This is a genomic window from Burkholderia sp. RF7-non_BP4, from assembly GCF_001521935.1.
Taxonomy (GTDB): domain Bacteria; phylum Pseudomonadota; class Gammaproteobacteria; order Burkholderiales; family Burkholderiaceae; genus Burkholderia; species Burkholderia diffusa.
The window spans coordinates 113,630-168,926 of record NZ_LOTA01000010.1 but is presented as its reverse complement, the minus strand read 5'-3'; the positions used below and the strand labels follow the sequence as shown (position 1 = coordinate 168,926).

General features: G+C 67.8%; 58 protein-coding genes and 1 tRNA gene (2 of these 59 cut by a window edge). 27 read left to right on the top strand and 32 right to left on the bottom strand.

The features are described from left to right. Together WS49_RS04605 and mmsB are read left to right on the top strand one after the other, a co-directional pair. Window positions 1-64, top strand: the end of a protein-coding gene (locus WS49_RS04605; protein WP_059524883.1) for a CoA-acylating methylmalonate-semialdehyde dehydrogenase. It extends 1,463 nt beyond the left edge of the window; only the last 64 of its 1,527 coding nucleotides appear in the window; its start codon lies off the left edge, out of view; its stop codon occupies window positions 62-64. Between the two features lie 64 nt (window positions 65-128). After that, window positions 129-1,019 (top strand): 3-hydroxyisobutyrate dehydrogenase, encoded by an 891-nt coding sequence (gene mmsB, locus WS49_RS04600; RefSeq protein WP_059524881.1) that lies wholly within the window; start codon window positions 129-131, stop codon window positions 1,017-1,019. Between the two features lie 118 nt (window positions 1,020-1,137). Here the strand turns inward: mmsB and WS49_RS04595 are convergent, their stop codons facing one another. Then, window positions 1,138-1,470, bottom strand: coding sequence for a hypothetical protein (locus tag WS49_RS04595; protein WP_059524879.1), 333 nt, complete (start codon window positions 1,468-1,470; stop codon window positions 1,138-1,140). 350 nt (window positions 1,471-1,820) lie between these two features. Between WS49_RS04595 and WS49_RS04590 the strand changes: the two genes are divergently transcribed. Further along, window positions 1,821-2,585 (top strand): DUF4397 domain-containing protein, encoded by a 765-nt coding sequence (locus tag WS49_RS04590; RefSeq protein WP_059524878.1) that lies wholly within the window; start codon window positions 1,821-1,823, stop codon window positions 2,583-2,585. A 51-nt stretch (window positions 2,586-2,636) separates the two neighbouring features. Here WS49_RS04590 and WS49_RS04585 read toward each other — a convergent pair whose 3' ends face one another. Together WS49_RS04585 and WS49_RS04580 are read right to left on the bottom strand one after the other, a co-directional pair. Next, the gene (locus WS49_RS04585; protein WP_059524877.1) at window positions 2,637-3,185 is read right to left on the bottom strand and encodes a DUF3005 domain-containing protein; all 549 of its coding nucleotides are present in this window, start codon (window positions 3,183-3,185) and stop codon (window positions 2,637-2,639) included. A 194-nt stretch (window positions 3,186-3,379) separates the two neighbouring features. Further along, window positions 3,380-3,634 (bottom strand): hypothetical protein, encoded by a 255-nt coding sequence (locus WS49_RS04580; RefSeq protein ID WP_059524876.1) that lies wholly within the window; start codon window positions 3,632-3,634, stop codon window positions 3,380-3,382. A 236-nt stretch (window positions 3,635-3,870) separates the two neighbouring features. On the opposite strand from WS49_RS04580, the gene WS49_RS04575 reads away from it, so the two are divergent. The 3 genes from WS49_RS04575 to WS49_RS04565 are packed head-to-tail and all read left to right on the top strand — an operon-like array spanning window position 3,871 to window position 7,357. Continuing rightward, window positions 3,871-5,403, top strand: a complete 1,533-nt coding sequence (locus WS49_RS04575; RefSeq protein WP_082721904.1) for an NCS1 family nucleobase:cation symporter-1 — start codon at window positions 3,871-3,873, stop codon at window positions 5,401-5,403. 22 nt (window positions 5,404-5,425) lie between these two features. Continuing rightward, window positions 5,426-6,154 (top strand): aspartate/glutamate racemase family protein, encoded by a 729-nt coding sequence (locus WS49_RS04570; protein WP_059524874.1) that lies wholly within the window; start codon window positions 5,426-5,428, stop codon window positions 6,152-6,154. A gap of 24 nt (window positions 6,155-6,178) precedes the next feature. Further along, on the top strand, window positions 6,179-7,357 hold the full coding sequence (locus tag WS49_RS04565) for a LysR family transcriptional regulator (RefSeq protein WP_059524872.1): 1,179 nt from the start codon (window positions 6,179-6,181) through the stop codon (window positions 7,355-7,357). 63 nt (window positions 7,358-7,420) lie between these two features. On the opposite strand, the gene WS49_RS04560 is transcribed toward WS49_RS04565, so the two are convergent. Continuing rightward, window positions 7,421-8,989, bottom strand: a complete 1,569-nt coding sequence (locus WS49_RS04560) for an MFS transporter (protein ID WP_059524866.1) — start codon at window positions 8,987-8,989, stop codon at window positions 7,421-7,423. A gap of 101 nt (window positions 8,990-9,090) precedes the next feature. On the opposite strand from WS49_RS04560, the gene WS49_RS04555 reads away from it, so the two are divergent. After that, window positions 9,091-9,969 (top strand): LysR family transcriptional regulator, encoded by an 879-nt coding sequence (locus tag WS49_RS04555; protein ID WP_059524865.1) that lies wholly within the window; start codon window positions 9,091-9,093, stop codon window positions 9,967-9,969. Window positions 9,970-10,201: 232 nt separating this feature from the next. After that, the gene (locus tag WS49_RS04550) at window positions 10,202-11,191 is read left to right on the top strand and encodes an ABC transporter substrate-binding protein (RefSeq protein WP_059525659.1); all 990 of its coding nucleotides are present in this window, start codon (window positions 10,202-10,204) and stop codon (window positions 11,189-11,191) included. Between the two features lie 16 nt (window positions 11,192-11,207). On the opposite strand, the gene WS49_RS34815 is transcribed toward WS49_RS04550, so the two are convergent. Then, window positions 11,208-11,348, bottom strand: a complete 141-nt coding sequence (locus tag WS49_RS34815) for a hypothetical protein (RefSeq protein WP_156441343.1) — start codon at window positions 11,346-11,348, stop codon at window positions 11,208-11,210. A gap of 265 nt (window positions 11,349-11,613) precedes the next feature. Here WS49_RS34815 and WS49_RS04545 point away from each other — a divergent pair, with 265 nt between their 5' ends. Together WS49_RS04545 and WS49_RS04540 are read left to right on the top strand one after the other, a co-directional pair. Continuing rightward, window positions 11,614-12,690 (top strand): glycosyltransferase family 2 protein, encoded by a 1,077-nt coding sequence (locus tag WS49_RS04545; RefSeq protein WP_059524863.1) that lies wholly within the window; start codon window positions 11,614-11,616, stop codon window positions 12,688-12,690. Window positions 12,691-12,706: 16 nt separating this feature from the next. Further along, the gene (locus WS49_RS04540; protein ID WP_059524861.1) at window positions 12,707-13,969 is read left to right on the top strand and encodes a glycosyltransferase family 87 protein; all 1,263 of its coding nucleotides are present in this window, start codon (window positions 12,707-12,709) and stop codon (window positions 13,967-13,969) included. On the opposite strand, the gene WS49_RS04535 is transcribed toward WS49_RS04540, so the two are convergent. The 13 genes from WS49_RS04535 to WS49_RS34810 form a co-directional block, all read right to left on the bottom strand. After that, on the bottom strand, window positions 13,933-14,973 hold the full coding sequence (locus WS49_RS04535; RefSeq protein WP_059524859.1) for a TadG family pilus assembly protein: 1,041 nt from the start codon (window positions 14,971-14,973) through the stop codon (window positions 13,933-13,935). The two genes, WS49_RS04540 and WS49_RS04535, sit on opposite strands and share 37 nt — an antisense overlap. Beyond that, window positions 14,966-15,394: a TadE/TadG family type IV pilus assembly protein gene (locus WS49_RS04530; RefSeq protein WP_059524857.1), complete on the bottom strand. Its 429-nt coding sequence runs from the start codon at window positions 15,392-15,394 to the stop codon at window positions 14,966-14,968. The genes WS49_RS04535 and WS49_RS04530 overlap by 8 nt, the downstream gene beginning before the upstream one ends. Continuing rightward, complete coding sequence (locus tag WS49_RS04525; protein ID WP_059524856.1) at window positions 15,391-16,248, bottom strand: tetratricopeptide repeat protein; 858 nt, start codon at window positions 16,246-16,248, stop codon at window positions 15,391-15,393. Before WS49_RS04525 ends, WS49_RS04530 begins: the two co-directional genes overlap by 4 nt. Then, window positions 16,245-17,189, bottom strand: coding sequence for a type II secretion system F family protein (locus tag WS49_RS04520; protein ID WP_059524854.1), 945 nt, complete (start codon window positions 17,187-17,189; stop codon window positions 16,245-16,247). The genes WS49_RS04525 and WS49_RS04520 overlap by 4 nt, the downstream gene beginning before the upstream one ends. Continuing rightward, window positions 17,186-18,163, bottom strand: a complete 978-nt coding sequence (locus WS49_RS04515; RefSeq protein ID WP_059524852.1) for a type II secretion system F family protein — start codon at window positions 18,161-18,163, stop codon at window positions 17,186-17,188. The genes WS49_RS04520 and WS49_RS04515 overlap by 4 nt, the downstream gene beginning before the upstream one ends. Next, entirely contained in the window at window positions 18,160-19,599 is a 1,440-nt protein-coding gene (locus WS49_RS04510; protein ID WP_373557184.1) for a CpaF family protein, read from the bottom strand. Before WS49_RS04510 ends, WS49_RS04515 begins: the two co-directional genes overlap by 4 nt. Then, window positions 19,581-20,804, bottom strand: a complete 1,224-nt coding sequence (locus WS49_RS04505) for an AAA family ATPase (RefSeq protein WP_059525657.1) — start codon at window positions 20,802-20,804, stop codon at window positions 19,581-19,583. The genes WS49_RS04510 and WS49_RS04505 overlap by 19 nt, the downstream gene beginning before the upstream one ends. Before the next feature lie 22 nt (window positions 20,805-20,826). Continuing rightward, the gene (locus tag WS49_RS04500) at window positions 20,827-21,210 is read right to left on the bottom strand and encodes a CpaD family pilus assembly lipoprotein (RefSeq protein ID WP_059524851.1); all 384 of its coding nucleotides are present in this window, start codon (window positions 21,208-21,210) and stop codon (window positions 20,827-20,829) included. Window positions 21,211-21,224: 14 nt separating this feature from the next. Further along, window positions 21,225-22,607, bottom strand: coding sequence for a type II and III secretion system protein family protein (locus tag WS49_RS04495; RefSeq protein ID WP_059524849.1), 1,383 nt, complete (start codon window positions 22,605-22,607; stop codon window positions 21,225-21,227). Window positions 22,608-22,661: 54 nt separating this feature from the next. After that, complete coding sequence (cpaB, locus tag WS49_RS04490) at window positions 22,662-23,711, bottom strand: Flp pilus assembly protein CpaB (RefSeq protein ID WP_059524847.1); 1,050 nt, start codon at window positions 23,709-23,711, stop codon at window positions 22,662-22,664. Window positions 23,712-23,730: 19 nt separating this feature from the next. After that, window positions 23,731-24,210 (bottom strand): A24 family peptidase, encoded by a 480-nt coding sequence (locus tag WS49_RS04485; RefSeq protein ID WP_059524845.1) that lies wholly within the window; start codon window positions 24,208-24,210, stop codon window positions 23,731-23,733. 88 nt (window positions 24,211-24,298) lie between these two features. Further along, complete coding sequence (locus tag WS49_RS04480; protein WP_044843866.1) at window positions 24,299-24,481, bottom strand: Flp family type IVb pilin; 183 nt, start codon at window positions 24,479-24,481, stop codon at window positions 24,299-24,301. A 426-nt stretch (window positions 24,482-24,907) separates the two neighbouring features. After that, window positions 24,908-25,141 (bottom strand): hypothetical protein, encoded by a 234-nt coding sequence (locus tag WS49_RS34810; RefSeq protein WP_156441342.1) that lies wholly within the window; start codon window positions 25,139-25,141, stop codon window positions 24,908-24,910. Between the two features lie 94 nt (window positions 25,142-25,235). Between WS49_RS34810 and WS49_RS04475 the strand changes: the two genes are divergently transcribed. The 6 genes from WS49_RS04475 to WS49_RS04450 all read left to right on the top strand — a co-directional run bounded on the left by WS49_RS04475 (window position 25,236) and on the right by WS49_RS04450 (window position 31,158). After that, on the top strand, window positions 25,236-26,318 hold the full coding sequence (locus tag WS49_RS04475; protein ID WP_059524843.1) for an ABC transporter substrate-binding protein: 1,083 nt from the start codon (window positions 25,236-25,238) through the stop codon (window positions 26,316-26,318). A gap of 15 nt (window positions 26,319-26,333) precedes the next feature. Continuing rightward, on the top strand, window positions 26,334-27,173 hold the full coding sequence (locus tag WS49_RS04470; RefSeq protein ID WP_059524842.1) for an ABC transporter permease: 840 nt from the start codon (window positions 26,334-26,336) through the stop codon (window positions 27,171-27,173). Between the two features lie 22 nt (window positions 27,174-27,195). After that, complete coding sequence (locus WS49_RS04465; RefSeq protein WP_059525653.1) at window positions 27,196-28,020, top strand: ABC transporter permease; 825 nt, start codon at window positions 27,196-27,198, stop codon at window positions 28,018-28,020. Window positions 28,021-28,055: 35 nt separating this feature from the next. Beyond that, the gene (locus tag WS49_RS04460) at window positions 28,056-28,919 is read left to right on the top strand and encodes an ABC transporter ATP-binding protein (RefSeq protein WP_059524840.1); all 864 of its coding nucleotides are present in this window, start codon (window positions 28,056-28,058) and stop codon (window positions 28,917-28,919) included. 163 nt (window positions 28,920-29,082) lie between these two features. Further along, a complete protein-coding gene (locus WS49_RS04455; protein WP_059524839.1) occupies window positions 29,083-30,039 on the top strand; it encodes a TauD/TfdA dioxygenase family protein in 957 nt (318 codons plus the stop codon). A 171-nt stretch (window positions 30,040-30,210) separates the two neighbouring features. Further along, window positions 30,211-31,158, top strand: a complete 948-nt coding sequence (locus tag WS49_RS04450) for a TauD/TfdA dioxygenase family protein (RefSeq protein ID WP_059524837.1) — start codon at window positions 30,211-30,213, stop codon at window positions 31,156-31,158. A 43-nt stretch (window positions 31,159-31,201) separates the two neighbouring features. On the opposite strand, the gene WS49_RS04445 is transcribed toward WS49_RS04450, so the two are convergent. Continuing rightward, a complete protein-coding gene (locus WS49_RS04445) occupies window positions 31,202-32,863 on the bottom strand; it encodes an ABC transporter substrate-binding protein (RefSeq protein WP_059524834.1) in 1,662 nt (553 codons plus the stop codon). A gap of 359 nt (window positions 32,864-33,222) precedes the next feature. On the opposite strand from WS49_RS04445, the gene WS49_RS04440 reads away from it, so the two are divergent. Both WS49_RS04440 and WS49_RS04435 read left to right on the top strand, forming a co-directional pair. Then, on the top strand, window positions 33,223-33,630 hold the full coding sequence (locus tag WS49_RS04440; RefSeq protein ID WP_059524833.1) for a DUF427 domain-containing protein: 408 nt from the start codon (window positions 33,223-33,225) through the stop codon (window positions 33,628-33,630). Between the two features lie 209 nt (window positions 33,631-33,839). Further along, a complete protein-coding gene (locus WS49_RS04435) occupies window positions 33,840-34,832 on the top strand; it encodes a sulfonate ABC transporter substrate-binding protein (protein ID WP_059524830.1) in 993 nt (330 codons plus the stop codon). 20 nt (window positions 34,833-34,852) lie between these two features. Here the strand turns inward: WS49_RS04435 and WS49_RS04430 are convergent, their stop codons facing one another. The 4 genes from WS49_RS04430 to WS49_RS04415 all read right to left on the bottom strand — a co-directional run bounded on the left by WS49_RS04430 (window position 34,853) and on the right by WS49_RS04415 (window position 37,977). After that, window positions 34,853-35,437, bottom strand: coding sequence for a putative glycolipid-binding domain-containing protein (locus tag WS49_RS04430; protein ID WP_059524828.1), 585 nt, complete (start codon window positions 35,435-35,437; stop codon window positions 34,853-34,855). Window positions 35,438-35,594: 157 nt separating this feature from the next. Beyond that, window positions 35,595-36,752, bottom strand: a complete 1,158-nt coding sequence (locus WS49_RS04425; protein WP_059524826.1) for an iron-containing alcohol dehydrogenase — start codon at window positions 36,750-36,752, stop codon at window positions 35,595-35,597. After that, window positions 36,749-37,084, bottom strand: coding sequence for a putative quinol monooxygenase (locus WS49_RS04420; protein ID WP_059525651.1), 336 nt, complete (start codon window positions 37,082-37,084; stop codon window positions 36,749-36,751). The genes WS49_RS04425 and WS49_RS04420 overlap by 4 nt, the downstream gene beginning before the upstream one ends. Before the next feature lie 176 nt (window positions 37,085-37,260). Further along, the gene (locus tag WS49_RS04415; protein WP_059524825.1) at window positions 37,261-37,977 is read right to left on the bottom strand and encodes an SDR family oxidoreductase; all 717 of its coding nucleotides are present in this window, start codon (window positions 37,975-37,977) and stop codon (window positions 37,261-37,263) included. Window positions 37,978-38,110: 133 nt separating this feature from the next. Here WS49_RS04415 and WS49_RS04410 point away from each other — a divergent pair, with 133 nt between their 5' ends. The 4 genes from WS49_RS04410 to WS49_RS04395 all read left to right on the top strand — a co-directional run bounded on the left by WS49_RS04410 (window position 38,111) and on the right by WS49_RS04395 (window position 41,441). Beyond that, on the top strand, window positions 38,111-39,106 hold the full coding sequence (locus WS49_RS04410) for a LysR family transcriptional regulator (RefSeq protein WP_059524823.1): 996 nt from the start codon (window positions 38,111-38,113) through the stop codon (window positions 39,104-39,106). Window positions 39,107-39,142: 36 nt separating this feature from the next. After that, a complete protein-coding gene (locus tag WS49_RS04405) occupies window positions 39,143-40,531 on the top strand; it encodes a nucleobase:cation symporter-2 family protein (RefSeq protein ID WP_059524821.1) in 1,389 nt (462 codons plus the stop codon). A gap of 98 nt (window positions 40,532-40,629) precedes the next feature. Continuing rightward, window positions 40,630-41,052, top strand: a complete 423-nt coding sequence (locus WS49_RS04400) for an NUDIX hydrolase (protein WP_059524819.1) — start codon at window positions 40,630-40,632, stop codon at window positions 41,050-41,052. Between the two features lie 86 nt (window positions 41,053-41,138). Further along, complete coding sequence (locus WS49_RS04395; protein WP_059524817.1) at window positions 41,139-41,441, top strand: hypothetical protein; 303 nt, start codon at window positions 41,139-41,141, stop codon at window positions 41,439-41,441. 50 nt (window positions 41,442-41,491) lie between these two features. Here WS49_RS04395 and WS49_RS04390 read toward each other — a convergent pair whose 3' ends face one another. After that, a complete protein-coding gene (locus tag WS49_RS04390; protein ID WP_059524815.1) occupies window positions 41,492-41,704 on the bottom strand; it encodes a hypothetical protein in 213 nt (70 codons plus the stop codon). A 366-nt stretch (window positions 41,705-42,070) separates the two neighbouring features. Here WS49_RS04390 and WS49_RS04385 point away from each other — a divergent pair, with 366 nt between their 5' ends. From WS49_RS04385 to WS49_RS34800, 5 genes are all read left to right on the top strand, one after another. Next, on the top strand, window positions 42,071-43,228 hold the full coding sequence (locus WS49_RS04385) for a DUF4382 domain-containing protein (RefSeq protein WP_059524813.1): 1,158 nt from the start codon (window positions 42,071-42,073) through the stop codon (window positions 43,226-43,228). 812 nt (window positions 43,229-44,040) lie between these two features. Further along, window positions 44,041-46,374, top strand: a complete 2,334-nt coding sequence (locus WS49_RS04380; RefSeq protein WP_156441341.1) for a GH92 family glycosyl hydrolase — start codon at window positions 44,041-44,043, stop codon at window positions 46,372-46,374. A gap of 254 nt (window positions 46,375-46,628) precedes the next feature. Then, window positions 46,629-47,141 carry a hypothetical protein gene (locus WS49_RS04375; protein ID WP_059524809.1) on the top strand — a complete coding sequence of 171 codons (513 nt, stop codon included), beginning with the start codon at window positions 46,629-46,631 and terminating at the stop codon, window positions 47,139-47,141. Window position 47,142: 1 nt separating this feature from the next. After that, window positions 47,143-47,376: a hypothetical protein gene (locus WS49_RS04370; protein ID WP_059524807.1), complete on the top strand. Its 234-nt coding sequence runs from the start codon at window positions 47,143-47,145 to the stop codon at window positions 47,374-47,376. A gap of 11 nt (window positions 47,377-47,387) precedes the next feature. Beyond that, the gene (locus WS49_RS34800) at window positions 47,388-47,720 is read left to right on the top strand and encodes a hypothetical protein (RefSeq protein WP_156441340.1); all 333 of its coding nucleotides are present in this window, start codon (window positions 47,388-47,390) and stop codon (window positions 47,718-47,720) included. 1 nt (window position 47,721) lies between these two features. On the opposite strand, the gene WS49_RS04365 is transcribed toward WS49_RS34800, so the two are convergent. The 8 genes from WS49_RS04365 to fdnG form a co-directional block, all read right to left on the bottom strand. After that, window positions 47,722-48,300, bottom strand: coding sequence for a DUF4337 domain-containing protein (locus WS49_RS04365; protein ID WP_059524805.1), 579 nt, complete (start codon window positions 48,298-48,300; stop codon window positions 47,722-47,724). A 380-nt stretch (window positions 48,301-48,680) separates the two neighbouring features. Next, window positions 48,681-48,776 (bottom strand) — tRNA-Sec (locus WS49_RS04360). 30 nt (window positions 48,777-48,806) lie between these two features. Next, window positions 48,807-50,732, bottom strand: a complete 1,926-nt coding sequence (selB, locus tag WS49_RS04355) for a selenocysteine-specific translation elongation factor (RefSeq protein WP_059524803.1) — start codon at window positions 50,730-50,732, stop codon at window positions 48,807-48,809. Next, a complete protein-coding gene (selA, locus tag WS49_RS04350; protein WP_059524801.1) occupies window positions 50,729-52,168 on the bottom strand; it encodes an L-seryl-tRNA(Sec) selenium transferase in 1,440 nt (479 codons plus the stop codon). The genes selB and selA overlap by 4 nt, the downstream gene beginning before the upstream one ends. A gap of 77 nt (window positions 52,169-52,245) precedes the next feature. After that, window positions 52,246-53,181, bottom strand: a complete 936-nt coding sequence (gene fdhE / locus WS49_RS04345; protein WP_179949242.1) for a formate dehydrogenase accessory protein FdhE — start codon at window positions 53,179-53,181, stop codon at window positions 52,246-52,248. A gap of 109 nt (window positions 53,182-53,290) precedes the next feature. Further along, window positions 53,291-53,917 (bottom strand): formate dehydrogenase subunit gamma, encoded by a 627-nt coding sequence (locus WS49_RS04340; protein ID WP_059524797.1) that lies wholly within the window; start codon window positions 53,915-53,917, stop codon window positions 53,291-53,293. After that, window positions 53,914-54,828: a formate dehydrogenase subunit beta gene (gene fdxH, locus WS49_RS04335; RefSeq protein ID WP_059524795.1), complete on the bottom strand. Its 915-nt coding sequence runs from the start codon at window positions 54,826-54,828 to the stop codon at window positions 53,914-53,916. The genes WS49_RS04340 and fdxH overlap by 4 nt, the downstream gene beginning before the upstream one ends. 10 nt (window positions 54,829-54,838) lie before the next feature. Further along, window positions 54,839-55,297: the end of a formate dehydrogenase-N subunit alpha gene (fdnG, locus tag WS49_RS04330; protein ID WP_156437126.1), read on the bottom strand. Its footprint extends 2,613 nt past the window's final position; only the last 459 of its 3,072 coding nucleotides appear in the window; its start codon lies off the right edge, out of view; the stop codon is at window positions 54,839-54,841.

The window sequence follows — 55,297 nt, the reverse complement described above, 5'->3', positions numbered from 1 at the left end:
CGCGCGCTGGTTCGACGACGATGCGACGGCCGGCGGCGTGAACACGACGATCGCGTTGCGCTGAGCGCGAAGCATGGGACCGGACTAAGCGCTGAAGCGCTAAGTCCGGTCGACACAGGAGCCTGTACATGGAAATTGCATTCATCGGACTCGGCAACATGGGCGGCCCCATGGCCGCCAACCTGCTCAAGGCCGGCCACACGCTGACGGTATTCGACCTCGATGCGAACGCGGTCGACGCCGCCGTGCATGCGGGCGCGACGGCGGCCGCGTCGCCGCGTGACGCGGCCGCCCGCGCGTCGCTGGTAATCACGATGCTGCCGGCCGCGCAGCACGTGCGCGCGGTTTATCTCGGCGACGACGGCGTGCTGGCCGGCGCGCGCGCCGGCGCGACGTTCGTCGACTGCAGCACGATCGATCCGGACACCGTGCGCGCGCTGGCCAACGCCGCCGCGCAGCGCAACTTCCCGCTCGCCGATGCGCCGGTGTCGGGCGGCACCGGCGGCGCGCAGGCCGGCACGCTGACCTTCATGGTCGGCGCGGAAGGCGCGCTGTTCGAGCGCATCCGCCCGGTGCTGCTCGACATGGGGAAGAACGTCGTGCATTGCGGCGGCACGGGCACCGGGCAGATCGCGAAGATCTGCAACAACCTGCTGCTCGGGATCTCGATGATGGGCGTGTCGGAAGCAATGGCGCTCGGCGCCGCGCTCGGCATCGATCCGGCCGTGCTGGCCGGCATCATCAACACGTCGACCGGCCGCTGCTGGAGCTCGGACGCGTATAACCCGTACCCGGGCGTGAACGACGCGGCGCCCGCCGCGCGCGGCTACTCGGGCGGTTTCGCCGCGAACCTGATGCTGAAGGATCTCGGGCTCGCGACCGAGGCCGCGCGCAGCGCACGGCAGCCGGTGTGGATGGGCGCGCTCGCGCAGCAGCTTTATCAGTCGATGAGCCAGCAGGGGCTCGGCACGCTCGACTTCTCCGCGTGCGTGAAGCTGTACGAGGCGCAGCCCGCGTAACGCGGCCGACGGACGTGCGTCGACCCGCGATGCCCGTCAACGGCATCGCGGGTCGATTCACTTCCGGAGCAGCACGGGCGTGGCAGCCACGGCCACGGCCGCGCGGGCGACGCGGCGCTTATCCGCGCGGGTTCGACGCCGTCTCGAAGGTCGGATGGCACTCGAACGCGAGTTCCGAGCGCGCGTCGACGCGGCGGCCGCCGGTCACCGACTCCTGCTTCAGGCTCGCGCGCATGCCGCGCTGCGTGCAGTAGTTGGTCGCTTCGTTGACGGCTTTTTCATGGGCGTCGGCCCACGTCGTCGACACGCCGAGCGTGCGCGTCGTCACGGTGAAGACGTTCGGGTTCGACGTCGTGGTCACGTCGGAGGCGGTCGAACACGCGGCGAGCAAGCATGCAGCGGCCGCGATGGTCAACCCTCGCAGGGATCGAAAAGGTACTGGGATGGACATGGGGGGCAAGCGCACGTCGATTCGACGGCATTGAGCAACATAGGCGACAGTATGCCTGCCCGATTGCCGGAGATCATGCCCTTTTCGGTGAACACATTGTTTCGAATGGTTAAACGATGGGTGTCCGCGGCAAGATTTACGGGGCCGCGGCGCGCCCGGCGTTGCCGCCGCACCTCCGCCACACGGGCGCCCTCGCCCATTCCGTCGCGCGGGCACATCGCTTGCGACATCCATGCGCCCGCCGCCCCGGCGGACGGCAATTCCTTCCTTCAATCCGGCGCTGCGTACCGCGCGATGTCTCGCGCGGCGACACCGCATCGCAATCAGGTTCCCTGAATGAGAGGACGACAATGAAATCCATTCGAACAATAGCAGCCCTGTGCTCGGTCGTTTCCATGCTCGCGGCATGCGGCGGAGACGGCAACGACGTCGGCACCGAACTCGGCATCTCGAAACCGCAGGCGCGCTTCATCAACGCGGTGCCGGCCGGCCCGAATCTCGATTACTACCTGAATGCGAAGGTCGACGCATCGGGTGTCGCGTACAAGGGCGTCACCCGCTATCACGACATCGACTCGGGCACGCAGACCGTCAGCTACGACGTATCGGGAACGACCACGACCGTCGCGTCGCAGTCGTTCGGCGCGGCGAACGGCCATCACTACACCACGATCGCGTTGCCGAGCACGTCGTCGGCGATTTCGGTGATCGACGACCCGTTCGACAAGAAGCTGCTGTCCGACAAGGCGCGCGTGCGCAGCTTCAACGCGTCGCCGAACGCGCAGAACGTCGACGTGTACGTCGTGCCTCCAGGCACCGACATCAACGCGCAAAGCCCGACGCTGGCGGGCGCCGCGTATCAGAACGCCGTGCCGGCATCCGGGCAGGATTCGGTCTACCTGAACGGCGGCAGCTACCAGGTGATCGTCACGACGGCGGGCAGCAAGTCGCCGATCCTGAAGACCGCACCCGTGAGCATCAACAACAACGCCGACTGGCTGCTGGTGACGATTCCGTCGGGCGGCATCGGCGACGTGACGCCGAACGACGTCCACGTGCTCGTCGCGCAAGGCAACGATGCGGACACGTCCGCGCAGGAACTCGGCCCGCAGTAACGGCCATCGGCGGACCGCCGGCCGGCGGTCCGCCCCGCGTCCATCGATGCGTCAGTCGGTCCGCTCGAGGCGGATCACGTGCTCGGCCCGCGTGCCGTCGCCGTGCTCGACATCGACGTCGCCGACATAGCAGACGCGCCAGCCCGGCCGCGTCGCGATTTGCGGCATGTTGCCGCCCGGGCGGCTCTCGATCCCGCCGAGCCCTTCGTCGGGCGTGTCGACCGCGTCGTCGAGCGACGCGTTCGAATAAATCACGTTGTCGTGCCATTCGGTCGCGCCTGCACGGGCCTCCAGGCCCTTGCCGTCGACGTCGACCGTGTTGTCCGTCATCGCCATGTTGGCGTTGTCGAGCGTGACGATCCGGCCGGCCGCGCGACGCACGGGGTCGCCGCTGTCGACCGCATGCGCGTCGACGTCGATCGGCGGCAGGCCGGTCGGCGTTTTCGCCGCGACCGCCTCCGGCGTCAGCGGATGCTTCGCGACTTCGGCAGCCTGGGTCGCCGCATCCGGCATGTCGCCGGCCGCCGGCGTCTTCACCGGGCTCTTCCGGATCTGTTCCCGCTGCTGTTCCGGGGTTGGGTTCGATTCCGCGTTCTGCATCGCACCTCCTGTTCCCGACGGCGCGCGCCGGCATGACGCCGCCGGCGCCGCCCCGGGAATCGCTACAACGGTCCTTGCAAATCTTTCACGCGCAGCGCGCCGCCCGCGCACGTCCTGCGACGCACGTGCCGAGCGGAATGGCGTGACGGCGGCGCACGGGCGATCCGCCCGCGCACGCCGCCCGCTCCCGCCGATCAACCGCCGCTTGCGCCCGTCGGCGCGGATGCCGCGCCCGGCATGCTCGCCGCGCCGCCGGCCGTGCCGCTGCCCGGCATGCCCGACGGTGCGGTGGACGGCGCCGGCGCCATGCCGCCGGTGGCGCTCGTGTCCGAACTCGCGCCGGTGCCGGTGTCGCTCTTTTTCTGACAACCCGCACCCGCCGCCAGACCGGCGATCAGGATGCCGGCGAAGACGGCCCGCGATACGTGACGAATGGAATATCGCTGCATGACACCTCCGCTGATGTCGATGTGGATGGAGCCCTTCAATACGCAATTCGCGTGCCGCGCGGTCGATCCATCCCCATTCATTTTTCAAATGACGCCCAGCCGAATATTTAATTTCCCATCGCCGCGCCCGCCGCCCATACTCGCGAACAAATCCGAGACATAACGTCCACGGCGGCCGGCCCGCGCTGCGTGCACACGCTGCCGGTTCGCGCCCCGCACATGGAAGGAGACAAGGCGTGCAACTGGAAGCCATCCACCGCGCGGGCATCGTGCCCGGCGCGCACGACGCACTGCATCGAACCGATACGGCCGCGCGCGATCCCGCGTTGAGCCCGCGGCTGCACAACGCCGACCTCGCGCCGACCAAGGCCGAGGGCCGCACCTGGGGCCGCTACAGCATCTTTGCGCTCTGGACCAACGACGTGCACAACATCGCGAACTACTCGTTCGCGATCGGCCTGTTCGCGCTCGGCCTGTCGGGCTGGCAGATGCTCGCGTCGCTCGCGATCGGCGCCGTGCTCGTGTATTGCTTCATGAACCTCACCGGCTACATGGGCCAGAAGACCGGCGTGCCGTTCCCGGTGATCAGCCGGATGAGCTTCGGCATCTACGGCGCGCTCTTGCCCGCGATGATCCGCGCGGTGATCGCGATCGCATGGTTCGGAATCCAGACCTATCTCGCATCGGTCGTGCTGCGCGTGCTGCTCACCGCGATCTGGCCGGGCCTCGCCGCCTTCGACCACGATGCGATCCTCGGGCTGTCGACGCTCGGCTGGATCACGTTCGTCGCGATCTGGCTGGTTCAGATCGGCATCCTGACTTACGGCATGGAGATGGTCCGCAAGTACGAGGGGCTCGCCGGCCCGGTCATTCTCGTCACGACGCTGTCGCTCGCCGCGTGGATGTTCAGCCGCACCGGCGGCCATCTCGCGATGTCGATCGGCAAGCCGATGACCGGCCTGAAGATGTGGACCGAGGTGTTCGCGGGCGGCTCGCTGTGGCTCGCGATCTACGGCACGCTGGTGCTCAACTTCTGCGATTTCGCGCGCTCGTCGCCGAGTGCGAAGACGGTGCGGGTCGGCAACTTCTGGGGCCTGCCGGTGAACATCGTGGTGTTCGCGGCGATCAGCTTCGTGCTCGCGGGCGCGCAGTTCAAGCTGAACGGCCAGATCATCCACAGCCCGACGGAAATCATCGCGACGGTGCCGAACAAGCTGTTCCTCGTGCTCGGCTGCCTCGCGTTCCTGATCGTGACGGTCGCGGTGAACATCATGGCGAACTTCGTCGCACCGGCCTTCGTGCTGACGAGCCTCGCGCCGCACCGCCTGACGTTCCGCCGCGCGGGCCTGATCAGCGCGACGGTCGCGGTGCTGATCCTGCCGTGGAACCTGTACAACAGCCCGATCGTGATCGTCTACTTCCTGTCCGGCCTCGGCGCGCTGCTCGGCCCGCTGTACGGGATCATCACGGTCGACTACTGGCTCGTGCGCAAGCAGCGCGTGAACGTGCCGGATCTCTATACCGAAGCGCCGACCGGCGCCTATTTCCATACGCGCGGCGTGAACCGCAAGGCGCTGGCGGCCCTGGTGCCGTCCGCGCTGATCTCGATCGCGCTCGCCGTCGTGCCGGCCTTCGGCGCGATGACGCCGTTCTCCTGGCTGCTTGGCGCGGCCGTCGCGGGCGGCGTGTACTGGCTGACGGCCGATCGCAAACGGCAATACGAGGAGCGCTCGGGCGAACACATCGCGGTCGCCTGCGCCCGACACTGAACGCAGCATACGGAGTGCACCGATGAGAATCCTGGTAGTCAACGTCAACACGACCGAATCGATTACCGACGCCATCGCCGCGCAGGCGCGCGCCGCCGCGTCGCCCGGCACGGAGATCGTCGGGCTGACGCCGCGCTTCGGCGCGGAGTCGGTCGAGGGCAACTTCGAGAGCTACCTCGCGGCGATCGCCGTGATGGACCGTGTGTTGAGCTACGACGAGCCGTACGACGCGGTGATCCAGGCCGGCTACGGCGAACACGGCCGCGAAGGGCTGCAGGAACTGCTGACGGTGCCCGTCGTCGACATCACCGAAGCGGCCGCGAGCGTCGCGATGCTGCTCGGCCATCGCTATTCGGTCGTCACGACGCTCGACCGTACGGTGCCGCTGATCGAGGATCGCCTGAAGCTCGCCGGGCTCGATGCGCGCTGCGCATCGGTGCGCGCAAGCGGCCTCGCGGTGCTCGAACTCGAGGAGAACCCGGCCCGCGCGATCGAGTCGATCGTCGACCAGGCCGCGCGCGCGGTGAAGGACGATCACGCGGAAGTGATCTGCCTCGGCTGCGGCGGGATGGCCGGCCTCGACCGGCAGATCGAGGAATGCACGGGCGTGCCGGTCGTCGACGGCGTGTCGGCCGCGGTCGCGCTTGCCGAATCGCTGGTGCGCCTGAAGCTGAAGACGTCGAAGGTCCGCACGTATGCGCCGCCGCGTCCGAAGCGGATCGTCGGCTGGCCGGGCACCTTCGCCAAATGACGGGCCGCGCGAACGCGTAGCGACATGCGGGACGCACCGGAGCCGAACGGCGTTGCCCTCGACGCGTCCGACGCAACGGGCGCGCTCGACGTGCTGGACGCGCGGCTGATGCGCATCCTGCTCGTGCTGCTGACCGAGCGCACCGTGTCGCGCGCGGCCGTGCGGCTGAACATGTCGCAGCCGGCGACGAGCGCCGCGCTCAAGCGCCTGCGCACGCTGCTCGGCGATCCGCTGCTGGTGCGCAGCCGCTACGGGATGGTGCCGACCGAATTCGGCGCGCGGCTGATCGAGCCGCTGCGCAACGCGCTGCGCGTGATCGACTTCATCCGCATCCAGCAGCCGACCTTCGACGCGCGCACGTCGGTGCGCACTTACCGGATCGGCTGCCCCGACTACCTGAACGTGCTGTTCGTGCCGAAGCTCGTCGCGCTGTTCCGCGAACGCGCACCGAACGCGCAGCTCGTGTTTCATCCGCTCGGCGACGGCTTCGACGACGAACGGGCACTCGCCGACGGCGAGCTCGACGTCGTGATCGACAACCGCCCTGCCCGCTCGTCGCGGTTCCGGCAGGACGACCTGTTCGACGATCGCGTCGTATGCCTGATGCGCGCGACGCATCCGCTCGCGCGGCGCGGCGCGATGACGGCCGCCGACTTCGCGCAGGCGCCGCAACTGTGCCCGACGCCGTCGTGGCTCGAAGCGTCCGGCGCGATCGACCGGCAGCTCGAACGCGTCGGCCTGCAACGGCGGATCGTCGTCACGCTGCCTCACTTCGAACTCGCCGCGCATGCGCTGGTGCGCTCCGACCTGATCCTGACCACCACGTACCGGCTCGCGCGCCACTACGCGAAGCTGCTGCCGCTCGGCACGGTCGCGCTGCCGGCCGAGCCGCCCGACATCGTGTACCGGATGACGTGGAACGAATCGGGATCGTGCGTGGACGGCGTGCGCTGGCTGCGCGGGCTGATCGCCGAGGCGACGCGCGGCTGGCTCGATGCGGAGGCCGCACGGCCGGCCGTTGCGGCGGTCGCCGCGAACGCGAACGCGGATGCGGACGCGCGAACGAACGCGCCGATCATCGATGCCCCGCCCGAGCCGACGCGGCGCACACGCCGCCGGCAGGCGACGCACTGCGGTGCATCGCAGCGACCGCACGTCGCGCGCGCTGCGCGCATCCATCGCCTCGCGATGAAATCGCGCTGAACCGCAGGCTCGACGACGCCGCGTCGTCGCATGCAACGGGCGGCACACGCATCGCGACAGACGTCACGCATCGCGCATCGGTTGCGCAAGCAACGTGTATGCAATGGCGGCGACAGCCAGCGCGAGCACGCCGCTCACCGTCAGCGCGGCGGCGAATCCGCTCGCGAAGGCCGCGGGCGCCGCGTCGGCGAGCGTGCGCGCGGCCGACGGCGGCACGTGCGCCAGCGCCTGCCCGAGATCGCCGGCCAGCAGGCTCGACATGAACGGCGCATCGACGAACGCGCGCACGTCCGCCACGGCGGACACCATCCGGTCGAGTCGCGCGTGCGTGCTGGCGGCCAGCACCGCGCCGAGCACGCCGACGGCCGTCACGATCGCCGAGAAGCGGGTGGTCGTGCTGATGCCCGACGCCATTCCGGTCCGGTTCGGCGGCACGCACGCCATGATGGCCTTCTGCGTGTCGCCGTTCATGATGCCGGCACCGCAGCCCGTCACGAACATCCCGAGCGCGACGAGCCGGTAGTCGCCGAAAGCGGTCAGCGCCGCGGTCGCGAGATTGCCCGCGCCGATCAGTGCGAGCCCGCCCGCCAGCACGCCGCCGGACGACACGCGCGACGCGAGCATGCCGCCGAGCGACGGCCCCGCGATCATCGCGAACGCGAACGGCAACATCCCGAGCCCCGCGTCGATCGCCGACATTCCGAACGCGTTCTGCAGGTACAGCGGCAGGAACGTCATCATCACCTGCGCGCACGCCGCGTAGCCGAACATCGCGAGCACGGCGCCGACGAAGCGCGGCTGGCGGAACAGCGCGAGATCGATCATCGGCCGCGCCTGCCAGCGCTCCGCGCCGATGAACGCGGCCAGCAGCGCGCCGGCGAGCGCGAACCGGCCGAGCGTCGCGGCCGACAGCCAGCCGTGCGACGGCGCGCCGATCAGCGCCGCGATCGCGCACGCGAGCGCCGTGCCGAACAGCAGGCTGCCCGCGGCGTCGACCCGTTTCGCATGCGGGTCGCGCGACTCGTCGATCGCGACGCGCGCGCCGAGCGCGAGCAGCGCGCACACCGGCAGGTTCAGCAGGAACACCCAGCGCCAGCCGATCCACTGCGTGATCGCGCCGCCGACCAGCGGCGCGACGGCCGTCGCGATCCCCATGCACATTCCCCAGATCGCCCACGCGCGGGCGCGTTCGCGCCCGTCCGGAAAGCGGTTCGCGATCACCGCGAGCGCGGCCGTCAGCAAGAGCGCGGCCCCGCCGCCCTTCACCGCGCGCGCGGCGATCAGCCAGCCGGCCGACGGCGCGATCCCGCACCCGAGCGACGCGAGCGCAAAGAGCGCGAGCCCCGCGCCGAGCATGCGTTTGCGCCCGAAGCGATCCGCGAGCCCGCCGGCCGGCAGCAGGCATGCGGCGAACGCGGTCATGTAGGCGCTCACGACCCACTCGATGTCGGCGAAACTCGCATGAAAGCTGCGCGCGACACTCGGCAGCGACACGGCGACGACGTTCGTGTCGAGCACGATCAGCGAGCACGTCGCCGAGGCGACCGCGAGCGTCGCGGCGGCCGGCAGGCGGGCATGCGCATGCGCGGCGGCGGGCGCGCCGGCACGCGGGGCGGGAGAAGACTGGGACATCGACGGGCTCCGGAGCAAGAGCGACGAGCCGTATGCTAGGCTGGCCCCGTATTGCCTGTCATTGACATACCCATGCAGTTTCATTGACGAAAATCGCAATCATGAATCCGCTCGAATTCCGTCACGTGCGCGCGTTCCTGGCCGTTGCGCAGCACCTGCATTTCGCCCGCGCGGCCGATGCGCTCGACATGGCGCCGCCCGCGCTCACGCGGCAGATCCAGGAAGCCGAGCGGGTGCTCGGCGTGCGGCTGTTCCAGCGCTCGCGCCGCGCGGTCACGCTGACGGCGGCCGGCGAGGCGTTTCTCGCCGAGGCGAGCGCCGCGTTCGAGCATCTGCAGCGCGGGCGCGAACTCGCGACGCTCGCCGAGCGCGGCGAGCTCGGTCGCCTCGAGATCGGCTATGTGTCGTCGGCCGTCTATTCGGGCACGCTGCAGCGCACGGTCGGCGCGTTCCGCGCCGCGCATCCGCGTATCGAGCTGAACCTGCGCGAGGTGCCGATGGACGACGTCGCGAAGCAGCTCGACACGGGCCGGCTCGACCTCGCATACGTGCGCCCGCCGTTGCCGCTGCCGGGCGGCCTGCGGATCGTCACGCTGCAACGCGACGTGTTCGTCGCGGCGGTGCCGGCCGATTCGCGTTACGCGGCGATGACCGCCGTGCGCGCCGCCGATCTCGCCGACGCACGCTTCGCGGTGCCGGAACAGGAACGCGGCACGCTCGAAGTCGCACGCCGCGGCCGCTTCGCGCCGGTGATCGCCGCGCGGCCGGGCGGGTTGCTCGCGGTGCTCGCGTGCGTGTCGGTGAACGGCTGGGTCGCCGTGATCCCGGACGCGCTCGCCGGCTGCGTGTCGTTGCCGGGCGTCGTGTACCGGCCGATCGCCGGCAAGCCGATCATGTCCGAACTCGCGCTCGCGCATCGGCGCTTCGAAAAGGCGCCCGCGGTGCGCGCCTTCCTGCGCACCGTTCCGGCCGCTGGCTAGGGCCTGGGCCTGTTCGCGCCAGCAACGGACTGGCGCGAACCCCGGGCATTCCGCCCCGCCGCCGTCGAGCATGCGTCGAGGACCGCCGCGGCCTCGGCTTCTCCACACCGCCACTCCCCAGCCTCGCGTGAATAAGCATTTCGCGATTCGATGTTTGCCGGCGCGAAACCGATTCCGTAATCTGCCCGGCAGCCGCGCGGCTTGCGCGCGGATCACCGAGGACCTGCCGCCGATGACTTCGCCCCCCGCCCCGGCCCGCCGCCGCGCCCTGCTGCGCGTCGCCGCCCTGGCCGCCGCACCGCTGGCCGGCGCCGCCGCATCGCCCGTGCGCGCGGCCGGCCCCGACCTGTCGAACGTCACGCTGGTGCTCGGCGACCAGGCCGGCGGCCTGCGCGCGCTGGCCGAAGCCGCGCGCGTGCTCGACGGCGTGCCGTACCGGTTTCGCTGGGCGAATTTCCAGGGCGCGGCACCGTTGTTCGAAGCGCAGCGCGCGGGCGCGATCGATCTCGCGCCGGCCGGCGATCTGCCTGTGTTGACGGCCGCGCTCGGCGATCCGGCGCTGCGGATCGTCGCGACGCGCGTCGGCTCGCCGGCGTCGCTCGGCATCGTCGTGCAGCCCGATTCGCCGGTGCGCACCGTCGCCGATCTGAAGGGGCGCACCGTCGTCGTGTCGTCGGCGCGCGGCAGCATCTCGCAATACCAGCTGTACGGCGCGCTGCGCGAACACGGCCTCGCACCGGGCGACGTCGAGGTGCGCTTCGTGCTGCCGGTCGATGCGTTCGCCGCATTCGAGGCGAAGCAGATCGGCATCTGGGCGACCTTCGATCCGTATTACGGACACGTGGTGCGGCGCGGTGCGCGCATCGTGCGCGACGGCAGCGGGATCAATTCGGGGCTCGCGTTCCTCACGTCGCCGGTCGACACGCTCGACGATCGATTCAAGCGCGCGGCGCTGTCGGACGTGCTCGCGCGCCTGACCCGCGCCGGCCAGTGGGCCTTGTCACACCCTGTCGATTACGCGGCCGTCTATGCGTCGCTCACGCGCCTGCCGCGCGATGCGGCCGCCGACATCGTCCGCCGCGCGGCGCTCGCGCAGCGAGGCGTCACCGGCGCGGACATCGACGTGCTGCAACGGGTCGCCGACCGTGCCGCCGCGGATGCGATCCTGCCGAAGCGCGTCGACGTCGCGTCGATCGCGATACGCAACCTGTCGGCCGCCTAATCGGTTTCGCACGCGCTCAGCGCGGTCTCGACACCGGCGTGCCGCCCGGTTCGCGAATGACCGTGCACCGTGCTGCGTCGACGCGCGGCGCGCCGAGGTCTTCCGCCATCGCCACCCAGAAATCGGGCGGCGCACCGGCCAGATCCTGAACCTGCATCGCGCCCTCCAGCGGTCTTGAAAACGCCATCCTGGCGCCGCCGTCCGATGTTTTCCCCGGCAAACCGGCCAGGCATGCAAATCCACCGATACGTGTTACGAATCGGCGATTCCTGCCTACAATGAACGCAATGCCTGTCGTCCGGTACGCGGTGGACGAACAGGCCGGAACCGACTTCACGCCGAACCGGGCCGGGCCCGTTCGGCGAACGACAACCGGAACCATACGGTGCAGCGCAGGCCGGATCTCTCGGGGGAACCGCAGCATGTCCACGCACGCCAGGAAGCCGCTGATATCGCTCGTCGTGCCGTTTCACGACGAAGAGGAAACGATCGACGCGTTCTTTGCAGAAACGCTGCCCGTTCTCGAGTCGGTCGCCGGGGTGCGCTTCGAGATCGTCTGCATCAACGACGGCAGCCGCGACCGCACGCTCGACCGGCTGGTCGCGGTCGCCGCCCGCGACCCGCGCGTGCACGTCGTGGATCTCACGCGCCGCTTCGGCAAGGAAGCGGCGCTCACCGCGGGCCTCGACGAGGCCGCCGGCGCCGCGGTGATCCTGATCGACGCCGACCTGCAGGACCCGCCCGCGCTGATTCCCGCGATGATCGAACACTGGCGCGGCGGCGCCGAAGTCGTCGCCGCGAAACGCACCGACCGGATGTGCGATCCGTACCTGCAGCGCGCGGCGGCGGCACTTTACTATCGCGTGCACAATGCGCTGTCCGAAGTCGAAATGCCGGAAAACGTCGGCGATTTCCGCCTGATGGATCGCGAGGTCGTCGATGCGCTGCGCGCGCTGCCGGAGCGGCGGCGGTTCATGAAGGGGCTGTTCGCGTGGGTCGGCTTTCGCACCGCGATCGTCGAATACACGCGCGCGCCGCGCAGCGGCGGCCGCTCGAAGTTCTCCGGATGGCGCCGCTGGAACTTCGCGCTCGAGGGCATCACGAGCTTCAGCACCGTGCCGCTGCGCGTGTGGACCTACGTCGGCCTCACGTTCGCGATGCTGTCGCTCGTGTACGGCGCCTTCATCGTGGTGCGAACGCTGCTGTTCGGCAATCCGGTTCATGGCTACCCGTCGCTGATTTCCGTCGTGCTGTTCGTCGGCGGCATCCAGTTGATCGGCATCGGCGTGATCGGCGAATACCTCGGCCGGATCTATCACGAGTCCAAGCAGCGCCCCGTCTATCTCGTAAGGCGACGCTATCGTGCCGAGCGCGATGCCGCCGGGCAGCCGGCATCGAAGCTGCTGCAGTTCCCGCTGAAGCGCGCGAACGCCGCGCGCCGCCGGACGGCGCTGCCGGCGGCAACCGGCGTCGCCGCTCGCAAGGCGTCGTTCAAGTAGAACCGGGCGGCCGCAATTGGACATTCCCCGGCAATCGCTGCGCTCGGCGGAGCGCCCGGTCGTCGCGTGGCTCACACCGCGACGCGTCATCCTGTACAGCACGCTGATGCTGGCGTTGTCCGCGCTGTTCGTCGCGATCTGGATATCCGTCGTGCGTCATGCGCACGGCAGCGTCCTGTCGCGCGCCGGCGCCGACTTCTCGGTGTTCTGGTCCGCGTCGTACGTCATGCTGCACGGCTCGCCCTCGCAGGCATACGATTTCTCGGTATTCTCGCGGCTGACGGCCGAACTGTTCCCGAATCTTCGTCGCGACGCCTTCGCCCCGTGGCTGTACCCGCCCACGTATCTGCTGCTCGTAACGCCGCTGGCGCTGCTCCCCTTCGCGCTCGGTTATCCGCTGTTCGTCGCGTCCGGTGTCGCCGCGCTGGGCCTCGCCGCCTGGCGCGTGGCGCGTCTCGGCGTGATTCCCGGTGCATGGCGCGCCGGCATCGTTGCGCTGCCCGTCGCGCCGTGCGTGTTCGTCACCGGGGCGCTCGGGCAAAACGCGTTCCTGACCGCATCGTGCGCGGCGCTGGCCGTCCACTGGGCCGAGCGACGGCCGATGTGGGCGGGCCTTTGCATCGGACTGCTGTCCGTCAAGCCGCAGATGGCGCTGCTGTTCCCGTTCGTGCTGGTGGCGACACGCGCATGGCGCACGATCGCGTGGGCTGCGCTCGCCACCGGCACGTTCGTCGCGCTGAGCGTCCTGGTCTGCGGCATCGAGTCGTTGCGCCTGTTCGCGGCCGGCACGGACCTCGTACGCTCGATCGTCCTCGAACACGGTGTCGTGTTCTGGCTCGCGTCGCCGACGCCGTTCGCGGCGTTCCGGCTCTCGGGCGTGCCGCTCGGCGCCGCGTATGCGGCACATGCGGGTATTGCCGCGATCGCGATCGCGGCCGCCTGCATCGCCTGGACGCAGTCGCGCGATACCCGCGTGCGCGCCGCCGTGCTGACGGTCGCGACGCTCGTGGCCACCCCGTACCTGTGGCACTACGAACTCACATGGCTCGCCATCGCGATCGCCTGCATGCTGTCGATCGGCTGGCGCGACGGCTGGCTGCGCGGCGAACAGACCGCGATCGCGCTGATGTGGGCACTGCCGATCGTCGAATACCTGAACCCGTGGCTCCAGTGGCCGCAGATCGGCCCGGCCGTGACGCTCTTCGCGCTGCTCGTGCTGCTGCGCCGCGCGCGCCACGACGCTCACAGCGCGAGCCGCGGCGGCACGTATACGCCGTAGTACGGCCCGACGCCCGTCGCGACGCCGGTCATCTTCACGCCGGCGACGAAGTGCCCCTGGATGTACTTGTACGTCCCGCCGAGCGACACATCGATGTGGAACGCCGCGAACGCGACGATCGGCACGTAGGTGCTGCTCGCCGTCTGCGTGACGACCGGCAGCACGACCGTCGTGCCGACCGGCACCGACGTGTAGAGCGTGGCCTTCACGCCGGTCGCGAGATAGATGCTGTCGCCGATGTTGAGCGTCGTCGGGTTGCCGGTCACCATCAGGCCGCCCATCGTCGTCGTGTCGGTCGCGGTCGACTGGAACGACGTCCACTGGCCACCCATGCACAGCGCGCCGTAGGTCTGGCCGTTCGTGATCGAGAATTCGTACGGCAGGCCGGTCAATGGATTGATCAGCGGCTGGTTGGTCGCCGCGTTCCAGTACTGGTTGTACACGCACTGGTCGATCGCGATCGGAAAGAGCCCGCCTGCCGCGACTCCGCCAGGCGCGGCGAGCACCGCGATCGCGGTCGCGCTGCCGGATGCGCCGGGGATGCCGAGCAGCCCGCCGAGCAGCAGCGGAATCGCCCCCCCGTTCACGCCCGGCGCGCGCGACACGGTCACCTGCACCGCGGGCACATCGTACGAGCCGGGCGTGATGGTGGTCGGCTGCATCGACGCGGGGCTGCGCGTCACGTTCCAGTAGCCGGTCGTCACCGTGCCGGTCGCCAGCGGTTCGCCTGCCGCCGCGTTCTGCGCGATCACGCCGTTCGCCGCGGGCGCGGCCTGCGACCAGTTCAGCGCGCCGCCGGTCGGCGACATCATCGCGTCGGCCCCCGCGAGCGCAGCCGCGTCGGCGGCGTTCTGCAGCTGGTTGCGCACCGTGGCCACCCACGCGATGTCGATCGCCAGCGCGCCGAACGACAGCAGCGGAATCAGGAACATCAGGAAGAACAGCGCGACGGAACCGCGCTCGCGCACGGCGCCGATCCCTGGCGCGTCGGCGGCATCATTCATAGAGCATCACCGAGCTGGCCGAGATCGTCACCGGGCCGGTCAGCGCGCTGAATGCCGAACCCAGCACCAGCCCCGAATACGTGTAGGTCACCGTGACCGTCAGCGCGGTGCCCGACGTCGTGCCGTTCGCCTGCGTCACGGTCACGGTCGGCGTCGTCGCGGCGCCGCCGGTGATCAGGCTGTTCTGCGTGTAGCTCGATGCGACGCTGGCGATCTGCGTCGTGGTCAGCATCGGCACGCGCAACACGACGCCGGCGCGCGCGGCCTCGCGGCTCGCGTTCGTGATGACGGCCTTGTCGCATAGCAGCAGGCTGGTGTCGATGATGCCGATCAGCACCATCAACAGGAACGGCAGCATCAGCACGAATTCGAGCGACACGACGCCGCGCGCGCGGCGCGCGCCCATCGCCCCGCGTGTCATTTTTCGGCCTCCGCGGCGGGCGGCACGGCGCGCGGCTCGAGCGCGGCGCCCGTCGACGGCCGCGCCGCGGCGGACGCCGGGCGCGACGCGAGCTGCGCGCGCACCGCCTGGTAGACGCGCAGATTGTCAGCCACCGCCGACGCGGGCAGATCCGCGGACAGCAACTTCTTCGCCGAATCGGTGTTGCCGAGCACGCCATACGCGAACGCGAGATTCTGGCGCGCCTGCCACGGCGCGTCGGGCAGCCCGGCCACGTCGAGCAATACGTTCACGCCCTCGCGTGGCCGGTTGCCCAGCACGAGCGACAGCCCGAGGTCGACACGCAGCCCCTGCGCATCCGGATGCGCGCGCAGCGCATCCCGGTACACGGCCTGCGCGTCCTCGTGACGGCCCTGCAGATCGAGCACCGTGCCGAGCCCTTCGGCCGCGAGCGGAAGATTCGGCTGCGCGGCGAGCAGGTCGCGGTAGCGCCGTGCGGCCTCGTCGAGCCGACGCTGCCGCAACGCGACACGCGCAAGCCCGATCTGCGGCCCGAGTTCGGCGGGCGCCTGCTGCCGTGCCTGCTCGTAGAGAATTCGCGCGCGCTCGAGATCGCCCGCGCGGTAGTTGACGTCGCCGAGCCCCAGACGCGCCGGGAGCGAATCGGGATGCCGGGCAAGCACCTTCTCGTACAGCGTCGACGCGAGATCGACGTTGCCGCCGGCCAGCGCGCTGTCGGCAATGCGCAATTCGGCCTGCGGATCGTCGCTCTTGTGCGACAGCGCCGGCCGCGTCTGGATGCCCGGCGCGCAGCCGCCGGCCAGCACCGGCAACACGGCCGCGAACGCGAGCGCACGGAGGACGGATCGTGTCATTTGAATACCTCGAGCAGGCGGATCGCCGCCGGGCCCGCCGCGATCAGGCCGACCGTCGGCAGGATGAACAGCATCATCGGCAGCGTGATCTTCGGCGCGAGCTTCGCGGCCTGTTCCTCGAGCGCGACGATCTGCTCGGTCCGCTCGCTGCGCGACAGCGTCCGCAGCGCCTGCGTGATCGGCGTGCCGAATCGCTGCGATTGCGTAAGCGTCGTGGCAAGCGAACGCGCCGACGCGAAGTCGACGCGTATCGAAAAGTGCGTGAGCGCTTCGGCCACGTTGCCGCTCAGCGTCAGCTCGTCCGCGCACACCTTCAGCTCGTCGGCGAGCGGCGGGCAAATGCGCTCGAGTTCGCGCGCGACACGCCGCACGCCCGATGCGAGGCTGTTGCCGGCCATCGTGCAGATCACGAGCAGGTCGAGCGCATCCGGAAAGCACGCGGAGATGATGCGCCGGCGCCGGCGGATCATCGCGCCGAGCACGTATTCGGGCACGATCACGCCGATCACGAACGCGGCGACCATCGCCAGCGCCCGGATCACGAAGTATTCGCCGAAGCGCGGAATGTACGGGCTGAACACGATCGCGACGCCCGCGAACAGCACGCCGCAACTCAGCTTGATGCCGATCATCGACGACACCGCACGCCGCTCGCGAAAACCCGCGCGCGTGAGCTGCAGCCCGAGCTTCGCGCGCTGCATCGGGTCGAGCACGGGCAGCCGCTCGCCGAGCTGCGCAAGCCGCCGCGTCAGGTCCTGACGCACCTCGCCCGGCTGCAGCCGCCCCGACGCCAGCGACAGCGGGCGCTGCCCGGCCGCCTGCTGCACTCGCTCCGCGATCCGCCGGCGCGTGCCGCCGCCGGGCGGCGCGAGCGCCGCCGCGACGCATGCGAGCAGCAACAACAGTTCGAGGCCGCGGGCGGCCAGCATCGACATCGTCATCGCGCGGTATCCAGTTTCGAGATCTTGCGGATCATAAGCAGTCCGATTGTCAGCAGCGCCGCGGCGATCGTCAGCATCACGCGTCCGGGATGCGTGTCGAACAGCAGCATCACGTACGCGCGGTTCACGAGGAACAGCGCACCGATCATCACGAACGGCACCGCCGAAATGATCTTCGTCGTGATCCGCCCTTCGGCGGTCAACGCGCGCGTCTTCAGGCGGATGTCGCGGCGCGTGCGAATGATGCTCGACAGCTCGTCGAGCGTCTCGCCGAGGCTGCCGCCCGTCTCGCGCTGCAGCAGCAGGTAGACGGTGAAGAACGAGAAGTCCGCGATCATCAGCCGGTCCGCCGCGAGCGTCAGCACGTCCTTCAGATCCGCGCCGACGCGCAGGCTGTCGCCCATCGTGCGAAACGTCGAGCGCACCGGCTCCGCCGCGCTGTCGCCCACCGTGCTGATCGCCTGCGTGACCGGAATGCCCGCGCGCACCGCCCGCACGATCAGGTCGATCGCGTCCGGGAACGCTTCAAGAAAGCGCAGCCGGAAACGCTCGACCAGCGCGCGGTAACTGGCGCGCATCGCCACGAGCGGCAACCCGACGTAGATCAGCGGATGAAGTACGCTCGGCAGCGCGACGAGCTCCACCACGGCGATCGCGGCGATCGCGCCGGCGAGCGTGCCGGCGACGACGATCCGCATCCCGCGTTCGCCGCCGACCGCCCGCACGCGCGTCACGTAACGCTGCAGCCACGCGCGCGCGCGGCTTTGCCGGCGCGGCAGGTTGAACAGCGCGATGCCGGGCGCCGCGGCCGCACCGGCCTCCCGGCCCGCCAGCGACGGCGCAAGGTGCCGCATCCGCGCGCGAATCCGCTGCTCCGGCGTGTGGCGCGCACGATCGAGCAGCGCGGACAGCGCGAGGCCCACCGCGAGGATCACGACGAATGCGCCGAGCGCGAACAGGTCCGCGGCGCTCATTGCCGGAATACCTCGGACAGCGCGTCCTCGACGCCGTAATACGCGGCGCGCGGTGCGAACGCCGGCCGCAGCGACGACGCCTCGAACACGCCCTTCACCACGTCCCGCGTCGTGTCGCCTTCCTGGCGGAACGCGAAGAGATCCTGCGTGATCACCACCTCGCCCTCCATCCCGACGATTTCGGTGATGCGGGTCACGCGGCGCACGCCGTCGCGCATCCGCTCGACCTGCACGAACAGGTGCACGGCGCTCGCGATCTGGCGCCGGATCGACAGCAGCTGCAGGTTCGCGTTCGCCATCATGACCATGCTTTCGAGCCGGCTGATCGCGTCGCGCGGCGAGTTCGCATGGATCGTCGTCATCGAGCCGTCGTGCCCCGTATTCATCGCCTGCAGCACGTCGAACGCCTCCGCGCCGCGGATTTCGCCGAGGATGATGCGGTCGGGCCGCATCCGCAGCGCATTGCGCACGAGGTCGCGCTGCGAAATCCCGCCGAGCCCTTCCGTATTCTCCGGCCGCGTCTCGAGACTGACGACGTGCGGCTGCAGCAGTTGCAGCTCGGCGGCGTCCTCGATCGTCACGATTCGTTCGTGCTCCTCGATATGTTGCGACAGCGCGTTGAGCAGCGTCGTCTTGCCCGAACCCGTACCGCCCGAGATCACGATGTTCAGCCGGCATGCGCACGCGATCTTCAGCACCTGAAGCATCCCGTGCGAGATATTGCCCTGGTGCGCCATGCGCGCGAGCGTGATGTCGCGCTTCGCGAACTTGCGGATGGAGATCGACGCGCCGCGCATCGCGATCGGCGGCAGGACCACGTTCACGCGGCTGCCGTCGGCGAGACGCGCGTCGACCATCGGGCTACTTTCGTCGACGCGACGCCCCACCGCCGCCGCGATCCGCTGCGCGACGCTCGTCACGTGCGCGTTGTCGCGAAACTTCAGCGGCGTGAGTTCGAGCCGGCCCGCGCGCTCGACGTACACCTGATCGGGGCCGTTCACGAGAATGTCGGAGACGGTGTCGTCGGCGAGCAGCGGCTCGATCGGCCCGACGCCGAACATGTCGTTCAGGATCGCATCGACGATCAGCACCTGCTCGCCCGTCGTGATCTTCAGACGTTCGCGCTCGACGGTGTGCGCGGCCACCTGCTCGATGCCCGCACGCACTTCGTCGCGCGTCTTCATCAGCGCCGCCGACATGTTCATCGACGAAAACACCGCGGTGCGAATCGCATCGAACTTGCCGGAGCGAATGAGCGCCTCCTGGGTATCGGCCGACGCCAGCGCGCGCGCGGACGCGGGCGCCGGGCTCGCGGCCGGACCCGCGCCCGGGCCCGGCCCGGGCGCGCCGTCGCGCGGCGCGGCGGGCGCCCCTGCGGGCGCGGGGTCCGGCGTCGACTGCTTGCGGGTACCGAACGTCACGATCCCTTCCTCCATTTGACGAAGCGCGCGTACCACGGCTCGGCGACGGCCATCGATTCGCCGGTGATGCCGTTCGCGAGCAGCCGGATCTCGTCCAGGAAGCCGTGACGTTTCGCGCGCTCGATCGGCTCGCCGAGGTTCTCGGCGACCGCGAGCGGCTGCGGCTCGTGCGGCAGCACGCGCAGCCTCACGCCGCCGAATGCGTCCTCGAAGTCGGTCTGCGCGACGCGCCCCTTGACCGGTTCGAGCGGGTTGTTCAGCATCATCGACAGCAGCCGCTCGCCGGGCAGCTCCTTCACGAAGCGCGCAAGCCGCGCGGCTTCGTACGCGGCGTGCACCGAACGGTCGGCGACGATATAGACGAGATCGGACACCGCCAGCGCGTCCTCGAACAGCTTGCCGACGCGGGTGCCCACGTCGAACAGCACGTAGTGGAAGCGGTCCTTGAGCATGTCGACGAGCAACGCGACCGCATCGTCGCGCAACGACGCTTCCTCGCCGTACGCCAGTTCGGCCGACAGCACGTGCAGGCGGTCGCCCTTCGTGACGAACATGCGGTCGAACAACGCGTCGTCGGGGCGCTGCTCCATGTTCAGCAATTCGATCAGCCCGTTGTTGCTCGACAGCCCGAACATCGAGTTCGCGCCGCCGCCATGCAGGTTGAGGTCGACGTACGAGACGCGGCGGCGCTTCTCGCCCGCCAGGCAGCGCGCGAGACTCACCGCGATCGTGGTCGTGCCCACCCCGCCGCGCGCGCCGACGAAAGCGACGATCTTGCCGGTGCGCGCCTGCACGACCGATTCCGTCGCGGTCAGCGCGCGCCGCATCAACTCGACGGTCAGCGGCTTCACGATGTAGTCCTGCACGCCGATGCCGAGCAGGTTGCGGAACAGCCCGACGTCGTTCTGCGTGCCGATCGCGATGACCCTCACCGACGGATCGCACACGTCGGCGAGCCGCATCAGGTCCGATACCGGCAGCACCGAATCCGACACGTCGACGATCAGCTGGCGCGGCGAGCGTTCATGCTGCTGCAACAGCCGGATCGCGTCGTCGCAATTGCCCGGCTGCACATGGGCGCGCGTGATCGACAGATCCTGCGCGACGCGCCGGATCACGTCCTCGCTGCCGGCGTCGGACACGACCGCGACGAGGTCCGCCGCTCCGGCTGCGGCGGCGTGCTTGGCATTCTGGCGGTCGAGGACGTTCATGGGCGGCATCGCGCTTCGCATCGGGAGTGGGTCAATGGCCGGGCGAGCCGGTCGTCGTCAACGTCTTGCCGGGTGCGGGCTGCTTCACGCGATCCTCGACGTAGCGACGCACGGCGTCGGCCGCGACTTGCGCGTCCGCGCCGCCATACGGCACGGGCGCGACGAGATCCTCCGGGCGCGCGAGCATCGTCGCGAGATTCGTGTAGGTCGCGCAGCCGAACGGCACGCCGGGCCGCCCGAACCCGGCATCGACGAGATGCGACGGCTGCATCAGCTTCGCGCAGTCGGGCGGCACCGCGTGCACGCCGTCGAAGCCGATCGCGCGCGCATCGGGCAGGTTGATCGGCGGCGGCGCCGACAGGCAACCCGCCAGCGCCGGCGGCAACAGGACGGAGACGATGGTTCGAATTCGCATGCGCGCTCCTCCGGTCAGTACACGAAGCCCGCGGCGCCGACGAGACGCGGCGTGTCGCCCGACAGCATGTCGATCCCGAGATTACGCTGGATCGCGAACTCGAGATCGCTGCTCGGCCGCGCGACGGTGTCGAGCGCCTGCTCGAGCTGGCCGGGGCCGGTCGGCTGCACGATGTACGGCGTCACGATCACGACGACCTCGGTCTTGTTGTCCTGGAAGTTCTTCGACGAAAACAACCGGCCGATGATCGGCAGCCGGCCGAGCCCCGGGATCTGCGACACGGTATCGGCCGTCTGGCTCTGCAGCAGGCCGCCGATCGCGAAGCTCTGCCCGCTCGACAGCTCGACCGTCGTCTCGACGCGCCGCACGGAGAGTCCCGGCACCGTGACGCCGCCGGTCGTCACGCTGTTGCTCGAATCGACCTCGCTCACCTCCGGCCGCACCTTCAGGCTGATCCGGTTGTCGGCGAGCACGGTCGGCGTGAAGTCGAGCGACACGCCGAACGGCTTGAACTCGACCGTGATCGCGCCGGTCGTGGTGCCGGCCTGCGCGACCGGAATCGGAATTTCGCCACCGGCGAGGAAGCTCGCGGTCTGCCCGGACATCGCGGTGAGATTCGGCTCCGCGAGCATCGTGATCAGGCCCTCCTGGTCGAGCGCATCGAGCACGACGTCGATCGACCAGCGCCCCGCGTGGAAACCGCCGAGTATCGAATACGCGCCGGTCGGCGACAGATTGAACAGCTTGGTCGTCGGATCGAACAGCGTGCGTCCGTTGAACAGCCCGCCGACGAAATTGCCGGCCGCGCCGAGCGAGCTCCAGTTGATGCCGAGCTGCTGCGTGACGTTGCGGCTCACCTCGGTCACGCGCACGCGCAGGTTCACCTGGATCGGGCGCGACAGCGTGAGCCGGTTGACGATCTTTTCCTTGTCGTTGAGATACGGCGTGAGCGACTGCATCACGGCGTCCGCGTCGGCTGCGCTCGGCACCTTGCCCGACACCATCAGCGAGCCCGGCGCGCCGGACACCGACAGCTTCAATTGCGGAAAGCGGCTGTCGAGCACCGCCTGCAGCGACACGGTATCGACCTGCACGATCACCGTCCGGCGCAGGATCGGCCGATGGTTCGCGCCGAGCGCGATCAGCGTGGTGGTGCCCGCCTTCTTCCCGAACACGAACACGGTGCGCGGCGACGGCACCTGGATGTCCGCGATGCTCGGGTCCGCGACGAACATCGCGGTCGCGGGTTCGGACAGCGACAGCATCTCGCCCTTGCCGGTCGCGATCGACAACGCCGCGCCGGCGTCCGCCGCCTGCGCGCGCGGCGCGAGCACGACGCCCGGCGCGACGATGCAGGCTAGGCACCAGAAAGCGATCCAACGAACCATGCGCACCATGCGTCTTCCCGTCAAATGCCGGCCGCCGGGCGGCCGGCCCGAATCGTCATGCCGTCACTGCGGCACGGCCGCGCGCGGCGCTTGCGCCGTCGCGTCCGCGGCGACGTTGCCGCCCGCGGGCGCAGCCGGCGCAACCGGCATGCCTGGCGTGCCTGGCGTGCCTGGCATAGCCGGCCACCCGGACGGCAGCGGCGGCAAGCCCGGCGTGCCGATGCCGCTGCCGCGCGACCCGTCGTCGACCGACGAGCCGCGATAAATCACGACCGTATTGCCCTGCACCGCCGGCCGCGTGCCGCCGTCCGTTCTCCCGGACGGCGCCCGCGCCGCGTCACGGGCCGCGCGCGACACGTCGCCGGCCCACACCGGCGGCGTATCGGGCTCCTGTTCGCCGCCGCCCGCCGCCTGGCGGCGATCGCTCGTCGCGAAGCTGCGCAACGCCAGCGACAGCGAGCCGAGGCGCGTCGCGACCAGCACGACCTGGGCGGTGCGCGGCGCGACCTCGAGCGTGACCGTGCGCGCGCGGACCGGCGCGTCCGGCGCGCTCGCGGGTGCCTTCGCACGCTGGAATTCCGAGCCGACCGCGAGCACGCGCGCACGCCGCACGACCGTCTCCGCTTCGAACGTGCCGGGCGTCGTCGCGGACCCGCCGATCTCCTGCGTGAGCACCACGTCGACGAAGTCGCCCGGCTGGATCAGCCCCGCGTTGCCCGACACGTCGTCGACCGGCACCGAGATCGCGCGCATGCCGGGCTGCAGCGCGGCCGCGAGAAAATCCGGCGCGCCGGCCGCAATCACGTTGTCCGCGCGGATCGGCGCACCGGCGTCGACACGATTGCGCAGCAGCGCGCCCTTCAGGTCCGCGCCCGGTTGCGACTCGACGAACGCGCCGGCCGGCACTTGCGTGCGCGGCATGCGCTTCCACGCGAGATCGTTGTCGCGCAGCAGCAGCCCTTCGGGCAGGTCCGCCGCCGCGACGCGCACGCTCACCTCGGCCGCTTCGCCGGGCGCGGAAGGCGTCGACGCGGAGACGTACAGCTGACGCAGGATGAACGCGCCGATCGCGGCAGCGATGATCAGCACGGCCATTCTCAGGGGTTTGGGCATGGCGGCGTGCGTCCCCCGGCTAGGCAAGCGAAACCGCGTGAGGAAACGGCGCCCAGACGGCCAGCATGCCGCCAAGCGCGAGCGCGATGCCGTACGGCACGCCGCGCGGCGCGATCACACGTGCCGGCGCGGTGTGACGCCGCCATGCAACGGCCGCGAGCGCGGCGACGCCGTACAGGGCGCCGCTCGCGGCGACGAGCGTCAGCACCGGGAACGCGAGCGTCGGGCCGGCCCACAGGAACACCGCCGCCGCCAGCTTCACGTCGCCGCCGCCCACCCAGCCCGCGTGACGCAAGCCGGCGAACAGCAGCAGCATCGCCGCGGCGGTCGCCACGTGACCGGTGAGTTGCGCGAGCCCGTCGCGCGCGAGTGCCGCCGCGACGAAATACAGCATCGCGAACGCCAGCACGGCGCGATTGGACAAGCGCCGCTCGCGCAGGTCCTGGGTCGCGAGCGACACCAGCACGAGCGTCGCCGCCGACTGTGCGAGAAAGAGCATCGGAGAGCCGTCCGTCGGCGCGCCCCGGCTGGATACGTCGTACCGCTGCGGATCCGTGTGTCCGCCGACGGCGCGCGGGTTCAGGAGATCAGATCAACGCCGTGACCTTGTTGATCAGCGCGGTGAACACGGCCGGCAAGCCGCCGGACGTGCTGCTGAGAATCACCCCGACCGCCGCCAGCGCGACCACGACGATGCCGGCCAAAACCGCATATTCGAGCGAGCTGACACCACGTTCATCGCGCAGCAAGGTCTTGACGTATTGCAGCATGACAACCTCCGTGTGGCGGGGTCGGTGATCGACCGTTGAATGTAATGACGCGGTGTTGCACGGGGTGGTGCGCACGGCGTTCGCTCATTCGTGACCCATGCGGCGGCCCCGGCATCGGACCGTGCGCATTCCCCGGAATCCATTCGATCGCTGCAACGCGTGGCGTGCGGCGACGGCATTCCCCGCTACATTCGCGCGTTTGTGGCGAGCCGCATTGACACGATGCGGATTACGCCAATTCGTCTAGGGTATAGACAATTTTTTGGGCGAATTCAAATGATTTGGCGTCGGAATGCATTTATGCGCGGAGCGCTTCAGCGATGAAATACGCGCACGTCATTTACCGCTTTTCCAGCGTGGCGCGGCAGGCCTGTCATGGCTCGAAGTAAGAATGTTAATGCCCGGCCGCATCATTGCCGCCGGCGTTCAATTCGATGGTTTTTTATTCAGTTTTTCGATATGCCGCACGCTTCGCATTGACGAATTCAGAACACACTCTCGCGTGCGTTGCCCGGCAATCCTTTCGTGCATGCCAGCGCGATCCGGAAAATATTGCACACCATCGATCGGCTGCGGGATCGGCGCTCCGCGCTCGCGCGATTCGACATTTCCAATTGGCGCCACGCGTGATTTGCCAACCGGAAACGCGGCGATAAGCATAGTTCAAATCGTTGCTTGTCCCGCGCCGGCGGCCTCCTCCAGAATGGTTCGACGCCCTCCGGCCCGATTTCCACTCCTCGCCATCCGACGCGCCATGATCGACCGATTCCCGTCTCCGCTGCGCCTGCTGCGATCGTTGCTGATCGCGTCCCTCGTCGCGTTCCCCGCTGTCGCCGCGCACGCCGACAAGCCCGCCACCATCCGCATCGGCGTCGCCCAGCAGGGCACCGGCGATCCGCCGACCTTCGGCGGGTCGAGCGCGGCCACCGCGCAATTGCAGCAACTGGTCGAAAAGGAGTTCGCGACCGACGGCATCAAGGTGCAGTGGCTGTTCTTCAAGGGCGCCGGCCCGGCCGTCAACGAGGCGATCGCCAACAAGGCGCTCGACTTTGCCTACCAGGGCGACCTGCCGGCGGTGCTCGCACGCTCGAACGGAATCAGGACGCGCCTGCTGCTCGCCGCGAGCGTGCGCTCGGGCGTGAAGATCGCGGTGCCGCCGGACTCCGCGATCCGCTCGATCGCCGACCTGAAGGACCGCCGCGTGTCGATCTTCCGCGGCACGAACCTGCAGCTCGTCGCCGACAATGCGCTCGCGAAGAACGGCCTCGGCGAACGCGACCTGCGCGTGATCAACCTCGATTCGGCGAGTTCGCTTGCCGCGCTCGCGTCGAAGGGCATCGACGCATCGGTCGGCGACTATCAGTTGTACAAACTGCGCGACGCGGGCCTTGCGAAGATCATCTACGAATCGCAGAACGACGGCCCGCAGTTCACGCGTCAGACCCACCTGCTCGTGCTCGACGACTTCGAGCGCGCGCATCCGGACATCGTGCAGCGTGTCGTCGACGCGCTGGTCAAGGGCGCGCAATGGTCATCCGATGAAGCGAACCGCGACGCGTTGTTCAAGCTGTGGGCGAAAAGCGGCGTGCCGTATACATCGTGGCAGGCCGACTTTGCGAACCAGCGCCTGAAGGACCGCCTGTCGCCACTGATCGATCCGTTCCTCGTCGCGCGCTACAAGGCCGTCGCGCAGGACGCGCTGAAGCTGAAACTGATCCGCCAGCCGGTCGACGTCGACGGCTGGTTCGAACCGAAGTATCTCGACAACGCGTTGCGCGCGCAGCACCTCGAGCACTACTGGCCGCGCTACGACGCGTCCGGCAAGCCCCTCTCCTGACCCGGACCGGCCCCGATGAGCGACACCGCGATCCCGATTCCGTCGTCCGACCCGCCTGCGCTCGCGGCGCAGCCCCGCGCGGCAGCCGTGAAGCGCGTGGCGTGGCGGCTCGCGCCGTGGGCGCTGCCCGCACTGCTGTTCGCGCTGTGGACCGTCGGCAGCGCGCGCGGCTGGATCGCGCCGCAGATCCTGCCGCCGCCCGAACAGGTCGCCGACTCGCTCGCGGAACTCGCCGCCAGCGGCGATCTCGCGCGCCATACGCTGATCAGCCTGCAGCGCGTGCTGGTCGGCTTCGCGGCCGGCACGCTGCTCGGATTCGCGACCGGTGCGGCGCTCGGCCTGTCGCGCACGCTGGAAGCCTACGTGCTGCCCGGCTTCAACGCGCTCGTGCAGATTCCCGTGCTCGGCTGGCTGCCGTTCCTGCTGCTGCTCGTCGGCGTCGGCGAGCCGCTGAAGTACCTGCTGATCGCGCATGCGGCACTCGTCCCGGTGACGATGAGCACGCTGCAGGGTTTCCGTCAGACGCCGCCTGCGCTCGATGAAGTCGCGCGCGTGTTCGGCTATACGCGCCGCCAGCGCATCGCCCACGTCGTGCTGCCCGCCGCGATCCCGACGCTCGCGACCGGTGTACGGCTCGCCTTCACGAAATCCTGGCTCGCGCTCGTCGTCGTCGAACTCGTCGCATCGTCCGAAGGGCTCGGCTACCTGATCGTGTACGGGCGCCAGCTGTTCCAGCTCGATCTCGTGATGGCGGCGGTGATCGTCGTCGGCGCGGTCGGCCTCGCAATCAACCGGCTGCTCGACGCGCTCGAAGCACGGCTGCGCCGTGGCGTGCCGTCCGCGTTCCGCGGCTGAACCCGATTCAAGGATGCCGCTCATGCCGCCCGCCGCCACGTCGATACCCGACGCCTCGTCGCCCGCCGTCTCGACCGCCCGGCGCTTTCCCGTGCCCGACTGGCGCGGTTTCGTCCTGCCACTCGGCGCGTTCGCGCTCTGGTGGGCCGTATCGTCCGCGCATCTCGTCAAAAGCGGGCTGCTGGTCGGCCCCACCGACGTGCTGCACACGGCGTGGACCCAGACGACCAGCGGTGCGCTGGCGCGCGCGCTGTCGGCTTCGCTCGCGCGCGAAGCGTGCGGCTTCGCGATCGGCGCGACCGGCGGCCTGCTGCTCGGCGCCGCGCTCGGCCTGTCGCGCATCGCTGCGCGGGTGGTCGGCCCGAGCTTCGACACGTTCAAGCAGATCTCGCTGTTCGCGTGGATTCCGCTGATTTCCGTCTGGTTCGGCCTCGGCGACGCCGCCAAGGTCGTGTTCCTGTCACTCGCCGCGCTTCTGCCGGTCGCCACGCATACGTGCGACGGCATTCATGCGGTGCCGCGCGCGTATGTCGACGTGGCCCGCGCGCTGCGCTATTCGCGGCTTCAGCTGGTGCGTTACGTGCTCCTGCCCGCCGCGCTGCCGTCGATCTTCACCGGGCTGTATCTTGGCCTCATCTACTCGTGGCTCGCGACGCTCGGCGCCGAGTACCTGCTCGTCGCGGGCAGCGGGATCGGCAACACGCTGATCGACGGCAGCGAGCAGTTCCGGATGGACCTCGTGCTGTTCGGAATCATCGTCGTCGGCGTGACCGGCTGGGCGCTGAACGCGATCGCGCGTGCGGTCGAACGCAAGGTGCTGGCCCGGCGCGGCGACCTGCGCCGCTGATCGCCCTCCTTCTACCTGTCGCTTCCTGCTCCGCCATGACGAACCTCGCTTCCGATTCGCTCGATATCCTCCACGTGAGCAAACGCTATGCGCAACGCGGCGCGACGCTTGCCGTGCTCGACGACGTGTCGCTGCACGTGCGTGCCGGCGAATTCGTCACGATCGTCGGCGCGAGCGGCTGCGGCAAGTCGACGTTGCTGCGGCTGATCGCCGGGCTCGACACCGATTACGCGGGCGAAATCCGCGCCGGGGACGAACCGGTGCGCGACACGTCGCTGCAGCGCGGGATCGTGTTCCAGGATCACCGGCTGTTCCCGTGGCTGACGGTCGCGCAGAACGTCGAGGCCGCGCTGCGCAATGCACCGCTCGACGCCGCGAGCAAGCGACGCGCAGTGGCCGAGCACATCGCGCTCGTCGGGCTGAACGGCTTCGAGCATGCGTACCCGAACCAGTTGTCGGGCGGGATGGCGCAGCGCGTCGCGATCGCACGCGGCCTCGTCAACCGGCCGCGCGTGCTGCTGCTCGACGAGCCGTTCGGCGCACTCGATGCACAGACGCGCGCACGCATGCAGAACGAGCTGCTGCGCATCTGGGAGCAGGAACGCATCACGATGGTGCTCGTCACGCACGACGTCGACGAAGCCGTCTATCTCGGCGATCGCGTCGTCACGATGGCGCCGCGCCCCGGGCGCATCGAGCGCATCGTCGACGTCGCGCTGCCGCGGCCGCGCCGACGCGATTCGCCGGAATTCGCGCGGCTGCGCGATACGGTGCTCGCCGATTTCGACGATCGTGCACCGCCGGGTGGCGGCGGTGGCGGCGGTGGCGGTGGCAGCCGGGCAAAGCGCGTCGATGCGCCCGATGCGCACCGGATCGGCGAATGGCGGCTCGCGTGGTGACACGGTCGCGCCGCATGACCCGACACCGTGCCCGAATTGCTCAGCATGACGACACATATCGATCATCGCGGCGCGCGCTAAGGATGTGACGATTCATCGGTTCCGGTTCCGCGCGGTCCCTGCTTGAATGGAGACTCGACCGATCCGATCCAGGAGACTCCCGATGTCCGAAGTCCAGCACGCCGCTCACCCGTCATCGCATGCTTCGCACGCCGCCGCACCGCGCACGGCCGCCGTCCCGCTTCAGGTTCGCCAGGTCGCCGGCCGGATCGGCGCCGAGATCGCCGGGGTCCGGCTGTCGGGCACGCTCGACGACGCGACGTTCGACGCAATCCAGGCCGCGCTGCTGCGCCACAAGGTGCTGTTCTTCCGCAACCAGGGCCATCTCGACGACACGGCTCAGGAAGCCTTCGCGCGCCGCTTCGGCGAGATCGTCGCGCACCCGACCGTGCCGTCCGTCGACGGCAGCGCGCACCTGCTCGAACTCGATTCCGCCCACGGCGCGCGCGCCAATTCGTGGCACACCGACGTGACCTTCGTCGACGCGTATCCGAAGGTGTCGATCCTGCGCGCGGTCGTGATCCCGCCGTTCGGCGGCGACACGGTGTGGGCCAACACGGCCGCCGCGTACACGCATCTGCCCGAATCGCTGCGCGCGCTCGCCGACACGCTGTCGGCAGTGCATACGAACGCTTACGACTACGCGTCGACGCACGTGCATGCCGACGACACGCAACTGAAGCGCTACCGCGAAGTGTTCACGTCGACCGTCTACGAGACCGAACACCCGGTCGTGCGCGTGCATCCGGAGACCGGCGAACGCACGCTCGTGCTCGGGCACTTCGTGCAGAAGATCAAGGGGCTGTCGTCGCAGGATTCCGCGCATCTGCTGCAGGTGCTGCACGAACACGTGACGCGCCTCGAGAACACCGTGCGCTGGAACTGGCAGCAAGGCGACGTCGCGATCTGGGACAACCGCGCGACGCAGCACTATGCGATCAACGATTACGGCGATGCGCACCGCGTCGTGCGGCGCGCGACCGTTCACGGCGACGTGCCGGTCGGCGTCGACGGCCGCCGCAGCGTCGTGCTGAAGGGGCCCGGCGCGACGCTGCAATGACGTTCGCCGCGCGCGGCGGCGACTTCGGCCGCCGCCGTGCCGCCCCCTTTCCGCACTCCCGCATTGCCGACCGGAGGATCCGACCATGACGTTCCCGCCACCGGGCCGACGCTTGCATGCGCAACGATGTCGCCGGCCGTCCACCCCGTTCACTTCCGCCAGGAGCGTCGCATGAGCGCCCTACCCGAACCCGCCGCCCAGCCGGTCGACGTGATCCCGCTGTCCGCCCACATCGGCGCGGAGATTCGCGGCATCGACCTCACCCAGCCGTTGACCACGCCGCAGATCGCCGCGATTCGCGCCGCGCTGCTGAAATGGCGCGTGATCTTCTTCCGTGAGCAGTTCCTCACGCACGAGCAGCATGTCGCGTTCTCCGCGCAGTTCGGCGAGCCGACCGTCGGCCATCCGGTGTTCGGGCACGTCGACGGTCACCCGGCCGTCTATTCGATCGCGAAGCATCGCAAGGCGACGCGTTTCGAAGGCGAGCCGGTGCGCCGGCCATGGACAGGCTGGCACACCGACGTGACGGCCGCGGTCAATCCGCCGTGGGCGTCGATCCTGCGCGGCGTGACGATTCCGCCGTACGGCGGCGACACGCACTGGACCAACCTCGTGCGTGCGTACGAGACGCTGTCGGCGCCGCTGCGCGGCTTCGTCGACGGCTTGCGCGGCATCCACCGCTTCACGCCGCCGGCCGGTGCGCGCGCGACCGGCGCATTCGATGAAGCCGTCGAGCGCCGCCCGCTCGTGACCGAGCATCCGCTGGTGCGCGTGCACCCGGAGACCGGCGAACGTGCGCTGTACGTGAGCCCGAGTTTCCTGAAGTCGATCGTCGGGCTGACGCCGCGCGAAAGCCAGGCGTTGCTCGAACTGCTGTGGGAACACGTGACGCGGCCGGAATTCACGATCCGCTTCAAGTGGGAGCCACGCAGCATCGCGTTCTGGGACAACCGCTCGACCGCGCATCTCGCGCCGGTCGACATCTTCGATCTCGACTTCGATCGCCAGCTCTATCGCACGACGCTCGTCGGCGACGTGCCGGTCGGCCCCGACGGCCGGCCATCCGGCGCGCTCGAAGGCTCGCCGGTCGAAGCAGCGGCCGCGGTCGCACTGAACTGACCGTCGCGTCGACGGCCGGCGCACGCGCGCCGGCCTGCCTTCCTCAATCCAGCGAGACGCCGTCGAACCGGTGCCCGCCGAGCGGCGAGAACGTCACCCCGTGCACGCGCTTCGAGAGCGGCAGCGACACGATCGATGTCGCGATCGGCGTGAACGGCACCTGACTCTTGAATACGACCTGGGCCTGCTCGTAAAGCGACGTGCGTTTCGCGACGTCCGCGTTCGTGCGCGCCGCATCGACGAGCCGCTCAAAATCCGCGTTGCACCATTTCGCGAGGTTGCTGCCGTGCACGGCGTCGCAGCCGAGCAACGTGCCGAGCCAGTTGTCGGGATCGCCGTTGTCGCCCGACCAGCCGTACAGGATCGCGTCGTGCTGCCCGTCGTGTTTCGCGCGACGGTTGTACTCGCCCCACTCGTAGCTGACGATCTTCGCGCGCACGCCGATCCTCGCCCAGTCCTGCTGGATCAGTTGCGCCATCAGCTGCGCGTTCGGGTTGTACGGGCGCTGCACCGGCATCGCCCACAACGTCAGGTCGAAACCGTTCGGGAATCCCGCTTGCGCGAGCAGCGCCTTCGCCGCGGCCGGATCGCGCGGCGCGTCCTTCAGGCGCGGGTTGTACGACCATTGCGCGGGCGGCATCGGGTTCGTCGCGATCGTCGCGTCGCCGTTGAACACGGTCTTGATGATCGCCGCCTTGTCGATCGCGATGTCGAGCGCGCGCCGCACGTCGACGCGATCGAGCGGCGGATGCTGCGTGTTGTACGCGACGAAGCCGACGTTGAAGCCCGTCCCCGAAAACAGCGTCAGCTTCGGATCGCGCCGCACCGTCTCGAGATCGGCCGGTCGCGGAAACACCGACACCTGGCACTCGCCCGCCGTGAGCTTCTGCAGGCGCACGGCCGGATCGGGCGTGATCGCGAACACGAGATGCGCGAGCTTCACGTCGTCCGGCTTCCAGTAGTCGGGGTTCGCGTCGTAACGGATCGTCGCGTCCTTCTGGTACGCGCGCAGCTGGAACGGTCCCGTGCCGACCGGGAACTGGTTGATGTCGGCCTCGCGATGGCTCGCCGTCAACTGCGCCGCGTATTCGGCCGACAGGATCGACGCGAACGCCATCGCGAGATTGCGCACGAACACGACGTCGGGCGACTTCAGCACGAAGCGCACCGTGTCGTCGTCGACTTTCTCGATGCGCTCGATGTTGCGGTCGAATCCGAGATCGCTGAAGTACGGGAAGCTGACCGGATAGGCCTTGCGGAACGGATCGTCGGGGTCGAGCATCCGGCGGAACGTGAACACGACGTCGTCCGCCTGGAACGGCCGCGTCGGCTTGAACCACGCGGTCGTCTGGAACTTCACGCCGCGCCGCAGGTGAAACGTGTAGACGCGCTGGTCGGACGACACGTCCCAGCTCGTCGCGAGCGACGGCGCGAGATCGAGCGTGCCGCGTTTGAACTGCACGAGCCCGTTGTAGATCGTGTACGTGCTCGCGTCGAAATCGGTGCTGGTCGTGTGCTGGCCGGGGTCGAAACCGGCCGGGCTGCCTTCGCTGCAGAACACGAGCGTCTTGCCGGCCGGCGCCGCGAACGCGTGCGCGACCGCGCCGGCGAGCAGCAGCGACGCGGCCATGCCGCGCAGCGCCGCAACGGTAACGGATGCGGGCCGCGCGCGATGCGCCGAGAACGAAACGAATGGAATCTTCATGGTGGCGGTCGAGAAAGGACTTCATGCGAATGACGACCGCCGATCTTCGCGCGCCGCCCGCCGATCGCTTACCAATTAATTCCGCGTTGCTTATCGCGGCGGATGCATCGCGCTGCCGCTGCATGAAAATCTCCGCGCGAGCGTCGGGCATGCAGGAGAATTCCGGCTGCCACGCGCCGCCGCTTCGCGCCATGCAGCGACGCCATTCGCGGCTCGCCTTCCGGCCCCCTGCAGAGTCTCCGGAATTGGCGCATCGTATCGGTTGGTCAACGCCGGCACCGGCGCGCGCGCATTCGCCCGCGCGCACGTTGCGGCGCGGCGCGCCTGCCGGCGCGCTGCCCCTTCCTGGAGGACCCACGATGTCGATCAGCCCCGATACGCCCTCTCGTCCCGTGAAGTCGCCGGGCCCCGATCATCCGATCACGATCGAACCGCATCCGTCCCGCGTGGTGGTCAAGGTGGCCGGCAAGGTCGTCGCCGATACGCGCCACGCGCTGGCGCTGCGCGAGGCCAGCTATCCGGCCGTGCTGTACGTTCCGCGCGAGGACGCCGACATGGCGCTGCTGCAACGCACCGACCATGCGACGTACTGCCCGTACAAGGGCGATTGCGCGTATTACTCGATTCCCGCCGGCGGCGAACGCGCGACCAACGCGGTGTGGACGTACGAGCATCCGAACCCGGCCGTCGAATCGATTCGCGCGCACCTCGCGTTTTACCCGGATCGCGTCGACTCGATCGAGGAAAGCCCGCTCGGCACCGATTGAGTGAGGCGGCGCCAGCCGGCCCGTCGTTCACGTATCGTCCGGCCGCTGATTTGCATATGCGGATTCATTGGTTGGCCGCCGATTCGCGCGGCCGTATCGTCGTGCATCCGGCGCGGGCCGGCCGCGCGCAGCTTGCGCATCCGGCTGCGTCCCGTGCCGATCGCGCCGCAAGCGCGCGCGACCCGTGAACCCGCCCGCAGGACGCCTCGATGAACGACGAATCACACGCAGACCTTGAAACGACCCCGGCAAATCCGCGCCGCCGCCAGTGGCTGCACGGCGCGGCCGCCGGACTGGCCGGGCTCGCGCTCGGCCCGCTCGCGGGCATGCCCGCACTGGCGCAGGGCAGCGAGAAGCGGCTGCGCGTCGGCTTCCAGAAATACGGCAACTTCGTCGTGCTCAAGGCGCGCGGCACGCTCGAGAAGCGGCTCGCGAGCCAGGGCGTGACGGTCCAGTGGCTCGAGTTTCCGGCCGGCCCGCAATTGCTCGAGGGGCTGAACGCGGGCGCGATCGACGTCGGCACGGTCGGCGAGACGCCGCCGATCTTCGCGCAGGCCGCGGGCGTCGATTTCGTCTATCTCGGCAACGAACCGCCCGCGCCGCACGGGGAGGCGATCGTCGTGCTGCCCGATTCCCCGATCCGCACCGTCGCGCAGTTGCGCGGCAAGAAGGTCGCGTTCAACAAGGGTTCGAACGTCCACTATCTGCTCGTGAAGGCGCTGGAACATGCGGGCCTCACGTATGCCGACATCCAGCCGATCTATTTGACGCCCGCCGACGCGCGCGCCGCATTCGTGCAGCGCAGCGTCGACGCGTGGGTGATCTGGGATCCGTATCTGGCGGCCGCCGAACGGCAGCTCGGCGCACGCGTGATCGCGGACGGCGACGGGCTCGTGCGCAACACGCAGTACTACCTCGCCGCGCGCAAATATGCCGCCGCGCAGCCGCAGGTGCTGCGCACGCTGCTCGACGAAGTCGACGCGGTCGATCGCTGGGGACGCGACCACGTTCCGGAAGTCGCCGCGCAACTGTCGCCGCTCGTCGGCCTCGACGCGCCGACGCTCGAAGTCGCGCTCAAGCGCGCCGGCTACGGCGTGCAGCCCGTCACCGATGCGACGCTCGCGTATCAGCAGAGCATCGCCGACGCGTTCAGCGCGCTGAAGCTGATTCCCGGCAAGGTGACGGTCGCCAACGCGCGCTGACGCGCCGTCGCTGCGCCGCGTTACGGCGAACGCGTCGCGCCGATGCGCCGCCACTCGTCGTAATCGGTGACGAGGCCCGCATCGTCGACCGCGATATCGGCCGCATACGTGCCGCTCTCGTAGCGGTAAACGTGCTCCGCCGTGCGCGCATAGCGCTGCTCGCCGCGCACGATCTCGAACGCCGGAAAACGCAGCCAGGCCGTGTGAATGACGGCCGACGCGCCGACCGCCAGCCCGAGACGCCGGATCGGCAGCGTATTGGTCGACGGACTGAAGCCGAGATCGATGTCGGTCGCGCCCGCGAGGGCCGGCGCGTCGACGCCGTCGATCGTCCAGCGCCCTGCGTCGCGTTCGATTGCGAGCCGCCGTGGCGGCGCTGCGCCGAGCCAGTACGTCACGTGCGCCGATCGCGTCAGCCAGTCGGCCCCGCACGCGATCGCATAGTCGACGCGAAACGGCGTGCCGTCGATCGCGCCCGCGACCGCGCCCGACAGGTCGATGCCTGCATGCGTCTCGACGAGCCGGCACCATTCGGCCGCCTGCCAGGTTTGCGTGTTCTGCCACGCGACGCATCGCGTGCGCGCTGCTTCGTCCCGTTGCGTCATGTCGTCTCCTGTCGGTTGCATGAGCCTTTTATCCAGACAGTGACGGCGACGCGCCACTGACGCCCGATGTTCGACACGATCCTGGCCGGCGGCGGCATCGGTGTCGTGCAGGCACCGGCCTGCGGCAATGCGCTCGCGCACGGCAAGCGCGCCGCGATCACCACGCCTGCCGATAGATCGCCAGCGCGTCGGCTTCCGTGACTTCGCGCGGATTGTTCACGAGCAGGCGCGTCTGCAGCATCGCGTCCGACGCCATCCTCGGCAAGTCGCCCTCGCCGACGCCGACCTCGCGCAGCGTGCGCGGAATGCCCGTCGCGACGATCAGGCGATCGATCTCGTCGATCAACGCCTGCGTTCTCGCTTCGTCGCTACCCGTCGCCGACGGCGCGACGATCGCCGCGAGTTCCGCATACAGCGGCGCGGCAGCCGGCGCGTTGAAGCGCAGCACATGCGGCAGCACGAGCGCGTTCGACAGCCCGTGCGGCACGTGGAAAATGCCGCCGACCGGATAGGCCAGCGCATGCACGGCCGCGACCGGCGCGTTCGCGAATGCCTGGCCGGCGAACATCGCGCCGACCAGCATCGCTTCGCGCGCGTGGCGATCGCCGCCGTCGTCGCATGCCTTCAGCAGGTTGCGCGACAGCAGCGTCAGTGCCTGCACGGCCAGCATGTCGGACACCGGATTCTTGAGCCGCGACGACGTATACGCCTCGATCGCATGCACCATCGCGTCGATGCCGGTCGCGGCCGTGGCCGCGCGCGGCAGCCCGAGTGTCAGCTCGGCGTCGAGGATCGCGACGTCCGCGAACAGGTGCGGCGACACGACGCCCATCTTGCGCGCCTCGCCGACCGTGACGATCGACACGGCCGTCACTTCGGAGCCGGTGCCGGCCGTCGTCGGCATCTGCACGAGTGGCAGCCGCGACGTTGCAACCTTGTCGACGCCGTACATGTCGGCCAGCGCCTGCCGCCCCGGCGCGAGCACCGCGATCAGCTTCGCGACGTCCATCGACGAACCGCCGCCGAGGCCGAGCACGATTTCCGCATCGGCCGCCACCGCCCGCGCGGTCGCTTCGAGCACGACGTGCTCGGGCGGATCGGCGATCACGTCGTCGATCACGGTCACCTGCCAGCCGTGCGCGGCGAGGCTCTGCAGCGCGGGCGCGAGCACGCCGCTGCGATGCAGGAACGCATCGGTGACGACGCACAGCCGCGCGAGCGCCGGAAAGCGTTCGCGCAACAGCGCGCCGAGCCGGCGAGCAGCGCCGAATTCGACGATCTGCGTCGGAACGGTACGGAATTGAAACGGGTTCATCGGATGCCTCCCGGTGGCGTCGCCGTGCCGGTGTCCGGCTGCACCACGAAGCGCGTCACGTCGCGGCGATCGAGCAACGGAAAGATCGCACCGACACCGATCCGCTGGAAATGCGGCGTTTCCCGATGCACGTCGAGGCCGTCGGCCTCGCGATAGCGCTCGAGGATCACGATGTGGTCGGGATCGACCGGCGACCGGAAGTATTCATAGTCGAGGTTTTTCGGCTCGGTGCGCGTGGCCGGCGCGAGTTCGGCCAGCAGTTCGATCACACGGTCGCCGTTGCCGGGTTTCGCGAAGAAATGCGCGATGACCTGCAGGTAAGGTTCGTTCATGCTGCGCTCCGTATTCGCCAGCGGCCCGTCATGACGGGCCGTCATTCCACCATGCGCGATTGCGCGCCGAAAGTGGCGGTCGGCGGCCCGACGCGGCGCCGACGCCCCGACGTCGCATTGTATTGAATCGGCGCCGCGTGCGCAGCGCATCGTCACGCGCGCCGCTGCACCGGCCGCTACCACGGCACGGTGCGCCCCTGGTAATCGAGGTATTCGAGCCCCGCGCGCCGTTGCTTCCCGATCAACACGTTCACGAGGCTCGGCACGCTTTCGTCGATCGTCAATCGCGCATCGGGCCCGCCGAGTTCCGTGCGGACCCAGCCCGGCGCCATCAGCACCATCGCGCGCGGCGTGCCGGCCTGGCGCGCCGCGAAACTGCGCATGAACTGGTTCAGCGCGGCCTTGCTGCCCCGGTAGACCTCGCGCATGCCGCTCACGTTGTTCGCGACGCTTCCCTGCCCCGACGACATCGCGCCGATCAGGCCATCCGGGGTCACGAGATCCTGCAGCGTGTCGATCACGCGCATCGGCGCCAGCGCATTCGTGATCATCACGCGCACGAATTCGTCGGTCGTGACGTCGCCGATCGTTTCGTTCGGGTCGTTGGTCGTGCCGGCGTTCACGAACAGCATGTCGAAGCGCCGGCCCGACAAGCGCGCACGCAGCGCGGCCAGTTGTTCCGGCGCGCAGATGTCGAGCGTCTCGATCTCGAGCCGTCCGTCGAAGCGTTCGGCGAGCGCGTGCAGCTGCGTGCGCGCCGATGCCGTGCGCACGGTTCCGGTGACGTGCCAGCCCTTGTCCAGGAATTGTTCCGCCATCGCGAGCCCGAGGCCGCGCGAGGCCGCGACGAGCAGGATCGAAGGTGTCCTGGGGGGCGATACGGTCGATTGCATGGATTTCACCTTTGCCGGAGTTCGTCATCCGGCCACTATAGGCGCACCCCATCGCATGCACCAGACGCACCGGACTCAATCGATAGTTGCATCGAACGCCCTATCACATCGTGCGATGTCGTATGCTGTCCGGATGGAAGACATCGACCTGAATCTCGTCGCCGCGCTCGACGTGCTGCTGACCGAAGGGAGCGTGACCGGCGCCGCGCGCCGGCTCGGACTGAGCACTTCCGCAATGAGCCGCACGCTCACGCGGCTGCGCACCGCCACGGGCGATCCACTGCTCGTGCGTGCCGGACGCCGGCTCGTGCCGACGCCGCACGCATCGGCATTGCGCGATCGCGTGCACGCCATCGCGAGCGATGCGCGTGCCGTGCTTCGTCCGGCCTCGGCCGACGTCGACATGGCCACGCTGTCGTCCACGTTCACCATCCGGGCGGCCGCGTCGTTCATGGACATGCTCGCCGGCCCGGTGGTCGCCGCGATCGGCGACATCGCACCCGGCGTGCGCGTGCGTTTCGTCGCCAGGCTCGACCGCGATCCGAGGCCGCTGCGCGACGGCACGGTCGACCTGGAAATCGGCAAGCGCGGCGACGACGCGCCCGAGCTGCACACACGCGAGCTCTTTCACGACGGACACGTCGCGGTGGCACGCGCCGGGCATCCGCTGTTCGCGGCGGCCAGGATCACGCCTGCGCGCTACGCGGCCTGCCGCCACGTGATCGCATCGCAGCTCGGCGACTTCGGCGGGCCGGCGAACGATCCGGCAGACACGCTCGCGCCCGCTCATATCGTGCAGGTCGTGGTGCCCGGCTACCCCGATGCGATGCGCGTCGCGGCCGGCACCGACCTGATTGCGCTCGTGCCGCGCTCGAGCCTCGGCAACGCATTCACGCCGGGGCTCGTGGACGCGCTCGGGCTGCGCAGCTTCGCGATACCGGTCCGGCTGCCCGAGATCCTGATCTCCGCGCTCTGGCATCCGCGGATGCAGCGCGACCCCGTGCATCGCCGTCTGCGCGAGGCCGTCATCGACGTGTGCAAACGCGCGTATCCGGCGGCCCGCGCGCCCCGCGCACCGAAGCGCGGCCAACGCAACGCGCCCGACGGCGCCGGCGAGCCCTTCGGCTAAAATGCCGCACTTTCCATCCTGTCCGGCCCGCTCGCCATGCAACCCGCCTCCCACGCCCGATCCGCCTCCCACGGCGCCGACGACGCAGATTCGTCGCGCGACCTCGTCTATGGCCCCAATGACCGGCCCGCGCCGATGGTCGCCTTCGTCGCGGCGCTCCAGCACCTGCTGGCGATCATCGTGCCGATCGTCACGCCCGGCCTGCTGATCTGCCAGGCGCTCGGCGTATCGAGCCGCGATACGACCCTCATCGTGTCGATGTCGCTGGTGATTTCCGGTATCGCGACCTTCGTGCAGTGCAAGCGCTTCGGTCCGCTCGGCGCCGGCCTCCTGATCGTGCAGGGCACCAGCTTCAACTTCGTCGGGCCGCTGATCGCCGGCGGCAGCGTGATGGTCAAGCAGGGCACGCCGGTCGAGACCGTGATGGCCGCGATCTTCGGTGTCGTGATCGCCGGTTCGTTCGTCGAGATGGGCGTGTCGCGCATCCTGCCGTTCGTGAAGCGCCTGATCACGCCGCTCGTCACCGGCATCGTCGTGTTGCTGATCGGCCTTACGCTGATCAAGGTCGGGCTCATCAGCATGGGCGGCGGCTACGGCGCGATGGCCAACGGCACGTTCGCGAGCGCCCAGAACCTGACGCTGTCGTGCCTCGTGCTCGGCACGATCATCCTGCTGAACCGCGTGCCGATCGTGTGGGTGCGCAGCACCGCGCTCGTGATCGCGCTCGCGATCGGCTATGCCGCGGCCGCGGTGCTCGGCCGCCTCGACTTCACGGGTGTGCATCAGGCCGCGCTGTTCCAGGTCCCGACGCCGCTGCACTTCGGCATCGGTTTCTCGTGGTCGCTGTTCGTGCCGATGCTGATCATCTACCTCGTCACGTCGCTCGAGGCGATCGGCGACGTCACCGCCACCAGCAAGATCTCCAAGGAGCCGGTCGAGGGGCCGGTGTGGATGCAGCGGATCAAGGGCGGCGTGCTCGTGAACGGCGCGAACTCGCTGCTGGCCGGCGTGTTCAACACGTTCCCGAGCTCCGTGTTCGCGCAGAACAACGGCGTGATCCAGATTACCGGCGTCGCGAGCCGCTACGTCGGCATCTGGATCGCGGGCATGCTCGTGGTGCTCGGCCTGTTCCCGGTCGTCGCGGGCGCGCTGCAGGCCGTGCCGGAGCCCGTGCTCGGCGGTGCGGCGATGGTGATGTTCGGCGCGGTGGCCGCATCGGGCATCAACATCCTGTCCGGCATCCAGCTCGATCGCCGCGCGCTGCTGATCATCGCGGTGTCGCTCGCGCTCGGCCTCGGCGTGTCGCAAGTGCCGGACATCCTGAACAGCCTGCCGCATGCGTTGAAGAACGTGCTGGAATCGGGCGTCGCGACGGGCGGCATCTGCGCGCTCGTGATGAACTGGTTCTTGCCGGAACGGAAGTAACGCTACGGATTCCGTGACGACGCGGCCCGACCGACGGGCCGCGTCGCGCTCGGCGGCTCCGGCTTGGCCGGGCGCCCGAGTCTCGCTAGAATCGGGGCATGTCTCAAGCCCCCGTCTCCACCAATGCGCCGGAAGCCAGTGCGGTCCTCGTCAAGGAACGCGCGACCGTCGTCTGCTACCGCGAACGACAGGTCTTGCTCGTTGCGCGCGTTTCGTCGCGCTGGGCGCTGCCCGGCGGCACGATCAAGCGCAGCGAAACGCCACTCGAGGCCGCACATCGGGAACTGCTGGAAGAAACCGGCATCGTCGGCCAGAACCTCGTCTACTCGATGCAGTTCACCGGGCTCGCGAAGGTGCACCACGTGTTCTTCGCGGAAGTCGGCCCGGAGCACAACGCCCAGGCGAGCAACGAGATCGAGAAGTGCAAGTGGTTTCGCATCGACAACGTCGATGCGCTGCGCGCGAGCATCCCGACGAAGCGCATCGTCGAGCTCGTCTACCGGCACGAAATCCTCAAGTAAGTAGACACCCCACCCCCGCCGGCTCGCACGAGCCGATATCATGCGCCCACGGTCCGTCGTCGCGTTCCCTTTCGAGCGAGCTGCAGATGAACAGTGCGTACACCTACCGCGGATACACCATCGATGTCCGCTGCGAATTTCGGCTCGACGAACCGCGCGACCACGCGCCGCCACCCGCCACGCTTCGGTTCGGATTCGTGGCGGTCGTGCAGGTCCGCGCGGCCGGCATCGCGCCGCGCCTGCTGGCGCCGGTCCGGCTCGGCGACGATGGCGGCCGCCTGTTCGACGACACCCTCGACGCGCTGCGCGCCGGCCGGGCGGCCGGCGAAATCATCGTCGACGACCTGCTGGTCGATTCCGGCTCCACCGACGGGCGCGCGCATTCCTGAGCCGGCAATTGGCCCGGAGCGTTCTGCGCGGGTCGACGGTGCCCCGACGCTCAGTTCAGGCGTTTTCGTCGTAGTTCGTGTGTCGAATAGACGACGAGGAAGATCCCCAGCATCGCGACGCCGGATGCCATGAAGTCGTTTGCGGTTCCCATGCTGTTCAGCGATTTCGGGAAAATGCCGAGACTCAGTCCCGCGGCAGCCAGGAGCACGCCTGCCGCCACACCCCATACCGGTCCGGTGGTCTTTTCGATTGTGTTTTTCATACAGCACCCGTCTTCAGTCGTTACCTGAACGGGGGCGGCGCATGTCGCTCGCGACCACCGTTCGTGCTTCGACTATAGCGGCGAAATAATCAGGGCGGATTCAGTGCTTTCACCGATCAAGTTTTCGCCGATCGCGAATTGGGCGGTGTTCCGGCGACACTCGTTCTCGCCGATCGGTTCGGAGCATGATTCATTCCCCGCGCGCCGCAATACGTGCCACCGGGTCGCGAATACCGGTCGAGAAGCGCCTCCCCTTACGCTCCGACGCAGAATTTACGGTTCGTTTCAAAGCTGTCCATACTGTGGGCATTCCCCGACGCTATGCTTCGTTGCATCCACAATAATTTCCTGGAGGGGGACAAAACAATGAACCATTCATTCTGGAAGGCCGCACTATGTGCGGCAGCGGTGCCGCTCGCGCTCGCGGGATGCGGCGGCGGCGATGATAGCGGCCCACAAACCGGCACGCTGCATGTCGCGATGACCGATGCGCCTTCATGCGGCTTCGATCATGTCTTCATCACCGTCTCGCAGGTTCGCGTCAATGCGAACGGGAATGCTTCCGACAACGACGCCGGCTGGTCGACGATCACGCTGGCCACACCGCAGAGGATCGACCTGCTGTCGCTGACCAACGGCGTGCTCGCCGATATCGGTCAGACGGCGCTGCCGGCAGGTCAGTATCAACAGGTCCGTCTGGTTCTCGCGCAGAACCAGGGCAACACCCTCGCGAACTCGGTCGTCCCGACGGGCGGCACGGAACAGGCGCTTGCAACGCCGAGCGCGACGCAAAGCGGCTACAAGATCATCCAGCCTTTCACGGTTCAACCGAACACGCTCGTCGACCTCGTGCTCGACTTCAACGCGTGCAAGTCGATCGTCCAACGGGGCAACGGCACGTATGCGCTGAAGCCGGTCGTCACCGCGATCCCGACCGTCGTGAGCGGCGCGATCTCCGGTTACGTCGCATCGGCCGAAGCCGGCGCGACCGTGTATGCGGAACAAGGCGGCAAGGTGGTCCGCGGCACGGTTGCCGATGGTACCGGGAAGTTCGTGCTGTCGCCGCTGATCCAGAGCTCGACGCAAGGCAACTACGATGTGGTGGTCGTGCAGAACAACTTCGCGTCCGGCATCGTGCGCTCGGTTCCGGTCGTCGTGAATACGACCACGGCGGTGTCGACGTCGAACGCGCCGATCGCGCTGCCGGCATCGACGATGAGCACGGTCAGCGGCACGGTGACGGCAAGCGCCGACGCGTTCGTGCGGGCACTGCAGACCGTCGATGCAAAAGCGTACGAGATCACGTCGATCAACGCGAACATGGATACGGGAGCGTACGCGCTCAATGTACCCACGGCCGCGCCGATCGTCGGCACTTACTCGGGATCGCTGCCGGTCGCGCTGGCTGCATCGCCGGGCGCCGCGGCACAATATACGATCGAGGCGGACGCAGCGTCGGGCGCAACGCAATCGACGAACGTCAACGCAACGACCAGCCAGTCGAACGTCAATTTCAGTTTCTGACGCATCGACAGCATCATCGAAAGGGCCGCACGGCCCTTTCATCAATAAACGGGAGAACGAAGTGAAGAAAGGGGTTATCGCATTGCTCGCGGCGGCGAGCGTGGTCGGCGCGCTCAGCGGGTGCGTCGCATATGTTCCGGGTCCGCCGGTGGTCGTCGCACCGCAAGGCGGGCCGGGGAACGGGTTCTGCCCGCCCGGACAGGCAAAGAAAGGCAATTGCTGATTGAACGAGGCCCGCGTACGCGGGCCTTTGATTTTCAACGGTGCAGCAACGGGTACGCGGCGAGCCCCATCGACACCGCGCCCGCCACGATCGCCGGTTCGGGCAGACGTATGTGCTCGCCCGGAACACCACCGGTTCTGTCCATCGCGAATCACCCTTCGCGTTGGACATCCGAGATATCGCGGAAACGCGCGCGTCGATCTCGCACTCGAGCCCGGAAGAAAACACTCCGGTGCCCCAACGTTCAGGCGCGCCGTTACCTCGAGCTACACCCTCGCTGCCGCTTCTCGAAGCCGGCACGCACCACCCACTCTCGCACATCAAGGCGGCATCGCGGCAAGGCCACCCTGCTCTTCGCACTGCTTACCGTTCTGCAGTTGAAACTGCTCTTCCCAAACACGGTCCGGCGCGGCTGCCGCGAATCATCTGCTCCGCTGCGTACATTTCGTCCGAAGTTTCATTCAGTACGTCATGTTTAGCAAAACAAACAAAAAATCAGGGAGACATCTGATAGTTGATAAACCGACGGCTCTGTAATATTCCGTAACACCAGGGAGGTGGACAACAATTTCCAACAAGGAGACCGAAGGTGACAAATAGCACACGCTGGATCGTGGCCGCAGTCGCGGCCGCAATGTTGAGCACCGGTTGCGGCGGCGATACGGCTGATAGCCCGCCTGCAGATCATTCACCGATGTATCCCGGCAGGCCATCGAATCCCGGCTCTCCGTCGAATCCATCCAATCCCGGTACGCCGTCCAATCCGACACCGTCCGTCAAGGATTTGCAGTTGACGCGCTATGTCGACCCGATGATCGGCACCGATCAAGTGCCGCCGATCGATCCCGACATTGCGAAAGCCGAAGCTCACCCTGAAGATTTGCTCGGTGGATTTACGACGCCTGCCGCTACGTTGCCGTCCGGCATGGTTCAGTGGGGGCCGGATACTCCGCCCGTTCCCAACGTGTGGAGTCCGCCCGGCTACCATTACAGTCAGACGCAAATCACGGGTTTCAGTCTCACGCACCTGAGTGGTGTCGGCTGTAGCGCAGGTGGGGCGTTGCCGGTATTTCCGACCGTTGCCGGCGAGGATGGCCCTTCGTCGTTCAGGCATTCGAACGAAACCGCGAAGCCCGGCTACTACGGCGTGACCTTTGACAACGGCATCCGTACCGAACTGACGGCAACATTACGTTCCGGCGCCGCACGTTTCGCGTGGCCGGACGGCAAGATCGGACAACTCAATATTTCTGCAGAAAGTACCGAAAACGCGGGTGACGGTTCAATTGCCATCGACCCGGACGACTCACAAGCGTTGCAAGGCACGTTGACAGGCGGCGGCTTCTGCAGCAATGGCCAGACTTACACGATCAATTTTTATATTAAATTTGATCAGGACTTCAAACCAAGCATAAGTGGTGATAGTGCGAAATTGACATTTTCGCCATCCAAGCCGGTCAACATGAAGGTCGGCATTTCGTACGTCAGCATCAAGAATGCCAAGGAAAATCTGCAGCAAGAGAGCGGATCACAAACGTTCGACCAACTTGCGTCGCAGGCTGATGCAATTTGGAACAAGGAACTGAACGCAATCCAGGTGACAGGTGGCAGCGACGAAAATCTGAAGAAGTTCTATTCGGCCTTATATCACGCGCTCCTTGCACCGAGCATTTTCAATGACGCGAACGGCGAATATCTGGCGATGGATGGCACAACAGCCAAAGTTCAAACGGGTCACAGCCACTACACCACGTTTTCCACCTGGGATATTTACCGGTCGCTGATGCCGATGATTGCGTGGCTGAAACCGGTTGCAGCAAGCGACATGATGCAGTCGCTTGTCGACGATGCCAACGTGTGCGGCGGCAGCTTTCCGAAATGGGTTGAAGCCAGCACGAACAGCGACGTCATGCCGGGGGACGGCGCGTCAATTCTTGTTGCGCAGAGCTACATGTACGGCGCAACCGGCTTCGATACGAAAAAGGCGTTGTCGATCATGCTCGATACGGCAAACGGTGTCGCCACCTCGTGTAACGGAATTACTGCGCTCCCCGGACTTTCCGATTACATCAAATATGGCTACCTACCCCCGGAAACCGTCAGCAACGGCCCCGCATCGACGACGCTGGAATATGCAGCAACGGATTATGCGATTTCCCGTTTCGCGCAAGCGCTCGGCGACAGCAGTAACGCGGCGAAACTGCTCAAGCGTTCAGCAAACTGGAAAAATCTGATCAATCCGTCTGCTCCCGGTTATAACGGCACTACGTTGGCGCGCCTGTCGGATCGAAAAGGCGATGGTAGCTGGGTGGCGGACGCCTACAAGGAAGTCGAAGGAAACGTCGAACAATACACGTGGATGGTGCCGTTCGACATTCCGGGATTGATCAATGTCCTCGGTGGTGACAGCGCAGTCGTGCCCCGGCTCGATATGTTCAACCGCTTCCTGAATGCGGGTGAAGGCAGTCAGCACATGTGGATCGGAAACGAACCGTCGTTTGCAACGCCGTGGATTTACAACTGGACAAGCCGCCCGGACCGGACGCAAAAAGTCGTACGCCGGATCGTCAACCAACAGTACACGACGGCCGCATCCGGTCTGCCAGGCAACGACGACGAGGGTGCAATGTCCGGTTGGTTCGTCTGGGCGGCGCTTGGCCTTTACCCGGAAGTTCCGGCTGTTCCCGGCTTTACGCTGACGAGCCCGTTGTTCCAGCATGCGCTGATTAAACTTGGCAACGGCAACATGCTCGCGATTGACGCCGACAATCCGGACTTCACCTACGTGAAAAACGCCACACTGAACGGCGCGGCGTTGAACAGCACTTGGCTCGACCTGGATCAGGTCAAGAACGGCGGCGCACTCGCTTTCGGCCTGAGCGATGCACCTACGACATGGGGGCGTTCCGCTGTCGCACGGTAACTTTTCAGCGCAAAGCAAACTGCGCGAAACCCATTTGGCGCAGATGCTTCTCTGATGGACAACGCTGCTTTTTTGATATTACGATCTGACCGACCTCCATTGCCCCTCCTAACTCGATCCCGAGGGGCAATTTTACGGCGGGTGTCCATTTTCATGGCACCCGCTCTTTTTCGTACTGCAAACGATGTGATGTCGATTTGTAAAAGCTGTCAGCCGAATACGCAGCCATTGATCTGATCCACCAGAGATAGACCATGACCCATGCAGCAACCCTCCATTTGTCTGCCGATCGGCTCGAAGCCGCGCAGACCAAAGTCACTGACATATTTCACGCGATCGGAACAGTCTTGACTCTCATAAAAGAAGGGCCGGACATTCAACTCGAACTGGCGACCGACTGTATCAAAGTGGCCGAGTTCAGTCTCGCCGGGCTATGCAGCCTAATGGGCGTCGACACCTTTACCTCAAGGGAGCGCGAGCAGCGTTACCTACACCTTCGAGCAGCCAACAAGCGCATTCGTGATCTCGAGACGCAGCTTGGCAACACGGCGTCCCCGGAGATCACTCAACACGCCATCAAGAACATCGCCCTTCACCTCAAGAAGTGGTGGAACCGCGACGGATTCGGCTATGTGCACGACCTCGAATTCGGCGCCTACGGTACCTGTCATGGCAAATTCTCGTTTCGGCTCAACGCTGGAGTCCCGCCCCCCCGACTCGGACACGCCTGCCTTCGACAAGCGGAACGACGCAGCGCGAATAGATAGCTTGCGCAACCGAGGCTTCGTAATCGTTCGGGATGACAGACAATGGGCGATCGCCGACTGCGATGCCAGCCGTGCTGCATTGATCGATCTTTTCGCCAAGAACATTCCGTCGGCCAGGGTTTTCAGGATCGAGAACGTAAATCGCTGGCGTGCGAACGACTTCGTCCTGACAGCCGCCGAAGTCTACATTCATGACCTTACGGAAATCATCGCGCTCCCAATCCCTCCTGTTTGACGACCATTGCCATGGCTACCCGAAACGTTCTCCAGCCGATTCCCGTCATACGAGACGAGAACGGCTATTTCATGCATCCGGATCTTCGCCGTTTCTGCAACGTCACGATGAGCGGCGCCAAACAATGCGGCGCATTAGAGTGGGCAGCGCTCGAGGCCCAGGCCGGCGTCAAGACGTCGGTCTACCTTCTCGAATCCGAGCCACAGGATCATCCGGCGGTCGACGCATATTTCGTACGCGGCATCCGCGAGGCATTACGTGCATCTGGTAACCGCCCAGCTTGCATAGCGCCCGTGTCCGCTTTTTACGGAATTCCAATCCCAAGCCATCGGCGGAAATCGTAGATCAAACCCCAAAGAAGGCCAAGCCCGCGATCACGATGCCAATCGCGGCCACGCCGATCGACAGACCTTGCATCCATGACCGTCGCGTGAGAATCGTGATCGCCGCCAGTGCGATCGAGATCTGGATGATGGTCGTCGCCTGCGACCATCGATGGTGTCGGTGCATCCGCTCCTCACTCGCCACGTTGTTCTTCTCGACTTCCTTTTCCAGCGCCTCGGCACGTACCCGGATCGGCTCCTTGTCGGCGCGGTATCTCGCGGCATCCGTCTCGAACCGCTTTCGCTGCTGCGACGTCTCCGGGCTCAACGCCGCACCGAGTTCGGCGAGGTTCTGCTTGTTGCCCTTCGCCTGATAGTAGGCCCACTGGTTCGCAGCCTCGGTTTTCCGGATCGCGGCGTCATTCTTGTAGAGCAACGCAAGGCTTTCGTCGGCACCGCTCTGATAGGCAGATATCGCGCCGAAGCAGGCAAGCACCGCCGTCAGCACCGCGATGCGCGACGTACCGTGATCGCCATCGTGAGCCGCGTGATGTTCCACCGCATGGTCGTGAGGACCATGAACTTCGTATTCTTCAGACATCCTTGGCACCCGCGTGATACGCGTTCTGTCGGGATAATGCGGCGATTATCCGGCATGAGGGCGATTTCGGGCAACGCCCCGGGCATCGAACGCGTGTGCGTCACGCCGATATGGACCAGCCCGCAGAACAATACGTAGACGTAGGTCGGGAGATGTTGCAGGCGCACATGGACATCGTCGCTCGGTCGAAGCCAAGAATCCATCGTTGCAGTCTCGTTCGACACTCGCGCGATGCGCTCGCCGGATAACTGCCCGGCTCGCGGAAGCCATCAAGAAGACCGGCCAATCGTAGAGCGCCGACACGATACGGGCAAAAAAACCCGCCCCACTTACGAAACAAGGCGCTCCCGATGGAGCGCCTGGATCGCCGAAAACCAATGTGGCGGAAGGCAGCCAGAGTCGAACTGACCCGGGAGTGTCTGACACCCCCAACCGGGTTTGAAGCCCGGCCGTACCACCGGATACGAATGCCTTCCGTGGGAAAAAACCAAAAGAACAACGAGCGCCTACGCCTGTACACCCATCCAACCGCTATCAGGCCGCAGGAAGTGAAGATCGCGGTGGAAGCGAGTATACCCAACCCGATCGAAGAATTCGAGAATCTGGATCGCCCGCTTGCGGCCGAGCCCGGTCGCGTCGCGGAACGTCGCCGCATCGAGCCCGCCGCCACGCGTCGGCGCGAGATTGGCAACCAGCCCGGCCAGTTCGCGCACGACATCCGCGTGATAGAACAGGTCGCGCACGACCTGATGCACGTCGCCGCGCCGCGCGAGCTTGCGCAGCAGCGTGCGCACGGCATCCTCGGCCGCCCCCGTGTCGCGCGCCAGATCGCGGACCCACGGCGGATCGAAGCGCCCCGCATGAATCAGCGGCAGCAGTTGCTGCGCCAGCGCTTCCTCGCGCGCATCGAAACTCACCGCATGCGCCGGCAGATGCAGCCACGGCCCGCTTCGCGCGACCTCCCCGCCATCCACCAGCGCATCGACCAACGCGCGCCACGGCACATCGCCGACGAGCGGCGCCGCCATCCGTCGCAGGCGCGCCGCATCGAGCCCCTGCTCGTCCGGCACGCGCTCGTGATACGCGCGCAGCGTGTCGATCGCCCGCGCCTGCAGCGCATGCCAGTGCGCGCGCGCGATCACCGTGCCGTCGTTCGACGCACGCTCGCGCTGGCCGATCGCCAGGGCGTCGTCCGGCAACGCGAGCGCATCGGGCGCGAAGCCCGTCAGGTGCGTGAGCATCGTGCGTGCGATACCGAGCGGCGCCTGCGCAAGCAGCGCATCGAGCCGCCCTTCGTCAAGCCATGCCGCGAGTGCGTCGAGCCATGCGCGACGCGCGGGCGTGCGGCGCTTGCGCGCGGGACCGAACGGGTCGAGCACGCGGCCGCCGCCGACGGTGCGCGTCGCCTGCGGATTGCGGACGATGAAGCGATCGCCCGGCAGCGCGAACACGGGTTCGTCGAACACCAGTTGCACGCGCATCTTTTGGCCGGCCGCGAGCGTATCGCCGTCGAGCAGCGCGACGTGCGCGACGCGATGCAGCGTGCCGAGATGCACGTGCAGCGGCGCCCAGTGCGTCAGCGTGAGCCCCGCATCGGCCAGCAGCGTCAGGTCGACGTCGAGACGCGGCGACGTCGCGACGAGCCGCGCGTCCGCGACGGTATCGCCACGCTCGACGTCCGCCTTGTCGACGCCGGCCAGGTTCAGCGCGCAGCGCTCGCCAGCGCGGCCCGCGCCGACCGGCCGGTTCTGCGCATGGATGCTGCGCACGCGCGCGGCGGCGCCGGTGCGCACGACCGCGAGCGTGTCCCCGGTCGCCACGCGGCCGGCGAACGCGGTACCCGTCACGACGGTGCCCTGCCCGGCGAGCGTGAACACGCGATCGACCGCGAGCCGGAACAGGCCGTCGTCGCGACGTGCGCGCCACGCGAGCGCCGCATCGGCGAGATGGCGCTTCAATGCGGCGCCGCCCGGATCGTCCTCGCGCGTCGCGCAGGTTTCGAAGATCGGCGCGCGATCGAGCGTCGTGCCGTGCAGCCACGCGGCGATCTCGTCGCGCACCGCCGACAGGCGTGCGATGTCGACGCGATCGCACTTCGTCAGCGCGACCGCGCCATGCGTGACGCCAAGCAGTTGCAGGATCGCGAGATGCTCGCGGGTCTGCGGCATCACGCCGTCGTCGGCGGCGATCACGAGCAGCGCGAAGTCGATTCCGCACGCGCCGGCCGCCATCGTGTGAATCAGCTTCTCGTGGCCCGGCACGTCGATCAGGCCGAGCACGTCGCCGTTCTCGAGCGGCGTATATGCATAGCCGAGTTCGATCGAAATGCCGCGCGCCTTCTCTTCCTTCAAGCGGTCGGTATCGACGCCCGTCAGCGCGCGCACCAGCGTGGTCTTGCCGTGGTCGATGTGCCCCGCGGTACCGACGATCATGCAGCCGGCCCCGCGACCTGCACGCATTGCGCGACGAATGCCGCTTCGTCCGCCGCTTCGAGGCAACGCAGGTCGAGCCGCAGCGCGTTGTCGGCGATGCGGCCGATCACCGGACGCGGCCATTCGCGCAGTTTCTTCTCGAGTTGCGCGAGCGCGCGGCCGCCACGCTTGCCGTCCGGCGTGCGCACGACGAGCCCGGCGCTCGGCAACTGATCGATCGGCAGCGCACCGCTGCCGATCTGGCTGAACATCGGCTCGACCGTCACGTCGAAGCCGCTGCCGAGCGCGGCCTGCAACGCAGGGCGCACGCGCTCGGCGGCCTCGGCGATATCGCGCTGAGGCCGCGTCAGCAAGCGCAACGTGGTGAGCCGCTCGCGCAGGAATTCCGGCGCGCGGTAGAGCCGCAGCACGGGTTCGAGCGCGGCGAGCGTCAGCTTGCCGACGCGCAGCGCGCGCTTGAGCGGATGTTTCTTGATCTTCGCGACGAGCGCGCGATCGCCGACGATCAGGCCGGCCTGCGGCCCACCGAGCAGCTTGTCGCCACTGAACGTGACCACGTTCGCGCCGGCGGCGACGGTTTCCTGCACGGTCGTTTCGTGCGGCAGGCCCCACTGCGTCAGGTCGGCGAGCGTGCCGCTGCCGAGATCGACGGCAACTGGCAGCCCGCGCTCGCGTGCGAGCGGCGCGAGTTCGGCCAGCGTCACTTCCTTCGTGAAGCCGCTGATCGCATAGTTGCTGCAGTGCACCTTCATCAGAATCGCCGTGCGCGGGCCGATCGCATCCGCGTAGTCGCGCAGATGGGTGCGGTTGGTCGTGCCGATCTCGCGCAGCTTCGCGCCCGCGCGGCTCATGATGTCGGGAATGCGAAATGCACCGCCGATCTCGACCAGCTCGCCGCGCGACACGATCACTTCGCATTTCGGTGCAAGCGCGGACAGCGTCAACAACACGGCCGCGGCATTGTTGTTGACGACGGTCGCGGCTTCCGCGCCGGTCAGTTCGCACAGCAGATCGTCGATCAGGTCATCGCGATCGCCGCGGCGGCCGGTGGCGAGATCGAATTCGAGGTTGACGGGCTGGGTGAGCGCGTCGACCACCGCACGCACCGCGTCGTCGGGCAACAACGCGCGCCCGAGATTGGTGTGCAGCACGGTGCCCGTCAGGTTGAACACCGGGCGCACGGTGCCCGCGTTCTGTGCGGCCAGCGTGCGGGCGACAGCCGCGGCGATGCGCGGCTCGTCGAGCGGCTCGGCCGCCGACGGATTCTGCTGAGCGGCGGTGCGCCAGCGTTCGAGTTCGGCACGCACCGCGTTCAGCACGCGGGTGCGGCCATGGTCGGCGAGCAGCGGTTGCAGCGGTGCCGACGACAGCACGCGCTCCACCGACGGCACGCGCGCGAGGACGGCATTCAATTCATTCAAACCCGGTTCGGTCACGTAATGGTGGCTCCATTTCCATGCGCGGCGGGGCAGCCGGCACCGGCGCTCGCGCGCCCGCCCCGGCTGCCCTGCCGTCACTCCGCTTCGCGCGACATGTCCGGCCACAGCAGCGGGTTCGGCGAACTGCGCTGGTAGCCGGCTTCGTTCATCAGCAGATCGAGCGTGAGGCTCGCGAGATCGTCCGCCAGCGGCTCGAACTCGTAGTCCTTGTCCTGGTAGCCGATCTTGCGATAGGTCTTGCATTCGTCGCACGACTCGGCCTTGACGGCTTCGCTGCCGCCCTCGATCCCGTGGTAGGCGATGCCCTTGGTCGAGTCGCAGTGCGAACATTTCGTGCGCACCATGTGCCACTCGGTCGTGCACAACCCGCACTGAAGGAAACGGTAGCCCTGGAACTGGCCGCCCACGCGCACGACGCTCGCGACCGGATGCGAGCCGCACACGGGGCACAGCCCCGGCTGGTCGAGATACGGGACGTCGGCCGGTGCGACGCGGCTCGCAAGATCGGTCCAGACGACCTGCAACGCGGCCATCAGGAACGGCGCGGTGGCCGGATCGACTTCGGCGAAGCGCAGCGCGAGGATCGCGTCGGCCTGTGCGTCGAGTTCGGCGGGCGCCATCAGGCGCAGCCGGTCGAGCAGCTTCGCGAGCGACGGATTGACGAGCCCGGCGCTTTCGACGCGGTCGAGCAGTTCGTACAGCACGGCCCGCCACTGCGGGTTGCGCTCGCCGTCGAGCGCCGGCACGAGCGGCATCGAATGCTGCTGTGCACGCGCGATCGCTTCGGGCGACGGCATCGGCAGGTTCAGCGCCTGCAGCGTCGCGTGCTGCGCATCGGCGACGGTCGCCATCAGCCGCAGGTAGCCGCTGATCGGGTTCAGGTCGGCGAGCTTGCGCAGCCGTGCGGCACGCGCGGCAAACACGGTGTCGCGCTCCGGCAGGCGAAAGCGCGGAATGGCCGAATGATCGAGCGTCGAGATCTCGGTCGGTTCGAGAATGCGTTGTGTCACGAAAATGTCATCCAAAAAAACAAGCGCCGACGGATCGGCGCTCTTCAGGCAGTCCCGGCGGCAGGCGGGACGGCGCGCCGCAATCGGCGTACCGCCCCGCTCCCGTGCGTTATTTCACGCTTTCACGGAACCACTTCGGGTGATGCTTGCGGGCCCAGCCCAGCGTGACGGTGCCGCGCACCATCGCCCCGATCGAGCCCTTCACCCACAACGCCGCGTAAATGTGCACGATGATGCTCGCGATCAGCACGAAGGCCGCCACGGCATGCACGACGGCCGCCGCGCGGATCATCCCGATCGGGAAGTAGAACGAGAAGTAGCGTCGCCAGATCACGATCCCCGACAGCAGGAGCAACAGCAGGCACGCCACCAACGTGAAGAATAGCAGCTTCTGTCCGGCGTTATAGCGCCCGACAGGCGGCAGCTTGTCTTCCTGGTTGGTCAGCACGTCGTCGATCTGCTTCAGCCATTGCCGGTCATCCGCGTCGAGCACGTTGTGGTGCCAGAAGCGCACCACGAGAATCGCGAACGACACGAACATCACGAGACCGACGAACGGATGCAGGATCCGCGTCCACTGGCCGCCGCCGAACAGCGCGGTGAGCCAGAACATCGACGGATGGAACAGCGCGAGCCCGGACAGCGCGAGCAGCACGAACGTGATCGCGGTGATCCAGTGGTTCGTGCGCTCGTTCGGCGTGTAGCGGACGATCAGGTTGGGGTCGTCGTGCTTCATTTTGCGTCCTCCTTGATGCGTCGCGCCTCGTCGCGGGCGGCGGCTTCCTCGTCCTCGCTGACCTCGTTCGGACCGACCCGGGTGTAGTGGAAGAACCCGGCCAGCGCGGTCAGCGCGAGCCCGGCGACCGCGAGCGGCTTCGCGATGCCCTTCCACAGCTTCACCATCGGGCTGATCGACGGATTGTCGGGCAGGCCGTGGTACAGCGACGGCTTGTCCGCGTGGTGCAGCACGTACATCACGTGCGTGCCGCCGACGCCCTGCGGGTCGTACAGCCCCGCATGCTCGAAGCCGCGCTCCTTCAGGTCCTCGATCCGCTCGGCCGCGTGCTGCTTCATGTCCTCCTTGGTGCCGAACACGATCGCGCCCGTCGGGCAGGTCTTCACGCAGGCCGGTTCCTGGCCGACCGCGACACGATCGGAACAGAGCGTGCATTTGTATGCGCGATGATCCTTCTTCGAGATCCGCGGAACGTTGAACGGGCAGCCGGTCACGCAATAGCCGCAACCGATGCAGTTTTCCTCGTGGAAATCGACGATCCCGTTGTTGTACTGCACGATCGCGCCCGGCGACGGGCACGCCTTCAGGCAGCCCGGATCCTCGCAGTGCATGCAGCCGTCCTTGCGGATCAGCCACTCGAGGTCGCCTGCCGGGTTCTCGTATTCGGAGAACCGCATCACCGTCCACGAGTGCTCGGACAGGTCGGACGGGTTGTCGTACACGCCGACGTTGGTGCCGACTTCGTCGCGCAGGTCGTTCCATTCCATGCATGCCGTCTGGCATGCCTTGCAGCCGATGCACTTCGATACGTCGATCAGCTTCGCGACGCTCCCGGTCACCGGTTCGCGCACCGTGGGCGGTGGCGTCGTGGTGGCCGAGACGCGCTTGATATCCAGCGATTGCAATGCCATCTCTTCCCCCTTACGCCTTTTCGACCTTCACCAGGAACGACTTGAATTCCGGTGTGTACGAGTTGCCGTCGCCTACGGACGGAGTCAGGGTATTGGCGAGATAGCCGGGCTTCGTCAGACCCTTGAAGCCCCAGTGCAACGGGACGCCGACCGTCTGGACCTTCTTGCCCTCGATCGTCAGCGGCTTGATCCGCTTCGTGACGAGCGCGACCGCGACGATGTAGCCGCGCTTGGACGACACCTTCACGCGATCGCCGTGCGCGACGCCGACTTCCTTCGCGAGATCTTCGCCGATCTCGACGAATTGCTCGGGCTGGATGATCGCGTTCAGACGCGCATGCTTGGTCCAGTAGTGGAAATGCTCGGTCAGCCGGTAAGTCGTCGCGACGTGCGGGAACTCCGACACCTTGCCGAACGACGCGCGGTCGTCCGGGAACACGCGGGCGGCCGGGTTATTCAGCGCCTGCGG

Bases quoted from the DNA above. Each gene is read 5' to 3' on its own strand.
- mmsB (WP_059524881.1), top strand. From the start codon at position 129: ATGGAAATTGCATTCATCGGACTCGGCAACATGGGCGGCCCCATGGCC.
- WS49_RS04595 (WP_059524879.1), bottom strand. From the start codon at position 1,470: ATGTCCATCCCAGTACCTTTTCGATCCCTGCGAGGGTTGACCATCGCG.
- WS49_RS04590 (WP_059524878.1), top strand. From the start codon at position 1,821: ATGAAATCCATTCGAACAATAGCAGCCCTGTGCTCGGTCGTTTCCATG.
- WS49_RS04585 (WP_059524877.1), bottom strand. From the start codon at position 3,185: ATGCAGAACGCGGAATCGAACCCAACCCCGGAACAGCAGCGGGAACAG.
- WS49_RS04580 (WP_059524876.1), bottom strand. From the start codon at position 3,634: ATGCAGCGATATTCCATTCGTCACGTATCGCGGGCCGTCTTCGCCGGC.
- WS49_RS04570 (WP_059524874.1), top strand. From the start codon at position 5,426: ATGAGAATCCTGGTAGTCAACGTCAACACGACCGAATCGATTACCGAC.
- WS49_RS04565 (WP_059524872.1), top strand. From the start codon at position 6,179: ATGCGGGACGCACCGGAGCCGAACGGCGTTGCCCTCGACGCGTCCGAC.
- WS49_RS04560 (WP_059524866.1), bottom strand. From the start codon at position 8,989: ATGTCCCAGTCTTCTCCCGCCCCGCGTGCCGGCGCGCCCGCCGCCGCG.
- WS49_RS04555 (WP_059524865.1), top strand. From the start codon at position 9,091: ATGAATCCGCTCGAATTCCGTCACGTGCGCGCGTTCCTGGCCGTTGCG.
- WS49_RS04550 (WP_059525659.1), top strand. From the start codon at position 10,202: ATGACTTCGCCCCCCGCCCCGGCCCGCCGCCGCGCCCTGCTGCGCGTC.
- WS49_RS34815 (WP_156441343.1), bottom strand. From the start codon at position 11,348: ATGCAGGTTCAGGATCTGGCCGGTGCGCCGCCCGATTTCTGGGTGGCG.
- WS49_RS04545 (WP_059524863.1), top strand. From the start codon at position 11,614: ATGTCCACGCACGCCAGGAAGCCGCTGATATCGCTCGTCGTGCCGTTT.
- WS49_RS04535 (WP_059524859.1), bottom strand. From the start codon at position 14,973: ATGAATGATGCCGCCGACGCGCCAGGGATCGGCGCCGTGCGCGAGCGC.
- WS49_RS04530 (WP_059524857.1), bottom strand. From the start codon at position 15,394: ATGACACGCGGGGCGATGGGCGCGCGCCGCGCGCGCGGCGTCGTGTCG.
- WS49_RS04525 (WP_059524856.1), bottom strand. From the start codon at position 16,248: ATGACACGATCCGTCCTCCGTGCGCTCGCGTTCGCGGCCGTGTTGCCG.
- WS49_RS04520 (WP_059524854.1), bottom strand. From the start codon at position 17,189: ATGACGATGTCGATGCTGGCCGCCCGCGGCCTCGAACTGTTGTTGCTG.
- WS49_RS04515 (WP_059524852.1), bottom strand. From the start codon at position 18,163: ATGAGCGCCGCGGACCTGTTCGCGCTCGGCGCATTCGTCGTGATCCTC.
- WS49_RS04510 (WP_373557184.1), bottom strand. From the start codon at position 19,599: ATGGAGGAAGGGATCGTGACGTTCGGTACCCGCAAGCAGTCGACGCCG.
- WS49_RS04505 (WP_059525657.1), bottom strand. From the start codon at position 20,804: ATGCCGCCCATGAACGTCCTCGACCGCCAGAATGCCAAGCACGCCGCC.
- WS49_RS04500 (WP_059524851.1), bottom strand. From the start codon at position 21,210: ATGCGAATTCGAACCATCGTCTCCGTCCTGTTGCCGCCGGCGCTGGCG.
- WS49_RS04495 (WP_059524849.1), bottom strand. From the start codon at position 22,607: ATGGTGCGCATGGTTCGTTGGATCGCTTTCTGGTGCCTAGCCTGCATC.
- cpaB (WP_059524847.1), bottom strand. From the start codon at position 23,711: ATGCCCAAACCCCTGAGAATGGCCGTGCTGATCATCGCTGCCGCGATC.
- WS49_RS04485 (WP_059524845.1), bottom strand. From the start codon at position 24,210: ATGCTCTTTCTCGCACAGTCGGCGGCGACGCTCGTGCTGGTGTCGCTC.
- WS49_RS04480 (WP_044843866.1), bottom strand. From the start codon at position 24,481: ATGCTGCAATACGTCAAGACCTTGCTGCGCGATGAACGTGGTGTCAGC.
- WS49_RS34810 (WP_156441342.1), bottom strand. From the start codon at position 25,141: ATGCTTATCGCCGCGTTTCCGGTTGGCAAATCACGCGTGGCGCCAATT.
- WS49_RS04475 (WP_059524843.1), top strand. From the start codon at position 25,236: ATGATCGACCGATTCCCGTCTCCGCTGCGCCTGCTGCGATCGTTGCTG.
- WS49_RS04470 (WP_059524842.1), top strand. From the start codon at position 26,334: ATGAGCGACACCGCGATCCCGATTCCGTCGTCCGACCCGCCTGCGCTC.
- WS49_RS04465 (WP_059525653.1), top strand. From the start codon at position 27,196: ATGCCGCCCGCCGCCACGTCGATACCCGACGCCTCGTCGCCCGCCGTC.
- WS49_RS04460 (WP_059524840.1), top strand. From the start codon at position 28,056: ATGACGAACCTCGCTTCCGATTCGCTCGATATCCTCCACGTGAGCAAA.
- WS49_RS04455 (WP_059524839.1), top strand. From the start codon at position 29,083: ATGTCCGAAGTCCAGCACGCCGCTCACCCGTCATCGCATGCTTCGCAC.
- WS49_RS04450 (WP_059524837.1), top strand. From the start codon at position 30,211: ATGAGCGCCCTACCCGAACCCGCCGCCCAGCCGGTCGACGTGATCCCG.
- WS49_RS04445 (WP_059524834.1), bottom strand. From the start codon at position 32,863: ATGAAGATTCCATTCGTTTCGTTCTCGGCGCATCGCGCGCGGCCCGCA.
- WS49_RS04440 (WP_059524833.1), top strand. From the start codon at position 33,223: ATGTCGATCAGCCCCGATACGCCCTCTCGTCCCGTGAAGTCGCCGGGC.
- WS49_RS04435 (WP_059524830.1), top strand. From the start codon at position 33,840: ATGAACGACGAATCACACGCAGACCTTGAAACGACCCCGGCAAATCCG.
- WS49_RS04430 (WP_059524828.1), bottom strand. From the start codon at position 35,437: ATGACGCAACGGGACGAAGCAGCGCGCACGCGATGCGTCGCGTGGCAG.
- WS49_RS04425 (WP_059524826.1), bottom strand. From the start codon at position 36,752: ATGAACCCGTTTCAATTCCGTACCGTTCCGACGCAGATCGTCGAATTC.
- WS49_RS04420 (WP_059525651.1), bottom strand. From the start codon at position 37,084: ATGAACGAACCTTACCTGCAGGTCATCGCGCATTTCTTCGCGAAACCC.
- WS49_RS04415 (WP_059524825.1), bottom strand. From the start codon at position 37,977: ATGCAATCGACCGTATCGCCCCCCAGGACACCTTCGATCCTGCTCGTC.
- WS49_RS04410 (WP_059524823.1), top strand. From the start codon at position 38,111: ATGGAAGACATCGACCTGAATCTCGTCGCCGCGCTCGACGTGCTGCTG.
- WS49_RS04405 (WP_059524821.1), top strand. From the start codon at position 39,143: ATGCAACCCGCCTCCCACGCCCGATCCGCCTCCCACGGCGCCGACGAC.
- WS49_RS04400 (WP_059524819.1), top strand. From the start codon at position 40,630: ATGTCTCAAGCCCCCGTCTCCACCAATGCGCCGGAAGCCAGTGCGGTC.
- WS49_RS04395 (WP_059524817.1), top strand. From the start codon at position 41,139: ATGAACAGTGCGTACACCTACCGCGGATACACCATCGATGTCCGCTGC.
- WS49_RS04390 (WP_059524815.1), bottom strand. From the start codon at position 41,704: ATGAAAAACACAATCGAAAAGACCACCGGACCGGTATGGGGTGTGGCG.
- WS49_RS04385 (WP_059524813.1), top strand. From the start codon at position 42,071: ATGAACCATTCATTCTGGAAGGCCGCACTATGTGCGGCAGCGGTGCCG.
- WS49_RS04375 (WP_059524809.1), top strand. From the start codon at position 46,629: ATGACCCATGCAGCAACCCTCCATTTGTCTGCCGATCGGCTCGAAGCC.
- WS49_RS34800 (WP_156441340.1), top strand. From the start codon at position 47,388: ATGGCTACCCGAAACGTTCTCCAGCCGATTCCCGTCATACGAGACGAG.
- WS49_RS04365 (WP_059524805.1), bottom strand. From the start codon at position 48,300: ATGTCTGAAGAATACGAAGTTCATGGTCCTCACGACCATGCGGTGGAA.
- selB (WP_059524803.1), bottom strand. From the start codon at position 50,732: ATGATCGTCGGTACCGCGGGGCACATCGACCACGGCAAGACCACGCTG.
- WS49_RS04340 (WP_059524797.1), bottom strand. From the start codon at position 53,917: ATGAAGCACGACGACCCCAACCTGATCGTCCGCTACACGCCGAACGAG.
- fdxH (WP_059524795.1), bottom strand. From the start codon at position 54,828: ATGGCATTGCAATCGCTGGATATCAAGCGCGTCTCGGCCACCACGACG.